This window comes from Streptomyces ruber, assembly GCF_014648075.1.
Lineage (GTDB): Bacteria > Actinomycetota > Actinomycetes > Streptomycetales > Streptomycetaceae > Streptomyces > Streptomyces ruber.
In genome coordinates this window covers 114461-170764 of the sequence record NZ_BMQK01000008.1, presented here as the reverse complement: position 1 = coordinate 170764, position 56304 = coordinate 114461, and the positions used below count along the sequence as shown (strand labels likewise).

Annotated in this window: 52 protein-coding genes, 1 tRNA gene and 3 pseudogenes (1 of these 56 running past the window's edge); 25 read left to right on the top strand and 31 right to left on the bottom strand. The window is 72.4% G+C overall.

What is annotated here, in order from left to right:
• Positions 1 to 1194, top strand: partial view of a phosphoribosyltransferase gene (locus tag IEZ04_RS19245; RefSeq protein ID WP_189218129.1) — the 3' portion only. It extends 1371 nt beyond the left edge of the window; the window shows 1194 of its 2565 coding nt (coding positions 1372-2565); its start codon lies off the left edge, out of view; the stop codon is at positions 1192 to 1194.
• Positions 1194 to 2018: an HAD family hydrolase gene (locus tag IEZ04_RS19240; RefSeq protein WP_189218128.1), complete on the top strand. Its 825-nt coding sequence runs from the start codon at positions 1194 to 1196 to the stop codon at positions 2016 to 2018. Before IEZ04_RS19245 ends, IEZ04_RS19240 begins: the two co-directional genes overlap by 1 nt.
• On the opposite strand, the gene IEZ04_RS19235 is transcribed toward IEZ04_RS19240, so the two are convergent.
• The 4 genes from IEZ04_RS19235 to IEZ04_RS19220 form a co-directional block, all read right to left on the bottom strand.
• Positions 2002 to 2688 carry a DedA family protein gene (locus IEZ04_RS19235; protein ID WP_189218127.1) on the bottom strand — a complete coding sequence of 229 codons (687 nt, stop codon included), beginning with the start codon at positions 2686 to 2688 and terminating at the stop codon, positions 2002 to 2004. The two genes, IEZ04_RS19240 and IEZ04_RS19235, sit on opposite strands and share 17 nt — an antisense overlap.
• Positions 2689 to 2801: 113 nt before the next feature.
• Complete coding sequence (locus IEZ04_RS19230) at positions 2802 to 3050, bottom strand: FmdB family zinc ribbon protein (RefSeq protein WP_189218126.1); 249 nt, start codon at positions 3048 to 3050, stop codon at positions 2802 to 2804.
• A 100-nt stretch (positions 3051 to 3150) separates the two neighbouring features.
• Positions 3151 to 4668 (bottom strand): coiled-coil domain-containing protein, encoded by a 1518-nt coding sequence (locus IEZ04_RS19225; RefSeq protein ID WP_373296333.1) that lies wholly within the window; start codon positions 4666 to 4668, stop codon positions 3151 to 3153.
• Positions 4669 to 4742: 74 nt separating this feature from the next.
• Complete coding sequence (locus IEZ04_RS19220; RefSeq protein WP_189218125.1) at positions 4743 to 5561, bottom strand: DUF4097 family beta strand repeat-containing protein; 819 nt, start codon at positions 5559 to 5561, stop codon at positions 4743 to 4745.
• A gap of 322 nt (positions 5562 to 5883) precedes the next feature.
• Here IEZ04_RS19220 and IEZ04_RS19215 point away from each other — a divergent pair.
• A tRNA-Val gene (locus IEZ04_RS19215) sits at positions 5884 to 5955 on the top strand.
• Positions 5956 to 6818: 863 nt separating this feature from the next.
• Here the strand turns inward: IEZ04_RS19215 and IEZ04_RS19210 are convergent.
• From IEZ04_RS19210 to IEZ04_RS19200, 3 genes are all read right to left on the bottom strand, one after another.
• Positions 6819 to 7748 (bottom strand): peptidoglycan recognition protein family protein, encoded by a 930-nt coding sequence (locus IEZ04_RS19210; protein ID WP_189218124.1) that lies wholly within the window; start codon positions 7746 to 7748, stop codon positions 6819 to 6821.
• Positions 7749 to 8168: 420 nt separating this feature from the next.
• Positions 8169 to 8549 carry a DUF8825 domain-containing protein gene (locus tag IEZ04_RS19205; protein WP_189218123.1) on the bottom strand — a complete coding sequence of 127 codons (381 nt, stop codon included), beginning with the start codon at positions 8547 to 8549 and terminating at the stop codon, positions 8169 to 8171.
• 222 nt (positions 8550 to 8771) lie between these two features.
• Positions 8772 to 9677 carry a ketopantoate reductase family protein gene (locus IEZ04_RS19200; protein WP_189218122.1) on the bottom strand — a complete coding sequence of 302 codons (906 nt, stop codon included), beginning with the start codon at positions 9675 to 9677 and terminating at the stop codon, positions 8772 to 8774.
• 154 nt (positions 9678 to 9831) lie between these two features.
• On the opposite strand from IEZ04_RS19200, the gene IEZ04_RS19195 reads away from it, so the two are divergent.
• Positions 9832 to 10062 carry a DUF2277 family protein gene (locus IEZ04_RS19195; protein ID WP_189218121.1) on the top strand — a complete coding sequence of 77 codons (231 nt, stop codon included), beginning with the start codon at positions 9832 to 9834 and terminating at the stop codon, positions 10060 to 10062.
• A 120-nt stretch (positions 10063 to 10182) separates the two neighbouring features.
• Here the strand turns inward: IEZ04_RS19195 and IEZ04_RS19190 are convergent, their stop codons facing one another.
• Positions 10183 to 10782 carry a DedA family protein gene (locus IEZ04_RS19190; protein WP_189218232.1) on the bottom strand — a complete coding sequence of 200 codons (600 nt, stop codon included), beginning with the start codon at positions 10780 to 10782 and terminating at the stop codon, positions 10183 to 10185.
• A 284-nt stretch (positions 10783 to 11066) separates the two neighbouring features.
• On the opposite strand from IEZ04_RS19190, the gene IEZ04_RS19185 reads away from it, so the two are divergent.
• A complete protein-coding gene (locus IEZ04_RS19185; protein ID WP_189218120.1) occupies positions 11067 to 11951 on the top strand; it encodes a hypothetical protein in 885 nt (294 codons plus the stop codon).
• An 83-nt stretch (positions 11952 to 12034) separates the two neighbouring features.
• On the opposite strand, the gene IEZ04_RS19180 is transcribed toward IEZ04_RS19185, so the two are convergent.
• The 3 genes and pseudogenes from IEZ04_RS19180 to IEZ04_RS19165 form a co-directional block, all read right to left on the bottom strand.
• Entirely contained in the window at positions 12035 to 12475 is a 441-nt protein-coding gene (locus IEZ04_RS19180; RefSeq protein WP_189218119.1) for a DoxX family protein, read from the bottom strand.
• A gap of 592 nt (positions 12476 to 13067) precedes the next feature.
• Positions 13068 to 14897 carry an alkaline phosphatase D family protein gene (locus tag IEZ04_RS19175; protein ID WP_229821124.1) on the bottom strand — a complete coding sequence of 610 codons (1830 nt, stop codon included), beginning with the start codon at positions 14895 to 14897 and terminating at the stop codon, positions 13068 to 13070.
• Between the two features lie 76 nt (positions 14898 to 14973).
• Positions 14974 to 15255 (bottom strand): annotated as a pseudogene (locus IEZ04_RS19165) (HNH endonuclease family protein); the annotation flags it as partial.
• Between the two features lie 162 nt (positions 15256 to 15417).
• On the opposite strand from IEZ04_RS19165, the gene IEZ04_RS19160 reads away from it, so the two are divergent.
• The 3 genes from IEZ04_RS19160 (at position 15418) to IEZ04_RS34905 (ending at position 17860) form a co-directional block, all read left to right on the top strand.
• Positions 15418 to 16038, top strand: a complete 621-nt coding sequence (locus IEZ04_RS19160) for a site-specific integrase (RefSeq protein ID WP_189218118.1) — start codon at positions 15418 to 15420, stop codon at positions 16036 to 16038.
• A gap of 120 nt (positions 16039 to 16158) precedes the next feature.
• Positions 16159 to 16506: a site-specific integrase gene (locus IEZ04_RS19155; protein ID WP_189218117.1), complete on the top strand. Its 348-nt coding sequence runs from the start codon at positions 16159 to 16161 to the stop codon at positions 16504 to 16506.
• Positions 16507 to 16966: 460 nt separating this feature from the next.
• Positions 16967 to 17860, top strand: a complete 894-nt coding sequence (locus IEZ04_RS34905; protein WP_229821123.1) for a site-specific integrase — start codon at positions 16967 to 16969, stop codon at positions 17858 to 17860.
• A gap of 150 nt (positions 17861 to 18010) precedes the next feature.
• Here the strand turns inward: IEZ04_RS34905 and IEZ04_RS19145 are convergent, their stop codons facing one another.
• Positions 18011 to 18574 (bottom strand): TetR/AcrR family transcriptional regulator, encoded by a 564-nt coding sequence (locus tag IEZ04_RS19145; protein ID WP_189218116.1) that lies wholly within the window; start codon positions 18572 to 18574, stop codon positions 18011 to 18013.
• Positions 18575 to 18714: 140 nt separating this feature from the next.
• Between IEZ04_RS19145 and IEZ04_RS19140 the strand changes: the two genes are divergently transcribed.
• Both IEZ04_RS19140 and IEZ04_RS19135 read left to right on the top strand, forming a co-directional pair.
• Complete coding sequence (locus tag IEZ04_RS19140) at positions 18715 to 19440, top strand: SDR family oxidoreductase (protein ID WP_189218115.1); 726 nt, start codon at positions 18715 to 18717, stop codon at positions 19438 to 19440.
• A 71-nt stretch (positions 19441 to 19511) separates the two neighbouring features.
• Positions 19512 to 20576: an aldo/keto reductase gene (locus IEZ04_RS19135; RefSeq protein WP_189218114.1), complete on the top strand. Its 1065-nt coding sequence runs from the start codon at positions 19512 to 19514 to the stop codon at positions 20574 to 20576.
• A gap of 73 nt (positions 20577 to 20649) precedes the next feature.
• Here the strand turns inward: IEZ04_RS19135 and IEZ04_RS19130 are convergent, their stop codons facing one another.
• The 3 genes from IEZ04_RS19130 to IEZ04_RS19120 form a co-directional block, all read right to left on the bottom strand.
• A complete protein-coding gene (locus tag IEZ04_RS19130) occupies positions 20650 to 21891 on the bottom strand; it encodes a Tn3 family transposase (RefSeq protein WP_346158725.1) in 1242 nt (413 codons plus the stop codon).
• A gap of 9 nt (positions 21892 to 21900) precedes the next feature.
• Positions 21901 to 22197 carry a hypothetical protein gene (locus IEZ04_RS19125; RefSeq protein ID WP_189218113.1) on the bottom strand — a complete coding sequence of 99 codons (297 nt, stop codon included), beginning with the start codon at positions 22195 to 22197 and terminating at the stop codon, positions 21901 to 21903.
• 211 nt (positions 22198 to 22408) lie between these two features.
• On the bottom strand, positions 22409 to 23239 hold the full coding sequence (locus tag IEZ04_RS19120; protein ID WP_189218112.1) for a M55 family metallopeptidase: 831 nt from the start codon (positions 23237 to 23239) through the stop codon (positions 22409 to 22411).
• Between the two features lie 375 nt (positions 23240 to 23614).
• Between IEZ04_RS19120 and IEZ04_RS19115 the strand changes: the two genes are divergently transcribed.
• Both IEZ04_RS19115 and IEZ04_RS19110 read left to right on the top strand, forming a co-directional pair.
• Positions 23615 to 24289, top strand: a complete 675-nt coding sequence (locus tag IEZ04_RS19115) for a transposase (RefSeq protein WP_487222067.1) — start codon at positions 23615 to 23617, stop codon at positions 24287 to 24289.
• A 330-nt stretch (positions 24290 to 24619) separates the two neighbouring features.
• Entirely contained in the window at positions 24620 to 25756 is a 1137-nt protein-coding gene (locus IEZ04_RS19110; RefSeq protein WP_229821120.1) for a methyltransferase, read from the top strand.
• A gap of 93 nt (positions 25757 to 25849) precedes the next feature.
• Here IEZ04_RS19110 and IEZ04_RS19105 read toward each other — a convergent pair.
• Positions 25850 to 26218: pseudogene (locus IEZ04_RS19105) on the bottom strand (hypothetical protein); the annotation flags it as partial.
• A 322-nt stretch (positions 26219 to 26540) separates the two neighbouring features.
• Between IEZ04_RS19105 and IEZ04_RS19100 the strand changes: the two are divergent.
• Entirely contained in the window at positions 26541 to 27200 is a 660-nt protein-coding gene (locus IEZ04_RS19100; RefSeq protein ID WP_189218111.1) for an HAD family hydrolase, read from the top strand.
• 36 nt (positions 27201 to 27236) lie between these two features.
• On the opposite strand, the gene IEZ04_RS19095 is transcribed toward IEZ04_RS19100, so the two are convergent.
• Positions 27237 to 28349 (bottom strand): peptidoglycan-binding domain-containing protein, encoded by a 1113-nt coding sequence (locus IEZ04_RS19095; protein WP_189218110.1) that lies wholly within the window; start codon positions 28347 to 28349, stop codon positions 27237 to 27239.
• A 394-nt stretch (positions 28350 to 28743) separates the two neighbouring features.
• Between IEZ04_RS19095 and IEZ04_RS19090 the strand changes: the two genes are divergently transcribed.
• Entirely contained in the window at positions 28744 to 29388 is a 645-nt protein-coding gene (locus IEZ04_RS19090; protein WP_189218109.1) for a hypothetical protein, read from the top strand.
• Between the two features lie 14 nt (positions 29389 to 29402).
• Entirely contained in the window at positions 29403 to 30086 is a 684-nt protein-coding gene (locus IEZ04_RS19085) for a hypothetical protein (RefSeq protein ID WP_189218108.1), read from the top strand.
• A gap of 88 nt (positions 30087 to 30174) precedes the next feature.
• Here IEZ04_RS19085 and IEZ04_RS19080 read toward each other — a convergent pair whose 3' ends face one another.
• A complete protein-coding gene (locus tag IEZ04_RS19080; RefSeq protein ID WP_189218107.1) occupies positions 30175 to 30600 on the bottom strand; it encodes a DnaJ family domain-containing protein in 426 nt (141 codons plus the stop codon).
• A 143-nt stretch (positions 30601 to 30743) separates the two neighbouring features.
• Between IEZ04_RS19080 and IEZ04_RS19075 the strand changes: the two genes are divergently transcribed.
• Positions 30744 to 31139: an FHA domain-containing protein gene (locus IEZ04_RS19075; protein ID WP_189218106.1), complete on the top strand. Its 396-nt coding sequence runs from the start codon at positions 30744 to 30746 to the stop codon at positions 31137 to 31139.
• Between the two features lie 24 nt (positions 31140 to 31163).
• On the opposite strand, the gene IEZ04_RS19070 is transcribed toward IEZ04_RS19075, so the two are convergent.
• Entirely contained in the window at positions 31164 to 31841 is a 678-nt protein-coding gene (locus IEZ04_RS19070; RefSeq protein WP_189218105.1) for an O-methyltransferase, read from the bottom strand.
• Positions 31842 to 32186: 345 nt separating this feature from the next.
• On the opposite strand from IEZ04_RS19070, the gene IEZ04_RS19065 reads away from it, so the two are divergent.
• From IEZ04_RS19065 to IEZ04_RS19055, 3 genes are all read left to right on the top strand, one after another.
• Complete coding sequence (locus tag IEZ04_RS19065; RefSeq protein WP_189218104.1) at positions 32187 to 34226, top strand: bifunctional glycosyltransferase 87/phosphatase PAP2 family protein; 2040 nt, start codon at positions 32187 to 32189, stop codon at positions 34224 to 34226.
• A 129-nt stretch (positions 34227 to 34355) separates the two neighbouring features.
• Positions 34356 to 34742 (top strand): peptidase inhibitor family I36 protein, encoded by a 387-nt coding sequence (locus tag IEZ04_RS19060; RefSeq protein WP_189218103.1) that lies wholly within the window; start codon positions 34356 to 34358, stop codon positions 34740 to 34742.
• A gap of 81 nt (positions 34743 to 34823) precedes the next feature.
• The gene (locus tag IEZ04_RS19055; RefSeq protein WP_189218102.1) at positions 34824 to 35684 is read left to right on the top strand and encodes a hypothetical protein; all 861 of its coding nucleotides are present in this window, start codon (positions 34824 to 34826) and stop codon (positions 35682 to 35684) included.
• Between the two features lie 27 nt (positions 35685 to 35711).
• Here the strand turns inward: IEZ04_RS19055 and IEZ04_RS19050 are convergent, their stop codons facing one another.
• Positions 35712 to 37346: a helix-turn-helix domain-containing protein gene (locus IEZ04_RS19050; RefSeq protein WP_487222066.1), complete on the bottom strand. Its 1635-nt coding sequence runs from the start codon at positions 37344 to 37346 to the stop codon at positions 35712 to 35714.
• Between the two features lie 175 nt (positions 37347 to 37521).
• Here IEZ04_RS19050 and IEZ04_RS19045 point away from each other — a divergent pair, with 175 nt between their 5' ends.
• The 3 genes from IEZ04_RS19045 to IEZ04_RS19035 all read left to right on the top strand — a co-directional run bounded on the left by IEZ04_RS19045 (position 37522) and on the right by IEZ04_RS19035 (position 41998).
• Entirely contained in the window at positions 37522 to 39006 is a 1485-nt protein-coding gene (locus tag IEZ04_RS19045; RefSeq protein ID WP_189218100.1) for a glycosyltransferase family 39 protein, read from the top strand.
• A gap of 113 nt (positions 39007 to 39119) precedes the next feature.
• Complete coding sequence (locus IEZ04_RS19040) at positions 39120 to 40652, top strand: glycosyltransferase family 39 protein (RefSeq protein ID WP_229821119.1); 1533 nt, start codon at positions 39120 to 39122, stop codon at positions 40650 to 40652.
• Positions 40653 to 40930: 278 nt separating this feature from the next.
• Positions 40931 to 41998: a helix-turn-helix domain-containing protein gene (locus tag IEZ04_RS19035; RefSeq protein ID WP_189218099.1), complete on the top strand. Its 1068-nt coding sequence runs from the start codon at positions 40931 to 40933 to the stop codon at positions 41996 to 41998.
• Positions 41999 to 42113: 115 nt separating this feature from the next.
• On the opposite strand, the pseudogene IEZ04_RS34895 reads toward IEZ04_RS19035, so the two are convergent.
• From IEZ04_RS34895 to IEZ04_RS19005, 7 genes and pseudogenes are all read right to left on the bottom strand, one after another.
• A pseudogene (locus tag IEZ04_RS34895) lies at positions 42114 to 42551 on the bottom strand (aggregation-promoting factor C-terminal-like domain-containing protein).
• Positions 42552 to 42604: 53 nt separating this feature from the next.
• Positions 42605 to 43423 carry an ECF transporter S component gene (locus IEZ04_RS19030; protein ID WP_189218098.1) on the bottom strand — a complete coding sequence of 273 codons (819 nt, stop codon included), beginning with the start codon at positions 43421 to 43423 and terminating at the stop codon, positions 42605 to 42607.
• 11 nt (positions 43424 to 43434) lie between these two features.
• The gene (locus tag IEZ04_RS19025) at positions 43435 to 45189 is read right to left on the bottom strand and encodes an ABC transporter ATP-binding protein (protein ID WP_189218097.1); all 1755 of its coding nucleotides are present in this window, start codon (positions 45187 to 45189) and stop codon (positions 43435 to 43437) included.
• The gene (locus IEZ04_RS19020) at positions 45186 to 46331 is read right to left on the bottom strand and encodes a CbiQ family ECF transporter T component (protein ID WP_189218096.1); all 1146 of its coding nucleotides are present in this window, start codon (positions 46329 to 46331) and stop codon (positions 45186 to 45188) included. Before IEZ04_RS19020 ends, IEZ04_RS19025 begins: the two co-directional genes overlap by 4 nt.
• A gap of 5 nt (positions 46332 to 46336) precedes the next feature.
• The gene (locus IEZ04_RS19015; RefSeq protein WP_229821118.1) at positions 46337 to 47074 is read right to left on the bottom strand and encodes an SCO2322 family protein; all 738 of its coding nucleotides are present in this window, start codon (positions 47072 to 47074) and stop codon (positions 46337 to 46339) included.
• On the bottom strand, positions 47071 to 48303 hold the full coding sequence (locus tag IEZ04_RS19010) for an SCO2321 family membrane protein (protein WP_189218095.1): 1233 nt from the start codon (positions 48301 to 48303) through the stop codon (positions 47071 to 47073). Before IEZ04_RS19010 ends, IEZ04_RS19015 begins: the two co-directional genes overlap by 4 nt.
• 417 nt (positions 48304 to 48720) lie before the next feature.
• Complete coding sequence (locus tag IEZ04_RS19005; RefSeq protein WP_229821117.1) at positions 48721 to 49395, bottom strand: TetR family transcriptional regulator; 675 nt, start codon at positions 49393 to 49395, stop codon at positions 48721 to 48723.
• 261 nt (positions 49396 to 49656) lie between these two features.
• Here IEZ04_RS19005 and IEZ04_RS19000 point away from each other — a divergent pair, with 261 nt between their 5' ends.
• The 3 genes from IEZ04_RS19000 to IEZ04_RS18990 are packed head-to-tail and all read left to right on the top strand — an operon-like array spanning position 49657 to position 53023.
• Positions 49657 to 51228 carry a glycosyltransferase family 4 protein gene (locus tag IEZ04_RS19000; RefSeq protein WP_189218093.1) on the top strand — a complete coding sequence of 524 codons (1572 nt, stop codon included), beginning with the start codon at positions 49657 to 49659 and terminating at the stop codon, positions 51226 to 51228.
• Positions 51222 to 51956 carry a class I SAM-dependent methyltransferase gene (locus IEZ04_RS18995; RefSeq protein WP_189218092.1) on the top strand — a complete coding sequence of 245 codons (735 nt, stop codon included), beginning with the start codon at positions 51222 to 51224 and terminating at the stop codon, positions 51954 to 51956. Before IEZ04_RS19000 ends, IEZ04_RS18995 begins: the two co-directional genes overlap by 7 nt.
• A complete protein-coding gene (locus IEZ04_RS18990) occupies positions 51953 to 53023 on the top strand; it encodes a prenyltransferase/squalene oxidase repeat-containing protein (RefSeq protein WP_189218091.1) in 1071 nt (356 codons plus the stop codon). The genes IEZ04_RS18995 and IEZ04_RS18990 overlap by 4 nt, the downstream gene beginning before the upstream one ends.
• Before the next feature lie 4 nt (positions 53024 to 53027).
• On the opposite strand, the gene IEZ04_RS18985 is transcribed toward IEZ04_RS18990, so the two are convergent.
• The 4 genes from IEZ04_RS18985 to IEZ04_RS18970 all read right to left on the bottom strand — a co-directional run bounded on the left by IEZ04_RS18985 (position 53028) and on the right by IEZ04_RS18970 (position 56208).
• Positions 53028 to 53312, bottom strand: coding sequence for a hypothetical protein (locus tag IEZ04_RS18985; protein ID WP_189218090.1), 285 nt, complete (start codon positions 53310 to 53312; stop codon positions 53028 to 53030).
• A 152-nt stretch (positions 53313 to 53464) separates the two neighbouring features.
• Positions 53465 to 54298, bottom strand: a complete 834-nt coding sequence (locus tag IEZ04_RS18980; protein ID WP_189218089.1) for a DUF5336 domain-containing protein — start codon at positions 54296 to 54298, stop codon at positions 53465 to 53467.
• Between the two features lie 180 nt (positions 54299 to 54478).
• The gene (locus tag IEZ04_RS18975; protein ID WP_189218088.1) at positions 54479 to 55480 is read right to left on the bottom strand and encodes an N-acetylmuramoyl-L-alanine amidase; all 1002 of its coding nucleotides are present in this window, start codon (positions 55478 to 55480) and stop codon (positions 54479 to 54481) included.
• 77 nt (positions 55481 to 55557) lie between these two features.
• A complete protein-coding gene (locus tag IEZ04_RS18970; RefSeq protein WP_189218087.1) occupies positions 55558 to 56208 on the bottom strand; it encodes a class I SAM-dependent methyltransferase in 651 nt (216 codons plus the stop codon).
• Positions 56209 to 56304 lie beyond the last annotated feature (96 nt).

Here is a 56304-nt window from a genome sequence, read left to right as displayed (position 1 = left end):
CCCGTGCACGCCCTCGAAAGGCCCCCCATGCTCCCCGAGCCCCTCCGCGGTCCCGCCTTCTCCTCGTACGCGCCCGAGGAGGTCGGCTGGCTGCTGCAGGACCTCTCGGACGTCACGCTGGAGGCACCGACCGAGGAGCGTGAGGAGGCCATCCAGAGCGGGGGCGCGCACTACGCGGAGTCGCTGCCGGTCGAGTACCAGCCCAGCGAGCGGTACCAGGCGCTCTTCCGCGGCGCCCTGGAGACCTCCGCCGCGCGCATCGCCCAGGCGGTGGGCGTCGTCACCGAGACCGTGCTCGCCGAGCGGTCGGTGCGGTCGTCCCGGCCCGTGCTCGTCTCCCTCGCCCGCGCGGGCACCCCGGTCGGCGTCCTGATGCGCCGCTGGGCCCTGTACCGGCACGGCCTGGACCTGCCGCACTACGCCGTCTCCATCGTCCGCGGCCGTGGCATCGACATCAACGCGCTGCGCTGGCTGGCCGGCCACCACGACCCGGCCGACGTCGTGTTCGTCGACGGCTGGACCGGCAAGGGCGCCATCACCCGGGAACTGGCGCAGGCGATACGCGACTTCGCTGCGTCCGACGGCATCACCGGCTTCGACCCCGAGATCGCGGTCCTCGCCGACCCCGGCTCCTGCGTCCGCACCTACGGCACCCGCGAGGACTTCCTCATCCCCTCCGCCTGCCTCAACTCCACGGTCTCCGGGCTGGTCTCGCGCACCGTGCTGCGCGCGGACCTCGTCGGCCCGGACGACTACCACGGCGCGAAGTTCTACCGCGAACTCGCCGGCGCCGACGTCTCCGGCGACTTCCTGGACGCCGTCTCGGCCCGCTTCGGCGAGGTCACGGACGCGGTGGCCGCCAAGGCCAAGGACCTGCTGTCCGCCGACCGCGCCCCCACCTGGGAGGGCTGGGCGGCCGTCGAGCGGATCAGCGAGGAGTACGGCATCCACGACGTCAACCTCGTCAAGCCGGGCGTCGGCGAGACCACCCGCGTCCTGCTGCGCCGCGTGCCCTGGAAGATCCTCGCCCGGGCCGGGGCGGGCGCCGACCTGGACCACGTACGCCTGCTGGCCGAACAGCGAGGGGTGCCGGTGGAGGAGGTCGACGGTCTCCCGTACACCTGTGTGGGGCTCATCCACCCCCAGTACACGAGGGGCGCCACCGGCGCCGACGGGAAGGCGGTGGCCGCCTGATGGCCGTTCCGGTGACCGACGACGCCGTCCTGGTCGCCAGCGACCTCGACCGCACGCTCATCTACTCGTCCGCGGCCCTAGCGCTGACCGTGCCGGATGCCCGGGTGCCCCGGCTGCTCTGCGTCGAGGTGTACGAGGGCAGGCCGCTGTCGTACATGACCGAGACCGCGGCCGCGCTGCTCGCCGAGCTCGGGGAGACGGCGGTGTTCGTGCCGACCACGACCCGGACGCGCGCGCAGTACGGGCGGATCAACCTGCCGGGCCCGGCGGCGAAGTACGCGATCTGCGCCAACGGCGGCCATCTGCTGGTGGACGGCGTCTCGGACCCGGACTGGCACGCGCGCGTGCTGGCGCGGCTCGCCGACGAGTGCGCCCCGCTGAGCGAGGTGCGCGCCCACCTGGAGACCACCGCCGACCCGCTGTGGACGCGCAAGCACCGGGTGGCGGAGGACCTGTTCGCGTACCTCGTCGTCGAGCGCGAGCTGCTGCCCGAGGACTGGACCAAGGAGCTGGCCGTCTGGGCGGAGAACCGCGGCTGGACGGTCTCCCTCCAGGGCCGCAAGCTCTACGCCGTGCCGAAGCCGCTCACCAAGAGCGCCGCGATGCGGGAGGTGGCCCGGCGCACCGGTGCCCGGCTCGCGCTCGCGGCCGGGGACTCGCTGCTGGACGCCGACCTGCTGCTGGCGGCGGACCGGGGCTGGCGGCCGGGCCACGGCGAACTCGCCGACAGCGGCTGGGCGGCACCCACGGTCACCCCGCTGCCGGAACGGGGAGTGGCGGCGGGGGAGCGGATCGTACGGGAGTTCCTCAGCGCCTGCCGGTAGACGACGGGGCGGTCGTGTCACTCCCGCCGCCACGGCGGCGGGAGCCCGATCCCTTCTTGAACATCCGTACGACCACGAAGGTCAGTACGGCGAGGACGGCGAGGCCCAGCACGACCTTCGAGTAGGCGGAGACGATCGACGTCACCTCCGTCCAGTTCTCGCCGAGGAAGAAACCGGCGAGGACGAAGATCAGGTTCCAGATGGCGCTGCCGAGGGTGGTGAGCAGGGTGAACATGGGCAGCGGCATGCGCTCCACACCCGCCGGCACGGATATCAGGCTGCGGAAGACCGGGATCATCCGGCCGAAGAAGATCGCCTTGGTGCCGTGCTTGAGGAACCACGCCTCGGTCTTCTCGATGTCCGAGACCTTCACCAGCGGCAGGCGGCCCGCGATGGCGACGGTGCGGTCACGGCCGAGCAGCGCGCCGACACCGTAGAGCGCGATGGCGCCGATGACCGAGCCGGCGGTGGTCCACAGCAGGGCGGCGATCAGGTTCATGTCGCCCGTGCTCGCCGCGAACCCGGCGAGCGGGAGGATGATCTCGCTGGGCAGGGGTGGGAAGAGGTTCTCCAGCGCGATCAGCAGCCCGGCGCCGGGCGCGCCGAGCGTCTCCATGAGGTCGCTGATCCACTGGGGTGCGGGGCCGGTCTCCGCCGCCATGACTGTCATGGGCCCACGGTAGGTAGGCGAAGCTGAAGGGAAGCTGAGGAAGCCGGGGAGGCCGAGGGGGCCGAGGGGGCCGAGGGGGCGGGGTGGCTGGGAGACCGGCGCCCTCACCGGGTTCAGCCGCAGCAACCCCCGCCACAGCAGCCGCCACCGCCGCCGGCCGGACGGGAGGCGGCGGAGCCGCGGCCGGGACCGGACCCGGCTCCGGAGGCGGACGCCGAGCCGCCCACCGCCACGGTCGACAGGAGCTTCACCGTGTCGTCGTGACCGGCGGGGCAGTCCGCGGGCGCGGCGGACTCCGCCATGGGACGGCTCAGTTCGAAGGTGTCGCCGCAGGTGCGGCAGCGGTACTCGTAGCGAGGCATGGGCACAGGTTAACGAGGCTCGCGGGGTCCTGGCAGGTGAAGCGACGGCAACGGCCCTCAGAGGAGCGGTGGTCAGGAGGGTGGTGGCCGGGGACGGCCCTCAGGAGGCCCCCGCGCCCCGGTCCTCACGGATCCGGGACACCACCCGGGCCACGGTCGTGCGCACGGCCTCCGTCTCCGTCAGGAAGTGCCAGTAGTCCGGGTGCCGTCCCTCCAGCGTGGCGATCGCGCGCTCCAGCCGGGCGACGGAGTCGTCGAGCGGACGGGCGTGCCGGGGGTCGGGGGTGTTGCGCCCCGCCATGGCCAGCCGCTGCGCGTCGCGGATCGCGAACCGGGTCCGGTCGATCTCCTGCTGCGGGTCCTTCTGCACGGCGTTCAGCCGCCGCAGCCGGTCGCCCGCCGCGGAGACCTCCTCGTCCGTGCTGTTCAGCAGCGCCCGTACCGTCGACAGCAGGGCGGTGGCGTCCGGCCAGCGCTGCTCGTCCCGCGCGGCGCGCGCCTCCCGCAGCTTCGCCTCGGCCTGCCGTACGTTCCGCGCGGCCTGGTCCGGCACGTTCTGCAGGTCCTGCCAGCACGCGGCCGCGAAACGCCGGCGCAGCTCGCTCAGCACCGGCTCGACCTGCTCGGAGCGGGTGGTCAGGGCCTGCGCCCGGGTGCGCAGCGACACCAGCCGGCGGTCGATCTCGGCGGCCCGCTCGGGGAGTCTCTCCGCCTCCGCGCGCACCGCCTCGGCCTCCCGCACGACTCTGTCGGCGCGCTCCAGGGTCCGCGGTACGCCGTGCTGCCCGGCGCCCTGGTTGAGCATGGTCAGTTCGGGAGCGAGGGCGGCCAGCCGGGCGGCGAGGTCATCGGCCCCGAGCCCCGACTCCCGTACGGAGTCGAGCGTCCGGGTGGCGGCGAGGAGGGCCTGGCGGGCGCGCTCGACGGCCGGGGCGAGCCGCGCCAGCTGGGTCTCGGCCTTGCCGAGGAGCGGCCCGAGGCCCGCGGCGAATCGGTCCAGCTCCTCCTTCACCCGCCCGAGCTCGTCCTTGGCGGCGGTCAGCTGGGCCCGGGCCCGCGAAGCGGCAGCGGCCTCCAGATCGTCCCGGTCCAGATCATGGGCGTCGACGGCCTCGATGTAACGGTGGCTGACCTCGTCGATCCGCCGCCCCAGCGCCTCGAACCCGGAGACGGCACGGCGGGCGTCCGCCGAATCGTCGACAGCGGTGATCGTCTCTATGGAGATCCGCAGATCGCGCTGGGCGGTGTCGAGCTCGTAGAACGCGGCCGCGGCGGCGTCCTTCGCGGCCTGCGCCTCGGCCCGCTGGTTCTCGGCCCGTCCGCCGAACCACCGCCGGGTCCCGCCGCCCGTGAAGGCCGCGGGCAGGGCGAACGCGGCGAGGACGGGCACCGCCGCCGCGAGGACCAGCAGGTCCCGGGCGCCGTTGGACGCGCTGTGACGCGCCGTGGGCTCCGCGGCGCGTCCACCGCCACCGCTGTGCGCACGCGGGCTCCCGGAGGACCGGTGTGATCGGCGACGTATCGCGCGACGCACTGCGCGGCGCGCGCCCGGCGCGAACGACGCAAACGGCGCGAACGACACAATCGGCGTGTACGGCTGTGAAGGTGTCGCCGTCACATCCCTCTCCCGTGCTGTGATCCGTCCTGCCCTGTGACATTCTCCCACTGGACCAGAACGAACACACGGGTCGTTCAGTTCGCCGTACGGACCTTGATCGACCCGTCCTCCGTCCGGACACCGATCACATGCTCGCTGGTCTCGTCCCGCGGTACGGAGACATCGACCGAGCCGTCGGAGCTCTCGGCCGTCACGCGGTACGTGCCGCGCGGCAGCGAGACGTCGACGGACCCGTCGACACTCCGCGCCTCCACCCGATCCGGCACGGCCGCGAGCGAGAGCCGGACGGCCCCGTCCTCGGTACCGGCCTTGACGCTGCGCGACCCGACCCGCTCGGCGCGCACGGACCCGTCCTCGCTGTACACCTCCAGCGCCCCCCTGACGTCGGAGACCCGCACGGACCCGTCCTTGGTACGCACCGTCAACGGCCCGCCGCTGCCGGAGACCCGCACGTCCGCGTCATCGGTACCGATGCTCAGCGCCTCCGTGAACCCCTTGGCGGTCACGCTCCCGTCATCCCCCTTCACCGTGACGGCGACGTCACGCGGCACCTCGACCCGGTGCCTGGCCGAACAGTCGGCGATGAACCCGGAGCACCGCACGCGCAGCCTCAGCCGGTCGTCCTTCATCTCCCAGCTCAGCCGCGGATCCTTCCCCACGACGACACTGTCCTGGAACCACCGGGTCACCCTCACCTCGTCCACATCGGCGGGCACGAGCTCCAGCGCGTAGTCGTCGGAGTCGACGGTGAGGACACGCCCCCGCAGCGGAAAGGACCGCTGCTCCGGGTCACCGTCGTCCCCGGCATCGGCCCCGCAAGCGGCGACACCCGCCACGAGCAAGGCGACGACCCCACCGACGGCCATCGCCCGCCCACGCACTGAACGACCCATGATCCCCGCCCCCTGACCTCCGGCCTCACCGCGCCGACCGAGGGCACGAGAAGCCTGCACCGAGCCCCACGTGGAAGGCCTCGCACGGGGACGTGGTCAGACGGTACGGGCCGGTGGAGTCCGGGACGATCGGGACGGCTACCGGATACAGGGTGGGGTTAACGCCCGGCGCACCGACCGCAGGGTCCCGCTCCCGCCACTCCCACTGGAGCGCAGGGCCCGCCCAGGGGCGTTTCGGAGCACCCCGAATGCACGGGGACACCCTCGCCGCCACAGGTTTGCGGGGCACGCCCTCGGGCAATGTAGGCTGTCGACTCGTCCCGGGCGCGTAGCTCAGCGGTAGAGCGCCGCCCTTACAAGGCGGATGTCGGCGGTTCGAAACCGTCCGCGCCCACCGGGGAGAAGGCCCCCAGCCGATCATGGCTGGGGGCCTTCGACATCCGTCTGTGGCATCAACGCGGATCGGCGCCAGGGCAGTGACGGGAGCTTACGCCGAAGACGCCGTACGAGCAGCCGGGTACCGTCACCGCACAGAGCCCTACATAAACACCAGCCACTCAGAACGGCATTGGGTCACAACCTTCTTCACGGGATGGGAGCTGGGGATGGTGGTGGGTCGAGATGGCGCGCGATATGACCGCTGGTGACCTGGTTGCGTGGAGCTATGGAACTGATCGCTTCCTGCCTGCGTCGTAGCGGTCATGGCACAGGGCGGAAGCACGATGGGTGAGGAGCCGACGTGGGCGGAGCTGCTGGCCACCTTCCTCCTCGTAGCGGCCGTTCCCACAGTCATCGGGGGAGCGGCCGTCCTGTCTCTCGTCGGACTGACGGTGTGGATGACAGCACCGCTACGGAGGCGCAGGCGGAAGCGGAGCGCCTAGTGTGGTCGGATCGAACCTGCCCGAGCCGTCCTACTTCGCTGACTGTGAGGATGTGGGTGGCGCCGTTGGGCGCCCGGCGGTCCGAAACCGTCCGCGCCCACCCGGACCGAGGCCTTCAGCCGATCCCGGCTGGGGGCTTTCGGCATCCGGTGACCAGGGCGCTGCTCATGCACCGGCGCTAGCTCCAGGCGTTCAGGCAGAGATCGATCTTTGACGGCTGGGAAACTCTCACCCGGGCCCAGAGACGAGAAGGGGAAGGCAGCCCCTCCCGCCTCGGGCGAGAGGGGCATGCAGGTCGGGAGGGACGGGGCGCGGGTGCGCCTCACCTCCCGTCCTCGGGGAGGGGGAGCCGAGGACGGGAGGGCGACGGGGAGGGTCATTCCTTCCAGACCAGGACGGTCAGGACCGCGCTCGTGATGGTGACCGACCTGGAGCTCTGGTTGAGGAGCTGGATGCGCATCTCGCGGCCTCTGCCCAGGCGCTTCGTCAGGGGGACCACGGCGAAGGTCTCGCCCTTGGTGCCGGTTATCTCGTGGGTCGGGTGATTCGCCTTGTGGGTGTCGCCGTCGAACTCGCTCATGCGTACCTGGAGGGTGTCGCCGACCGGGAGGCCGGTGACCGACAGGCTGACGCTGCCGGTGAAGCGGGCGGCTCCGCGTGCGAAGACCCGGCCGCCGGTGGCGTGGCCGCCGGGCTCGTCGGACCACTCCGTGCCGAACTGGATCGACTGCCATCCGCCGGGCGCCAGCGTGTACGCCTTGCTCAGACCCAGGTTGACGTAGTCGGGCATGTCTTCCTCCGGGGTGTCGGATATGAGGCGCTTGGCGCGCGCGACTATTTCGGGGAGCTGGGCGACGATCCTCGGGCCGGGGCAGGAGGTGTGCCCGCCCCAGGCGCTGCCGCCCATCGCGTGGTAGCCGAGGCCGTACCCGCTCGGGCCGCCGGCGAGTTGCAGGGGGACGCCGTACACCCGGTGCGCCCACGCCAAGACCTCTGCGTTGCGGTCGAGTTGGGCGGAAGTGAGGGTATCGCCGCCCTGGCCTTCGTTCTCGACCGACAGCCACGAGCTGTTGCCCGCGGCCTGTGCCCACGCACGGTCCGCGGTGTCCACCCACTGGTAAAGGCCGCCGGCCTTGCCGGTGCCGAAGTGCGACGACGCCCGGGCTTCGGGGTTTCTGAACCAGGCGTCCGTGCCGACGAGGGTGCCCGCCATGATGTGCACGACGACGCCCCGCACCGTGGACTGTCCGCCGTTGGTGTAGTTGACGCTGATCGGGCGCCAAGTGGCGCCGGGCATTCGGGCCATAAGGCCTCCATACGTGGGAGAGCCCCGGCTTGTTCGGCGGCTCGGGGCGGTGACGGTTGAGGGCCCTGTGGCCGCCGAGATTAGCCCAGGACGGCCCGGTCGGCGCCGGTCGTGAAGTGCTGTCGGCCGTTGCGATGCGGTCGCCCGGTGCGGGTGGTCGGCCGGTGCCGGTGGCGTTTCGCTGTGCGGCGCGGCCTGGTCGGGCCTCGGTGTCGCAGGTCAGGGGGAGGGGGGTGGGAGGGGGTTCGCCCGGGGTACGTGGCGGTTGGTGCGGATGGTCGTCGTGGGGCGGTGAGGAGGTGGCTCGGCTGCGTTCCGCGCGCTCGGGAATTTCATGTACTTCTCATGCGGGCGCGGCCCATGAATCCCCTGTCGGGCGACGGGCGACGCTGCCGGCCTTCACCGACCCGGGGCTCGGGCCTACTTCGCCGTCGGAGCCTTCGGGCCCGCTTCGGCATCCGGTCCCGGCGAGTCCGGGTGGTCGTGGGCGTGCTTGAGGCGCATGCGGGCGTCGACCTTGTCCTGGGCGGTGACCTCGGTCCAGAAGCGATGGCAGGTCACGAAGACCGCGAGTTCCCGTTCGCGTTGGCGCAACTTCTCGACCTCCGCCTGCTCGTCGGGGGTCCAGCCGGGGGACGCGGGGCGCTCCACCTTGCGCCAGCCGTTGTCGTCCTGGAAGCCGTCCAGCGGCTCGACCGACCAGGGGAGCCGCTTCAGCAGGGCCAGCAGCTCGGCCCGGACCTGATGCAGTTCCTCCTGCCCGGCCAGGAGATCGCTCGGGAAGTCATAGGTCTCAGCCACGCGGCAATGGTACGCCTGTTCGATTTTCTGTTGCGAGTTTCCTCCGGCACTTCGGCCACTTCGGTGCTGCGGTCGCCTCGGTTCTCGCCGCCTCGGTTCTCGCCGCCTCGGCTCTCGCCACCTTGGTTCTCCGGTCGCCTCGGTTCTCCGGTATCGCCTCGGTTCTCCGGTCGCCTCGGTCCGCCGGCCGGTTCGCTCTTGGTGCCCCTGCCCTGCGCGGTGCTACGGCTGCCGCGGAGCCGGCAGTTCCCGTACCACCCGCTCCGCCACCGGGACCGGGACGCCGTGGCGGTGCGCCGCGCGCAGCAGGGCGCCTCCGATCGCGTCCAGTTCCAGTGGGCGGCCCGCCTCGGCGTCGCGCTGCATGGACGTCTTCGTGGCGGCCGGGAAGCCGTCGTACCGGCGGACGGCCTCGGCCGGGTCCACGCGGGCGCCGCTCGCACGGCTCACCGCAGCGACCTCGTCGACGAGCGCGGTCAGTTCCTCGCGGTGGTGGGTACGGAGATCGCCGACCGTGCGGCCGTACCGCGTGCTGAGCAGGGCGATCGGGGCGAGGAACGCCATCTTCGCCCACAGCACCGCCGGCTCGTCCTCCAGGACACGGACGCTCACGCCCGCCCCCTCCAGCGCTCCCGCCAGCGGGGCGAGGCGCCGTTGCGGCAGCGTGTCGCCGGTCAGGTCGATCTCCACGAAGGGGCTGCCGTGCTCGATGACGCCCGGGGCCACACGGGTCGACTCGACGCGGATGGCGGCGGGTGCCACCCGGTCGGCGCCGTAGCGGGCGCGCAGCGCTTCCGGGTGCTCGACGCCGTTCAGCAGTGGTACGACGAGGCCGGTGCCGCCCAGTGCCCGCGGCGGTACGCGTTCCAGGGCGGCGTCCAGGGCCGTGTGCTTCACCGCGATCAGGCACGCGTCGACGGGCTCGTGCAGTTCCGTCGCCGTTCCCACGCGGGCCGTGAAGTCGCCGAAGAGGGTGCTGTGGACGCGGAGGCCCTGGTCGGCGAGGGTGCGGGCCGTCTCGGGGCCGGCCAGGCAGATCACCCGGTGTCCCGCGCGGGCCAGGAGGGCGGCGAGGAGCCCTCCGACACCGCCCGGGCCCAGTACGGCCACCGTCAGTCGGTCTTCCATCGTCACGGTCCCTTCTTCCGGCACCCTGTCGTTCCGTTCTCCTTGTATGGCTGTGGTGCGGAGGATCAGAGGATCGGGTGAGGGGGAGCCGCGCGTCAATGCCCGGGGGCGCGCGTCGGCGTCCTGGAAGACTGCGTCCTGGGAGACTGTCGGCATGTGCAGGAGCATCAAGACGCTGCGTCCGCCCGTACTCCCCGAAGAGGCCACCGAGGAGGAGATCCGGGCCGCCGCCCTCCAGTACGTCCGCAAGGTGTCCGGCTTCCGGGCGCCCGCCGCGCACAACCGCGAGGTCTTCGAGCGCGCGGTGGAGGCGGTCGCGGCGGCCACGGCCGAGTTGCTGGCGGGGCTGGAGGTACGGGGGAGGGGCGAAGCGCCGTCGCGCTGAGTCCCGCCGAGCCGCGCTGAGCCGCGCCGAGTTGCGCTGAGTCGAGTCGAGTCGCGCTGAGCCGCGCCGAGTCGCGCTGAGTCGAGCCGAGCCGCGCTGAGCCGAGTCGAGCCGCGCTGATCAGCTCTCGCGCGGCCTGCGGATGAAGTACGCCGCCCCCGCGCCCGCCCCGAACAGGGCCACCAGTGAGACCGCCGTGGCGATCCAGGTCGCGCCCAGCCAGTGGGCGCCGAAGTAGCCGAGGGCGACGCTGTAGCCGGCCCAGGCCGTGCCCGCCAGGATCGACCAGGGCAGGAACTCGCGGACGCGGCGGCGGGCGGCGCCGGCGCAGAAGGAGACCACCGAGCGGCCCGCGGGGGCGAAGCGGGCCACGACGACCAGAACGCCGCCGCCCCGGGCGAGGGCAGTGCCGAGACGTTCCTGCGCGTGTGTGAGGCGGCGGGAGCGGGCTATGGCGCGGTCCAGGCGCTCGCCGCCCCGCCAGGCCACGCGGTAGGCCACCAGATCTCCCAGCACCGACGCGGTGGCCGCGGAGAGGACGAGGAAGAGAAGGTCGGGCACGTGGGCCTGGGTCGCCGTGCCGGCCGCTGCCGCCGTCGCCGCCGCGATGACGAGCACGCCGCTCGGCAGGAGCGGGACGAACACGTCCAGGAGGACGGACGCGGCCACCACGGCGTAGATCCAGGGGCTGGCCGTCAGCGACCCCACACTCTCGAACACCGACAACTCCAGACTCCTCCGGGGCTCCCCCGGGACTCCCCCGTCGGACCTGGTCGTGTCGCCTCGAGAGACGGCAGAGCGGCCCGGTGACAGTCAGTAAGCGTACGCCCCGGGTGTGACAGAGGGTTCGCAGGGTCCGCAGGGGGCGGAAGTGTCAGTGATGTCCCGTTCACCCGGCTGCCGTCCCGAGAGGCGGACGGCGCCTCGGCGGCGTACCAACTAGAGCGAAGGCCCGAGCAGCAGTGCAGAAGTGAAGTAGTGACGCAGCGGAGGAAGGTACAGAGATGGTGGCAGGCATGGCCGTCGCCCTCACCACGGCCGTGGTGGCGGGTTTGGGCGGTACGGCAGACAGCGGCGGAGAACACTGGGCGGCGCGGCACGCCGCGGTCTTCGCGCCGCCCCGCACACCCGTCCCGGTGGCGGTGACGTACGACGAGGCGCTCGTTCCGGAGGCATCCGCGATCGAGGTGCACCAGCACAGCAGGCCGGGCGCGACGACCGTACGGCTGCGGGTGACGGGGATGCGGGCCGGTCACACGTACGGGGTGCATGTGCACCGGAGGCCCTGCGGGGTCGAACCGGACGACTCCGGCGAGCACTACCAGCACGAGATGGCGGGCGCCACCGCCGAGAACGAGGTGTGGCTGGACTTCACGGCCGACGACAGCGGTGCGGGCGAGGCGACGGCGCGGCACGGCTGGGGGTTCAGGCCGGGAGAGGCGTCCTCCGTGGTGCTGCACGACCGGCCCGGGGACTCCGGGGCGGCCGTCGGCTGCTTCACGATGCCGTTCGGGCGGAGCCAGGCGGGCGGACCCCCGGGCTCCTCGATCGGGTCGGAGTCGCAGGAGCAGGCGGAGTCGGGACCGGGGTCGGCGGCGGGGACGTACGCGGACGGCTGGATCGGGGCGGGCGGCGGACGGTACGCGCACGGATGGGCCGGACCCGCGGCGGGGCGGCCGGCGCAGCAGTCGCAGCCGGCGCGGCAGCCGCGGCAGCCGCGGCAGCCGTACGGGTGGGCCGGGCCGGGATCGGGGCCGTACCCGTACTCGTCCGCGTACTCGGACACGTACGGCGGGTGGAGCGGACAGGACGCCGCGCCCTACGGCTGGGCCGGGCCGGGGGACGTGCCGCCGTTCACGTGGCTGCGGGAAGGCCCGGACGGCCGATAAGGCCGATAAGGACGAAGAGAGGGGCGGCGCCCGCCGGTCCCCGGACGGGGCGGCGGGCGCCGTCGAGACGGTGCGCGAGCGGGTCAGGCCGCGACGGGCCGCTCCTCGGCGGCGGGCTTGTTCGCGGTCGCCGTCGAGCGGCCCTCGAGGAACCGGTCGAGTCCGAACGCGCCGGAGCCCGTGAAGATCAGCAGGAACATCGCCCAGCAGTACAGGGCGGCACCCTCGCCGTTGTTCTCCATCGGCCACAGCGCCATGGGCTGGTGGACCTTGAAGTACGCGTAGGCCATGGCGCCCGAGGAGATGAACGCCGCCGCGCGGGTGCCGAGGCCGATCAGGACCAGAAGACCGCCGACGAGTTCGATGACAGCCGCGTACCAGTTGGGCCAGCTGCCCACCTCGGGGGTGGTCTGGCCGAGCCAGCCGAAGAGCTTGGCGGCACCGTGGCAGGCGAAGAGCAGGCCGATGACGATGCGGAACAGGCCGAGGGCGTACGGCTGGGCGCTGTTCAGGCGTCCGGTCATGGTGGGGGACTCCTCCGGTCTGGCGTAACGGCCCGCACAAGTGGGCCGGTTCTGGGGACGGTTGCGTTGCCGGCTGTCCTAAACGTTGCATGCCTTCGTGATGCTTGCAAGTTCAACATTTGGCCATGACTCGAGTTCTGCCCGGCGTTCCGCTTTCGCCGCGGGCGCACGTGAGGGTGCTTGCGGCGGCGCGCGAGGTGCCAGTGAGGCATGACCGAATCTCCGCCCTCCACTCGCCCGCCCCGCTCCCGTCCGGGCGGCTCCCGCCGTGCTCGGGCCGGTCGTGCGCGGGCGCGCGGACGGGGAACGGGCGACTTGGCGCGTGGCGGTTGCAGCGCTGGAACCGCGCGCGGGGGGTGGTGCGGCGTGGCGTCGGACGTTACGGCCGTGGTGTTACGTACGGCCTCCGGTTGCGTGACCGGCAAGGAACGAGTCGGGGGTCTCGGGCCGGTTGCCCCACGGGTGCATGTGATTCTTTTCACGAGCGCGAGTGGCGGCCGACGCCCCATGTCACGGGCTCACGGGCTCACGGGCTCACGGGCTCACGGGCTCACGGGCTCACGGGCTCGTGATCGGCGTCAGGCGTCAGGCGTCAGGAGGCGATTCCGGTGAGTTCCGACTCCGTCACCATCTCCAGGCGGGCCGGACCGCTCCGTGACTTCCGCGCCCGGTCCAGCCGCAGGTGGGCCGAGCGGCCGCGCAGGGTGAGGGTCATCAGGTGGTTCCCGAACCAGGGACCGCCTGTTCTGCGCCAGTCGACGGAGGGGCGCGCGCCGCGTCCGTGCCGGCCGAACCAGCGGCCCAGGGCACGCCCCGGGCGGCTCCAGCCGAAGTGGAAGCCGAGCCGGATGTGGAACGGGACGGAGTTGTGCACCGGGGAGCAGGTCAGCTGGAGCACCCGGGCGTCGGGGCCCTTCCCGGTGGACCCGACCGGCCCGGACGGCCAAAAGGGCTCCGCGACGTACGCGTGGTGCACGTCGCCGGAGAGGACCAGGACGGTCGCCGGCGCGGCCTCGCCCGTCCCCGCCCGGGCGATCAGCGCCGCCAGCGACTCGAACGACTCCGGGAACGCCGCCCAGTGCTCCAGGTCCGCCGCCCTGCGCAGCTTCTCGCCGAGCCGCGCCCAGCGCGCCCCGCGCTCGCCCCGGCACAGGGCGGCGTCCCAGGCCTCGGCGCCGTGCACGAGGTGGGGGAGCAGCCAGGGCAGTGAGGTGCCGACGAGGAGGTGGTCGTACGCGCCGGGATCGTCCAGCACCTGTTCGCGCAGCCAGCGTTCCTCGCCCGGGTCCAGCATCGACCGGCTGTCCTCCTCCAGAACACGTGCCGCCCGGGTGTCGACCATCAGCACGCGGACGCGGCCGAAGTCGCGCCGGTAGCTCCAGCGGACCGAGGTGGCGTCCTGGTCGGCGCGGGTCGCGTGGGCGCGCAGCGCCTCCGTGCCGTCCGGCGTGGCCCGTACGGCGGCGTAGACCGGGTCGGCGGCCAGTTCGGCGGGCGGCAGATTGCCCAGGTGCTGGTGGACCCAGTACGACATCAGCCCGCTCAGCAGCCGCTCCTGCCACCACGGGGTGGCGCGCATGTCGGCCAGCCAGGCGGCGCTGGTGTTCCAGTCGTCGATGACGTCGTGATCGTCGAAGATCATGCAGCTAGGGACGGTGGAGAGCAGCCAGCGCACCTCCGGGTCGAGCCAGGACTCGTAGTAGAGGCGGGTGTACTCCTCGTAGTCCGAGACCTGGTCACCGGGTGGTTCGGCGAGGTCGCGGCGGGCGGCGAGCCAGTGGCGGGTGTCCTCGGAGACCTCGTCCGCGTACACCTGGTCGCCCAGCAGGAGCAGCACGTCCGGCCGGTCGGCCGCCGGGTCGGCGGCGAGGCGCGCGGCGAGGGTGTCCAGCGCGTCCGGGCCCGCGGGGTCGCTCCCGTGCGCGGGCGGAGCGGCCCAGCGGCAGGAGCCGAAGGCGACGCGGACGGCGTCACCGTCCCCGGCTGGCGTGCGGATCGTGGAGGGCGGGAAGGGCGAGTCGGGCAGGGGCCAGACCGGGGCGTCGGCGCCGTCGCCCTGGCTGCCGCCGTGGGCTTCGTCTCTGGCTTCGTCGTGGGCTTTGCCGTGGGTTTTGCCGTGAGCTTTCTTGTCGCTGTCGCTGTCGCTGTCGCTGTCGCTGTCGCTGTCGCTGTCGCTGTCGCTGTCGCTGTCGCCGTCGTCGTCGTGGAGGAACAGCTCGTACGCCGTCGCCCTGCCCGGGGTGAGGCCGGTGACCGTGACCAGCGCGTAGTGGTGGCCGGCGATGCGGAAGGTGCGGGCCGTGCCGCGGGCGCCGTCGGCGCAGCGCACCTCGGCGGTGCACGGGCGGCTCGTCTCGAGCCAGACGGTCGCGGTGTCGCCGTCCGCGTACCTCAGCAGTGGTCCCAGCCGCAGCTCCGCCATCGGCGATCACCTTCTTCCGTCGCCCCGTACGGTACGGGGCGACGGAAGAAGGTGGGGGGAGTTACGGCGATACGTTTCAGCAGGCGGACAGGTAGTTCGTCAGGGCGGACTTCTCGGCGGAGTCGACGGAGAGGCCGTAGTAGTGCTTCACCTGGGCCCAGGCCCGCACGTACATGCACCGGTACGCGGTGCGGGACGGCATCCATTCGGCCGGGTCCTTGTCCACCCTTGGACTGGTTCACGTTGTCCGTCACGGCGATGAGCTGCGGGTGGGTCAGGTCGTTGGCGAACGCCTGGCGCCTGGAGGCCGTCCAGGAGCCCGCGCCGGAGTCCACGCCTCGGCGAGGGGGACGACGTGTTATCCGCACCTTGTTCTTGATGCCGTTGACCTCTGTGACATGGCGTCGTGAGCCGTGTCCTTCGTGAGAGGCGCGTTATCCGGTGCAGCGGTGAGGTGCCGCTGACAGTGATGACAGGGGGCGCGGTGGCAAGTACGCAACGGGTGGTCATGAGTAAAGGCGTGACGTGGACGGTCCTCGGCGAGGACTACCATGTCGCGGAGCCGGCCGAGCAGTACCTGGAGCACCTGAGATCGAGGGACTGCTCGCCCAACACCCTCAAGAGCTACGCACGGGGCCTCGCCCTGTGGTGGACGTTCCTGGAGCGTCGGGCGCAGTCCTGGGATGCCATCGGGGTGACTGAACTCGCCATGTTCGTCGGGAAGTTGCGTCGCGGGAGCGTGGCTGAGGACGTGGCGCCGCTCCATGACGGCACGAAGGCGGCCGACGCGACGGTGGCGAGCCGGGCGCGCGCGGTCATGGGCTTCTACCGCTATCACGCCGCGCGCGGGGTCGAGGTCGCGGGACGGCTGTACGAGACGGTGAAGGCCCGGCCGGGACGCTACCTGCCGTTCCTGGAGCACGTGGCGCGCAGGACGGGACGGCGTTCCGGCGTGGTCAGGATGTGTACGGACGGTGCCGGTGCTGCTGCCCGGCCAGATGTCAGTGCTCCGCGAGGCGGAGGCGACCTGGGACGCGGCGGGCGGGGTCTGGTCGGGCGAGCTGCGGTATCGCCTGCTGTGGACCCTGCTGGAGGAGACCGGGCTGCGGCTCGGCGAGGCTCTGGGCCTGTGGCACCGTGACTGGAAGACCGGCACGGGCACGACCGCCCAGGTCGAGGTCGTCCCTCGCGAGGACCACCCGCACGGCCTGCGAGCCAAGAGCGGCCACCGTCGCGTCTTCATCGCTCTGCTCTGGACCGGTTGTACGGAGACTGGGTCTGGGCGCTGTGTGAGGCCGGTGCCGACATCGAGCTGGCCGACTGGGACAACTCCTACGTCTTCTGCACCCTGTATCGGGGCGGTCGCTTCGCTCCGATCAGGCCGGAGAGCGTCTACAGGCGTCTCGGCGCGGTGAAGCGACGGCTTCCCGCCGTACCGGACGAGATGACGCCGCATTGGTACCGCCACACGCATGCCACCGTGCTGCTGCTGGCCGGTGTCCCGATGCACGTGGTGAGCCGGAGAGCGGGCGCCGAGGACGCGTTCGAGCTAATCCGGCAGCCGCCGCTGAACGAGCGCACGGGCCGACACGGCCCTGTTCTCGTATAACTACGGCGAACGGGCATGTAGCGCTGTGTAATGCTCGGGGCTGGACCCGGTGCGAGGGGCGGCGGTACAGCGGTTGGCGATAGCGCCAGTCCGCCTCGAGGTCGGCTTATCAGACGTCTGCCACCTGGCGGCCCGCCAGGGTGGTGCCGCAGTAAATAGCGGATTCACTGCGGCAGAGCTCCTGCCGTGACCATCGCGACCTGCGACGGACGATTCCGGCCACCGGGGCGAGGTGTACGCATTTACTGCGGCAGCACCGGAAGGGCGGGACGGACGGGATGATCGAATCAGTGACCGAACTCGGGAGCGGGGCGCGCTCCGGCTGCCGCGCGCCTGGGTGACTCCTCTGTCCGCCCCGCCCTCGTCGTAGGCCGCAGCGGTCGAGCGGTACCTCACCGGCGCGGGCATCGCGAAGTCCTCCGCGCGGATCTACCGGGTCTCGCTGACGACATGGGGATGGATGCTCGCCGGCGAACTGGCGCCGCCCGGACCCGCCCGCCGGGCGCGAAGCCGCCCGTCTTCCCCCCTCACCGCGATCGACGATCCAGCCCTGCCCGAGGTGCTGGCCGAGCTGGCGGACGAGATGGACGCCGATACCGTCAACCGGGAGTTGTCCACTGCGCGCAAGGCAATCGGCTGGTGGCAGCGCCAGGGGTGGATCGAAGGCGACCCGACGATCGGGAACGAGCGACGGCCGGCACCGACCGACCGCACCAAGGCCCTTGCTGAGAACCAGATCGCCGCCCTGTGGCGGCTGGACGCCTCGCTGCGGGAGAAGACGTTCTGGAGGATGCTCTACGAGTCGGCGGCCCGCGCCGATGAGGTGCTGTGCCTGAACGTGGAGAACCTATATCCGCAGGACAAGCGCGGCAGGATCACCGCCAAGGGCGGGGCGATCGAGTGGATTCACCGGCAGTCCGGCACCGCCCAGCTCCTGCCCCGACTGATCGCCCGTCGCACCCGCGGCCCGCTGTTCCTCACCGACCGCAAGGCCCCGGCCGGAACACCCACGCTGGACGTGTGCCCCAAGACCGGCCGGGCCCGGCCCTCCTATCGCCGGGCCGAGGGCATCTTCGGTGAGAAGACCCGGCTACTGGCCAACCCTCTCGCCTCGCCCGAGGACATCGAGGACCTGGACGGCTGGACGCTCCGTCGGCAACGCCACAGTGCCCTGACACACGACGCGGAGGACGGCACCTCCACCCCGATGCTGCTGGCCCGCTCCCGGCACGCCTCCGTCCGCTCCCTGGAGCGATACGCCCGCCCCGGCGTCGACGCCGTCGCCCGGCACGTCGCCGAACGCGACCCCGCCGCCCGCCGGAAGCGCCGACGCCTCCAAGATCAACCACTGTGACGAGCGGGCGCTGTCGCGAGGCGGGGAACGAGCCGAACGTAGGCAACCATTCCGACGGTTCTCACCAAGGTCTGGGGCAGTACGACCACCGCGGCCGCAGCCATGTCGCCCGGCATGGGCCGGCGCCTCACCGAACCGCTGGCGTATCGCCTAGCGGGGCTTGAGTCCGTCGACGACGACGTCCAGCATGCGGTTCAGCTGGGGGCGCTGCTCGGGTGCGCCGGCCGCGGAGAGCAGACCGGCGAGGATGCCGCCCACGTCGGCCGGGTCGATGTCGCTGCGCAGTTCTCCTGCTGCGGCGCCGGCCTCGAGCACCATCGCCAGGACCTGCTGGACCTCGTCGCAGACCGGTCCGGTGCCGAAGCGGCCGGAAGCGCTCATGGCGACCAGGGCCTCACAGATGCCGCGCCGTTCACCGGCCCAGTCGGCGAATCGGAGCATCCACGCGTGGAGGGCCTGGGCGGGCGGCTCGGTGGCCAGCAGGGTGCGCGCATCTTCGCGCAAGGGGCGGATCTGGTCCCGGTAGACCTCTTCGACCAGGTCCTCTCGGGTGGGGAAGTGCCGGTACAGGGTGGCGTTGCCCACTCCCGCGCGTTTGGCGATCGCGTCCAGCGAGATTGCGCGTCCCGATGCGAAGGCTTGGGCGGCCGTGGCGATGAGCTTCTCGCGGTTGCGCTGCGCGTCGGCGCGCAGGGTGCTGCGTGGAGGTGTCATGACCTTCGCGATCGTGAGTGTCGGATGAGGCTCGGGAACGATTCGGGGATGTCCCCGGTTCAGTGTACGGTGAGACAACCGGGGAGTTCCCCGTTTGTGGAGTACTCTCGCCCACTGCTTCAGCGACGAAAGGCTTTGCCATGCCTACAGCTCTCATCACCGGGGGAACGACCGGGATCGGCAGGGCGACGGCCGAGCTGCTGCACGCCCGCGGCTACCAGGTCACGGTCACCGGACAGAATCCTGATTCCCTCGCACGGGCACGGTCCGAGCTCCCCGACGACGTGCTCGTCCTCCGGTCCGATGCGCGCGTGCTCTCCGACACCGACGCTCTGATGTCAGCGGTGTCGGCGCGCTTCGGGTCACTGGACCTGCTCTTCCTCAACGCCGGGATATTCCGTCCGGCACCGGTTGCCGACGTGACGGAGGAATCGTTCGACGAGCACGCCGACCTCAACTTCAAGGGCCAGTACTTCACCCTCCAAAAAGCCCTTCCTCTCATGAACGACGGCGGCTCGATCGTGCTGACCGTGGGCATCGGATCCCGGCGCGGCAGCCCTGGCGCCACAGTGGGGGCGGCGACACGCGGCGCACTGCTGGCGATGCTGCCCTCACTCGCGCTCGAACTGGCTCCGCGCAGGATTCGCGTCAACGCCGTGAGCCCCGGGGCCACCGACACCCCGCTGTTCGACAAGCTGGCAGTGCCCCAGAGCGGCCGGGACGCCATGCGAGCGAGGATCCCCTTCGAGCGCTTCGGCTCCAGCCGCGAGGTCGCGGAAGTCGTCGCCTTCCTCGCCTCGGACGCCGCCGGCTACATCACCGGCCAGGACGTCACCGTGGCCGGCGGCTACGGGCTCGGCGCCTGATGCGCCTCCACGAGCCCACGACCGGCCCGAGCACATCACACGCCAGGAACCACACCTCACAGGAGAAAACGATGGCACTCACGCTCGACACCTACCGGCAGCTGGGCCGCTCCGGCCTGCGGGTCTCGCCACTCGCGCTGGGCGCGGCCACCTTCGGCAACGACTGGGGCTGGGGCGCGGAGCAGGACGAGGCGCGGAAACTGTTCGACATCTACATCGAGCGGGGCGGGAACTTCATCGACACCGCGGTCACCTACACCAACGGCACCTCCGAGCGCATGCTCGGCGAGTTCGCTCGTAACCGACGCGACAGTCTGGTCCTGGCGACCAAGTACACGACGCTGCGCCGGCCCGACGACCCCAACTCCGGCGGCGCCAGCCGGAAGAGTCTGTTCGGCGCGGTCGAAACCAGCCTGCGGCAGCTGAACACCGACTACATCGACCTGCTCTACCTGCACGTATGGGACCCCACCACCCCCGTGGAGGAGATCCTGCGCGGCCTGGACGACCTGGTGCGCCAGGGCAAGATCCTCTACGTCGCCATCTCCAACACCCCGGCCTGGCAGATCTCACGCATGCAGACGATCGCCGACCTGCGCGGCTGGTCGCCACTGACGGCACTGCAGCTGGAGTACAACCTGGTGGAGCGCACCGGGGAGCGTGACCTTCTGCCGATGGCCCAGGAGCTGGGACTGGGAACCGTGCTGTGGTCTCCCTTGGCGGGTGGAATCCTCACCGGCAAGTACAGCCGCCAGGACCTGACCGCACCGGCCTCCGACCGGGGCGAGAGCGCCCGCAAGAGCTTCAACCTGGCCCTGGGCGGAGTGACCGAGCGCAACCTCGCCATCGTGGACGTCGTCAAGGAGGTCGCCGCGGAGCTGGGCCGGACCCCTGCGCAGGTCGGACTGGCCTGGACCCTGCACAACCCAGGAGTGACCGCGCCCATCATCGGGGCGCGAACGGCCGCACAGCTGCAGGAGAACCTGGGAGCCCTCGATGTCGACCTCACCCCGTCCCAGATGGCGCGTCTGGACGAGGTCAGCGCGATCGATCTCGGCTTCCCCCACGCCATGCTCGCCAGTGACCACATCCGCGTACAGACCCGCGGCGACCTGAAGATCCAGGCCCGCCATTGACGGACGCGCACGGGGGCGGCATCTCGCCGCCCCCGTGCGCGCGTCGACGCTCCGCTCGGCCACGCCGCCCCAGTCACGCGGGGGCCGTCGCGCTCTCACCCTCGGGGGTGCGCGGGCCGGGCAACGTCGCGGCCCGGGCGGTCAGGCCCAGCTCCAGGCGGCTGTTCATGTCCAGCTCGAACCGGCCGTAGGGGTTCACGTGCGTCCAGAACAGGGGGGACAGCGCCCGCCGCTCCGCGTCGGTGAGCGTGTCGGCCCACGTCGGATCAGCGAGGATCTGCTGCATCAGCAGCGTGTTGACGTGGACCAGGGCGGACTGGAGCAGATGGAGGGCGAGCGTGGACACCTCCTGGGATTCCTTGTCCTGCCCGGCCAGGTCACCGTCCTTGCCGTAGAAGAGGTCCTTGTTCGCGCTGTTCCAGTTCTCCACGATCTGGAGGCCCTCGTGGATCTCCTGGCGCAGCTCGACGTCGGCGAGGTAGTCGCAGACGTACGCCGTGCGCACGGCCCGGCCCGAATCCTCGATCGCCTGGTAGGTGGGGTGCGCGGGGCCGCCGCGGGTGAAGCGGCGCAGGACCTGCTCGGCCCCGGCGGTGCCCAGGCGGAGCGCGGTGGTGCTCTTCACGATCTGGTCGTACTGCTGGCGGATCAGGTCCCAGTTGATCGTCTTGGTGGACAGTACCGGTGCGAGGTTGGGCCAGATGTCGTCCTCGCCTGCGGCTGGCCGGTACAGCCGGGCGGAGCCGATGTTCTTCAGCCTCGGCATGAGCTTGAAGTCGAGTATGAGGGCGAAGGCGAAGCCGGCGATGGACGCGCCGTGGGTGTCGGTGCACTGCCGGTCCACCTCCATGTCGGTGCAGTGCCGCAGCACGCCCTCGATCATTGAGGCGACCTCGGCGGCGGAACAGGACTTGAGCTGGGAGTAGATGCACACCGACTTCCGCTCGACGTGCCAGCAGATCATCACGCCGGGGCCCCGGTAGCGCTGGTGCCACTCGGTCATCAGGTTCGAGGACCAGGCGCCGAACTCGCGGCTGTCGGAGGCACAGGCGGTGCCGGTACCCCACCACATCCCGTCGCGGGCGGCGAAGGTGGCGTTCACCAGCTTCACCAACTTCACCAGCGCGGCGCGCATGTTGGCCCGGTTGACGATCAGGTGCCGCACCCGGCGCAGCGTTGCCTCGCTCTCGCCGTGCTTGCCGGTGACCGCGACGCGCTTGATACCCATGTTGGTGCCCAGACCGAACAGGACGAGCAGCAACCGGCGCCGCAGTACGTCCTTGGACAGGTTCTCGCGGGTGGCGACCGACGTGATCTCGGCGATCTAGTCGGTGTCGAACTCGGCGTACTTCAGGATATCCAGCGGGTCGATGGTGCCCCAGCGCCGCTCGATCTCGGCCTTGATCGCGACCAGGGACTCCGGCTCATCCTGCTCGCCGCGCGGCGAGACCCTGATCCACGGCTCGCCGTGCTTCTTGACGATCGCCACCCCGCCCGTGGCGCCCTCGACCAGGTCCTGCTCGAAGCGGTCCGGCGAGGTGCGGAGCTTGCTCTGGAGGGCGGTGATGGCGGTGATGAACTCGTCGGCGTCCTGCGGCTGGCCCAGGGCCGCGTAGTGCACATCCCGGTTGTCCTCGAAGCCGCCTCACCCGGCCCCCGCAACCACCCCGCACTCGGCCCCGCACGGTCGACGAGATCGTGAAGACCACCGATACCCACAAACCCGTACGCATCCGAATGCAGCCACGCACCACGCACCATCCGCCTCGCTCCCACCGCCCTGGCCTGAAAGCCTGATCCGGGCGCCGTTGCCAACCATCGCGGCGAAAGAGTCAGCAGTACGGCGGCTGGTTGGTCAGAGATGCCGCCACCCGCATCCACACGCCGAACAGCCGATAGAGACTGGGCAGAGCGCCCTGCGCCTGAACGGTCCGGCTGTCTGTCGAGGCGACTCCTGGGATGCCCAGCAGTGTCGAGGCCACGGAGGCCGACTGCCAGCGAACCATGAGGGTGGACGGGCCAGGAGCGGCAGCCGAAGCCCTTGGCAGTGCGGAAAGACCGGCGGCGACCGTTTTCTCGATGTCCGCACGCGCTTCGTCCGCTGGGCGCAGAGCTGCCGCGAACCGGTCCCGCGCATACTTGACGGCCACGGTCCTTACCGAGGCGTCCCATTCCGTCATCTCTGTGCAGGCGCAGTCGTCACCGGTGATGACCGCCACCGGCACACCAATGGCGGCCGCGGTGGCGTGAGCCAGCCCGATCTCGCCGACAGGTCGGCCGTCCAGCCATATGTCTTCGATCTCGTGGCCCATAAAGCTGTGGCTCAGCACACCGAGCGCCCCGGCCCGGGAGTGGTAGCCGACACAAATTACGGCGTCGTGCTCGGAGGTGAGGCCTTCGAGCATGCCCATGTGCTTGGGCCTGCCGCGGATAAGTCGGGCTGCCGGGTGCAAGGACTCGGGCAGGATGTTGCGCATCGGACCGTGCGCATCGTTGACGATGATGTCGGTCGCGCCGGCCGCGACGGCTCCACGGACAGCCGCGTTGACATCCTCCGCCATCATCAGCCGTCCACGCTCATAGTCCCGGCCGCCAGGCTGGACATCGTCGGCATCGACGAGCCCCGTGACGCCCTCCATGTCTGCACTGATAAAGATCCGCACCGTGCGATCCCCTCGCCCTCTTGATCGCTCAGGAGACGCCTGGCATACCTCCTCTGGTTCCGCGACCAGCTCATGACCATCTTGGATCCGGTCCGGGTTGCCTGAAACCTTTCGCCCGCCGCCACGGAACGGTACAGATCAGCAGTTCCGGCACAGCTTCTCAACTTGACTCTGTCGGGGATCTTGGCGTTTCCGGTGCGACAGCATGATCAACGGGCACGCTCGGGTGGTTCCTCCGACCGATGCAGCTGTCGAGGTGCCGGTTGTCCCTCCGCCCCCGTTCCGGTGAGCATGTCCCGCCTCTGACCGCAGGTCGCGCGGGCGAGCAACCCGGGTGGCACGACGGCGACATGGGTACGTGACCGCCTCGATGGGCTGTGGTGCGACGAGGACTTCGCCGACTGGTACCCGCGGGACGGGCGTCCGGGTTTCTCGCCTGCTCAGCTGGCCACAGTCTGCGTGCTGCAGTTCCTGCTCGGCCTGTCGGACCGGCAGGCAGCCGAGGCGGTCCGCTGCCGCATCGACTCCAAGTACGCCATGGCCATGGAGCTGGACGATCCCGGCTTCCGTCACGGCGTGCTGGCCGACTTCCGCGACCGGCTCGCCGAAGACGGCCGTGCCGACCGGCTCCTCGACCTCGCGCTGGCCCGTCTCAAGGAGGTCGGCCCGGTGCGCGAACGCACCACGCAGCGCACCGACTCCACCCGTGTCCTGGCCGCGGTGCGGGACCTGACCCGCCTGGAGCTGATCACCGAAGCGGTCCGTGCCGCACTCGAAGAAGTCGCCGGCACGTCCCCGCACCTGCTGGACGAGCTGGTCGATGAGGACCGGGGGCGCCGCTACGACCGACCGGTCCGGCTGGGCAAGAACCCCACCAAGCCCAGGACCAGGATCCTCGCCACCGGAAACGATGCCGTCCGGCTTCCGGAACACCTCCACCGACCCGGAGCCGACCGCACCTCCGGTCCCCGTGTCCAGGCCCTGCGCCAGATGCGGCGGTGCGCCAGCGCAGGTGCCCTGCGGCGTCATAGTGGTAGTTCTGCACCATGAAGGGAGAGACGCTCGCCCGGGACGAGGGCGGCAGCCCGGGGCCGCCTTCCTTCTCCAGCGGCGAGTGCCGAGCCCGGCCATCCCCGCCCTGTGCGCTGGTTGCCTGCGGCGGGAGGCTGTGCGAGTCTCTTACGTCGTCTCGTCGTCTCTCCGGAAGGGCTGATCGTGACGCTCGGCATGGTTCTCGGCGACCACTCCTCTCGCGCTTCGACGCGGGAGCGGTAGCCCCACCTGCCCCGACACGCGCGCCCGTGCTGCCGCACGGGCCGTATCCCCCGCTCCTCGTCGAAGTGCTCTTCGTACCCCTGCACGTACGATCACGAGGAGTACATGGTGACCACCATTCGCTGGACCGAGGCAGGCGCCCTTCGTTCCGCTCACTGGCATTCCGAGAGCGCGACATCGGCTCCCAGCCGGGTCATCGACGCGGACGACCGTATGAAAGCAGACACGGCTTACCGTCTGGCCTGCGAGGGCACCGCCTTGCTGTGGCGAGGCGACTTCCACAACGCACGTCAGCTGCTGCAAGCGATGAGCCGCCGCATCAACCGGAAACCGCTCGAACGGAGTGACAGCCCGGCCGAGTCCTTCCGCCTGCACCGGAAGGCCCGCAGCCACCGTGCCCGTGTGCTGGGCAGGCTCCTTGTTCTGCTGCAAGACGACTACTGCCTGAACCTGCGCAGAGCTCCCGATGTGAGCCAAGCATGCACCGAGGCGTACGGTCCGCCGTCCGGGCCGATGGCTGTCCCGCTGACCGAGCTGCTGGGTGTGATGGGGGCGCATCAATGGCGCACAAAAGGCGTGGAGGTACCGGCCCTCGACGCTCGTATCCACCCGCACTACGGCGTGTTCTCCCCGGTCCGGGGCGAATACGTCGACCTCGTCGCACATGCGCCGCTTCCCGCGTCGACGGACCGTCGCGCCGACCACCGCACCGCCTTCGACCTCGGGACGGGGACGGGAGTGCTCGCCGCCGTCCTGGCCCACCGGGGTGTCGACCACATCATGGCCACAGACATCAGTCCGCGTTCCCTGGCCTGCGCACGCGAGAACGTCCGCCGACTGGGCTTCACCGACCGCGTCGATGTCGTGGGCCCCGGTCTCTTTCCGGAGGGGCGAGCGGATCTCGTGGTCTGCAACCCGCCCTGGGTCCCCGCCCGGCCCACCTCGGTCCTGGAGACAGGTGTCTACGACCCGGACAGCAGCATGCTCCGCGACTTCCTGGCCGGACTCGCCGCGCATCTCGAATCCGGAGGTGAGGGATGGCTCATCCTGTCGGACCTGGCCGAACACCTCGGCCTCAGGACACGCGGTGAACTGCTGGCCGGCATCGAGGCTGCGGACCTGCGCGTGGTGGACAAGATCGACACCAGGCCGCGGCACCCGCGAGTCCTGGACACCGCTGATCCTCTGCACGCCGCCCGCGCCGCCGAAGTCACGTCGCTTTGGCGTCTCACTGCCAAGTGATGCTCAGTGTCGACTGTCGTAGTCGACGATCTTCCTAGTCGGCGGTATGCCGCTGACGTATTGAGCTGCGAAAATCTCGGATCATACCGTCGCGGCTACGGATACGACGTGGTCGATGTCGACGTCGGAGGCGGCGCTCCAGGTCGCACCGTCGTACGGGGAGTACCAGCTGCCGCTGGTGGAGGCGCAGGCCGAGTCGGTGACGACGCCCGAGCCGTCGCGTGCGAGGACGGTCTCGCGAGTGTTGCAGGTGCCGCTGATGGTGATCCAGTGCGGGAAGAGGTCACGGTTGTAGCCGGTGCGGTTCTCGGTCGGCACGGTGAGGGAGGCGAGGTAGGTGCGGGCCGTCGCGGCGCTCACCGGGGTGGGCAGTGCGGCGGACGCCGGGGTGGGCAGTGCGGCGGACGCCGCGGGGGCGTTGAGCAGGCCCGTCATGGCAGCCAGGCCGGTGACGGCGGCCAGTGCGCCGAGCCGTCGACGCGCTTAGAACTCGCGCATGCGGAACTCCCTGGGGTGATGGGGAACGTGGGTGCGGGTGATGGGATCCTGACCGCGCTCTGTTGCTTTCGGATGAGCGTTCGGCGAGAAGTTGGTGACGCGTTCATGACACTGCGAGAAGTGCGGCGGGGTCAGCGCCCCGGGCGTTGTCCGGGGCGGTGGCGCGGGGGCGGTGGCGCGGGGTGGGGGTCGTTTTGTATCGTGAGGGAACAAAGTGGTTCCCGTCCGCACTCCCTGACCGGCGGGCGGGGCCACCTTGTTCCCTAGCGCGTTACGGAGCACGCCGATGACGGCCACCACCGTTCTGACCGCCCGCGCCCTCCTCCTCGACATGGACGGCACCCTCGTCAACTCGGACGCCGCCGTGGAGCGGATCTGGCGCCGCTGGGCCGGCCGTCACGGGCTGGACGGCGACGAGACGATGAAGATCGTGCACGGGCGGCAGGGGTACGCCTCGATGGCGTTGCTGCTGCCGGACCGGCCCATGGAGGAGAATCACGCGGACAACGCCCGCCTGCTCGCCGAGGAGGTCGCCGACACGGACGGCGTCGTGGAGATACCGGGCGCCGCGGCGTTCCTCGCCTCCCTCGCCGGTCTGCCCCACGCGCTCGTGACCTCGGCGAACGTTCCTCTGTCGACCGTGCGCATGGCCGCGGCCGGGCTGTCGCTGCCGGACGTGCGCATCACCGCGGAGTCCGTCGGGGCGAGCAAGCCCCACCCCGAGGGGTTCCTCAAGGGCGCCGCCGAGCTGGGTGTCGACCCGGCGGACTGCGTGGTCTTCGAGGACTCCGGGGCGGGGATCGCCGCGGGGCGCTCCGCCGGGATGCGGGTCGTCGGTGTCGGGCCGCGCGCGGCCGTCCACGAGCCGGACGCGCTGGTGGCCGACCTCACCCGGGTACGGGTCGAGCGCGCCGGGGGCGGGGAACTGCGCGTACGGCTCGGCTGACGCGCACCCCCGCGCTGGAGCTTCCGCGTCTGCTCCCTACGGCTCCCGCGTCTCCGACTCCAGGCGCTCCCTGGTCGGCAGGCCGTACACGCCCCGCTCGTCGTTCGTGATGCCCCGGACGAACTGGTAGTGCTGGACGGCGTTCTCGACCCCGCGGTCGAAGTTCTCGTCGATGTCGCCGTAGTAGATACCCAACTGGCGCAGGCGCAGCTGGAGTTCGGTCACCTCGGGGCCGTCGTCGCCGCGTCGCAGCACCCGGGGGGCGGGCTCGTCGTCGTCCGGGTCGGCGGTCTCGGGCGCCGGTTCCTCCACGGTCGTGACGCTCGCGGTGGGCGTGCCGGCCGGTTCCTCGGCCTCCGCCGACCGGGAAGGGGACGCCGAACCGCCGGACGGCGACGGAGAGGTGCTCGGGCTCGTGCCGGGTGACGCAGGGGCGTCGCTCGTCGTGGCGGGCGGGCTCTGCGGCGTCGTGCTGCCGGACGGCACGGCCTCCGGCCCCGCCGCCTCCTCCTGCCCGGGCGGGACGTCCGGCACGCTCGCCCGCAGGTCGTCCGGCAGTGCCCCGTCCCGCTCGGGGGTGTCGTACGAGAACACGCCGCTGACGAAACCGGCGGCCACCAGCACGGTGACCACGGCCCCCGCGGCGGCGGTCATGGTGCGTCCGCGCCGTGAGCGCCGCGCGCCGCGGCCGTCCGGAGCGGGCCCCGTCCCGGGCGGCGGGGGAGCGGTCGCCCCGTCCCCGGCACCCGTGGCCGGTCCCGCCGGCCCCTCCTCGAAGAGACGCAGATCGGCGGAGTCCGGCCGGGTCGTGCCCGCGGCCATCGGCATGGCGATGGTGGGGGTCTCCTCGGGCCGGCGGACGGAGGCGCTCTCCTTGCCCGCCTCGCCGACGCCTTCTCCGCCTTCGGCGGCTCCGGGTGCCCGCTGTCCGTCCCTGGCCGCCTCGCGCTCCAGTTCGACGAAGGGGCGGATGCGCAGCGGGTCGAAGTCCTCGGCGGCCGCCGCCTGGGCCGTACGGGCGTCGCGGAGGGCGTCGGAGACCTGGGTGCCGCACGGGCAGGACGGGGTGCCGTCCAGGGCGCGGGGCGCCGCGCACTGCGGACAGACGTGGCCTCTCGGTTCACCGGCCTGGCCGTGTCGTTCACTCACGCGTGGACCCTCCCCGTACGGACTCCAGAGATTATGCAGATCTTGCGCACAAGATCTCCCGGGAGCCCCCCAATTCCCGCCATCCGGCGAGAACTCGGCAGGTCATAACCGGTCACACCGGCCGAGGTCCTCGTGGCCGACGCCGAGCGCACCGGCCGCATGTCGTCCTGGTGCCTCCGCGCCCCGCTGCCGGCATGCGGCCGGTCGAGCAGTTCGGCGCGAACCAGGCGCCCGCGACGAGGAGTTCACGCCTCGCGCGCGTCGGTGTGGCCGTACGGGACGGTGGTGCGAGGGACTTGACCGCGGAAACAGTTTACGAGTGGACGTCCGGGCAACCCGGTGCGGAAACAGGCCCGTTGGGGTCGACAACCCCGGACAACCCCGGAAGGCATCCATGTCCACAGGCGTGATCATCGCATTGATCGTGATCGTGGCGGCCGTGGTGGTCATCGCGGCCGTCGTGCTCCGGCGCAACCGAGGGGGCCACGGCGGCGGGCTGCGGCACCGCTTCGGGCCCGAGTACGACCGGACGCTCGCCCGGCACGACGGCGACAAGAAGGCGGCCGAGGCAGAGCTGGAGGAGCGGGTGCGGCGGCACGGCTCCCTGCGGCCGCGGTCGCTCGAGCCCGCGGAGCGCGAGCGCTACGAGGTCCGCTGGACGGCGCTCCAGGAGCGCTTCGTCGACTCGCCGCGAGAGGCCCTCGCCGAGGCCGACCGGCTGCTCGGCGAGGTGGCCGGCGCCCGTGGGTTCCCGGACGGCGGCCGCTACGACGAACAGCTGGACGCGCTCTCCGTGCACCACGCGCATCACGTCCACGGGTACCGGCGGGTGCACCGCGTCGCGCACGCCCCGGCGGGCGACGGGGCCCACACGGGCACGGAGGACATGCGCACGGCTCTCGTCGAGGCCCGCGCGCTCTTCGAGGAACTGGTGGCACCGGGCCGCCGGGACCCCGCCCGCCGTACGGAGACGGCGGGCCACGGCTCGGGCAACGCCCTGCCGTGGTCGTTCACCAAGCGTCACCCGAGGGAAAGCTGAGGGGGTAGAGCAGCATGGCAGGCGACATCAGGACCGGCCGGGACACCCAGGTCGGGGGCTTCGGCCCCATCAAGGACACCGACACGGCACCGGACACCCGGCGCCAGGGGACCGTGCCCGGCCACCAGGACCCGCAGACACGGACGCACGCACAGGCTCAGACGCATGCACCGGCACAGGCTCAGACGCACGCACAGGCTCAGGCGCAGACGCAGACCCATGCGCCCGTGACGGGAACGCAGGGGTCGGCGGGACGCACGGAGACCCCGGGGCAGCAGGGGCACGCGAAGCACGCGGCACACGCGGGCCAGGCATCGACCGCGGGAGGCCCCGGCACCACAGCGGCGACAGCCCACACCACGGGCTCCCACGTCACGGGCTCCCACACCACGGGCTCCCACACCACGGGCTCCCACGTCCCGCTCCTCGCCCACGGCGAGAGCGACACCTACGCGCAGCGGCTCCACCACACGGTCAGCGGGTTCGTCGACGGGCCCCGGGACGCCGTGGAGGACGCCGACCGCCTGCTCCAGGAGATCACCACCCGGTTCACCGAGGCCGTCACCGAGCGGCGCCGCACCCTGCGCGCGTCCTGGCAGGCCAACGGCGAGGGCGGAACGCCCTCCAACGACACCGAGCAGCTGCGTCTCGCCCTGCGCGACTACCGCGAGCTGGCCGAGCGTCTGCTGAAGGTGTAGCGCACGTTCCGCATCCGCGTCCGCATCGCAGTACGACGAGGCCGCGCCCCGGCACCCGACCCGGGGCGCGGCCTCGCGCTCGTCGGGCTCACGTACCGGTTCCGGCCGCGTCCGTGCCCTCCCGACGCTCCCGCCACTGCCGTACGACCTCCTCCACGTCGTACGGCTTCATGCCCAGCGGCGGGCCCGGCGGGGGCCTGAACATCATGTCGCGGATCTTGGTGTTGATCTCGGTGACGATCTTCCGTACGAGCCGCTCGGCAGGGGCGGACAGGGCCGTCGCCAGCGCGTCCTCGGCCTCCTTGCGCAGGGCCAGTGTCGGCGGAAGCACCGCCAGCCCCTCACGGTGCATCTTCCCCTTGATCCACCACAGTTCGTCGTACGGGGTGTCGGGGGCGGCCAGTGGCTTGCCCGCGCCCGGCAGCGCGGCGAACTCCCCGCGTGCCTGCGCGTCACGGATCTGTTTGTCGACGAAGGACTCGAAGCTGACACCTGGTGGCTTGCGCTCGGTCATGTGTCCATTGTGCCGGGATCCGCACACCTGAACCGGGCGGCGACTTATCATGCGGCGGCGGTGCGCCGGGCGAGCCCGCGCGGTGCCACGGACAGGGGCGGCCGGCCCGAGCGGGCCGGATCCCGTGACCAGAAGGAGCGGACGTGCTCGAACTCACCATGGCCTCGGTGTCCGGCACGGACGCCGGGGCGACGGCCGGAATGCTGATGGCCGACGCGCCCAGCGACCCGGGCGCCGTGCTGCGGGTGGGCCGTGACCGCGCCGTGTGCCGGCTGGCGACGCCCGACGACTGGCTGTTCGTCTCCCGGGTCCACCTGGAGTTCGTGTGCGCCCCCGACGGCGGCTGGCAGGTCACCTGGGTCCGCGGCTCGCAGCCGGACCCCTCCTCGGAGGTGAGCCTGGCCCTCGCCGGGGTGCGCGCCCGGCTGCTCCCGTACGGCGGCACGGCCAGGCTGCCGCACGGCAGCAACGGTGAACTCGTCATCCAGGACCGCACCGGACCCCGCAGCGTCAACGTGGGCTTCTTCCACGAGACGTGACGGGAGCCGGGGCCGGGCGCGTCGTCAGTCCAGCACCCGCGCCAGCGCGAAGCCGTCGTGCCCCTTGCTCCCCACCGTCTGCACCGCCGTGCCGCTCAGCCTCGGGTGCGTGGCGATGAGTTCGAGCGCGGCCCGGGTGCCCAGGACGTCCGGGGCGTCGCTGTCCGCGTCGATGACGCGACCGCCCCGTACGACGTTGTCCAGCACGATCAGCGCGCCGGGGCGGGTCAGTTCCAGCGCCCACTCCACGTAGTGCGGGTTGTTGACCTTGTCCGCGTCGATGAAGACCAGGTCGAACGGCTCGGGGTGCTCCTCCGCCAGCCTCGGCAGCGACTCCAGCGCGGGGCCCACGCGCACCTCGGTCCGCTCGCCCAGGCCGGCCCGCTCCAGGTTGCGGCGGGCGACGTCGGCGTGCCGGGGCTCGTACTCCAGGGTGATCAGCCGGCCGTCCGCGGGGAGGGCGCGGCCCAGCCAGATCGTGCTGTAGCCGCCGAGCGTGCCGATCTCCAGAACGCGGCGCGCGCCCTGTACCTGGGCGAGGAGCTGGAGCAGTTTGCCCTGGTTGGGGGCGACGTTGATGGGTGGGAGGCCGGCGGCGCGGCTGTCCCGCAGCGCGGCTTCGAGCGACTCGTCCTCCGGGGCGAGGAGGGCGGTGAAGTAGGCGTCGACGTCGTTCCAGAGGCGGGACTCGCTGCTGCTCATGCACCATGCCTTTCGTCTGTCTAGTTAGGCTGACTAACTAGTCGCGGGGTGATCGTAGACCCGGTGACGGCCGGCTGTCCCCCTGTTGCGGGCGGCGGTGGGACGCGTGTCACACCCATGTGCGCCGTGCGTGCCGTGTGCGCCGTGTGTGAGATCTGTCGCGCCCTTGTGGGCGCGCATCACCTGCCGCGCACTATCGTCTTGCGGACGAAAGCGGGACGGACGTCAGGTGAAGCAGGGGTTGCCTGCGTCCTGTCCCGGGGGTGATGCGACTCTTTGGACAAGTCCTCCGGGTGCGCACAGGAGCCCCCGTGAGACGAAACGGGGCGGGAGGGCCGAGGCGGCGTGGGACACGCGGAGCAGGGCAGACCGGGCAGCGCCTTGGGGGCGGCGGCGGGCGAGGCGACGACGAGGCTGGGCACGGCCCGGGCGGGGCTGTGGCTGCTCGCCGCCCTCCTCGCCGCGCGGCAGGTCGCCGCCGTGCTGACCAGCCCCAAGGGGGAGCGCCTCACGGACCTGGAGACCTGGGTCGGGCCGAACGGCGTGCTCCATGTGAGCGGCTCGCTGTACGACTCGACCCGGTTCACGGGTACGCCCTTCGCGGGCCTCGTGCTCAAGCCGCTCACCCGTTCGGCGGAGCAGGCCCTCGGCTGGGGCTGGACCTTCGGCACGCTGCTGCTGGTCGTCGCCCTCGGCCTGATCGCCGCGCGCGCCCTGCCGCAGCCGGTGTCCCGGCGCACGGCCCTGCTGGCCGCGCCCGTCGCGATCAGCCTGCTGATGCTGTCGCTGCCGGTGCGCAACACCCTGTACCTCGGCCAGACCAGCATCATCCCCGTGCTGCTGGTGCTCGCCGGGTGCTTCGCGGTCCGCGGGGAACGGGCCGGCGGGGTGCTCGTCGGCGTGGCGGCCGCCTTCCAGCCGACCGTCCTGCTGTTCGCGCCGCTGCTGTGGTTCACCGGCCGCCGGCCCGCGGCCGTCACCACCGGGGTCACCTTCGCCGCGGGCACCGCACTCGCCTGGGCGGTGATGCCCGGCGACTCGTACACGTACTGGGTGCACCACCTCGCGGGCGTCGGGCTCGGCGGCCGGGCGGACGGCCTCGCCAACCAGTCGCTGCACGGCGCGCTGCTGCGGTTCGGCCTCAGCGGGCCGCTGGAGATCGCGCTGTTCCTGGCGCTGGGCGCCGCGGTCGCCGTCGTCGGTCTGCGGCGGGCCGTGCGGTACGCGGAGGACGGGCAGCTGCTGCTCGCCGTCGCGATCACCGGCTGTGTCGCCGTCGCCGTGTCGCCCACGACCTGGCAGCACCAGCTGCTGTGGGTGCTGCTCGCGGTGGCCGGCCGGGTCGGCAGACGGGCCTCCGACCGGTACGTGTGGCCGGTCACCGTCGTCCTGGTGATGACGCTGCCCGCGAAGATGATGCTGCCGGACATGGCGGCCCTGCACCCGCTGCGTGACAACGCCGTCCTGCTGGCCGCGCTCGCCGCCGCCCTGGTCGTGCCGTTCCTCTCCCGGACCTCGCCGTACTACCGGGCGCCGGTCCCCACCGAGTACGCCCCTCCCGTCCCCACCCGGTGGAAGTCCGTCCCGCTCCTGCCGATTGTGCGCCGCGTCCTCACCCGCCCCAACCTGCTCCTGGAACTGCTGCTCATCCGCGTCACGTACGCCGCCTACTCGCAGGTGAGGATCGCGGCGGCCGGCAGCCGGGCGACCGCCGAGGAGCACGGCGAGCAGATTCTCGCCATCGAGAAGGCCCTGTTCCTCGACGTCGAGCACTGGGTCAACCACACGGTGGTCGGGATCGGCTGGCTGCGTGACTTCTTCGACTTCTACTACACGTCGTTCCACTTCGTCCTCCCGCTGACGGTGCTCGCCGTGCTGTACGTGCGCCGCCCCGTCGACTACCGCTGGGCGCGCTCGGCCCTCGGCTTCGCCACCCTGCTCGCGCTGCTCGGCTTCTGGCTCTACCCGCTGGCCCCGCCGCGCCTGATGCCCGAGCTCGGCATCATCGACACGGTGAACGGCGTGCAGGACTTCTCCCAGCCGGACTACGGCACGCTGACCGCGCTGACGAACCAGTACGCGGCGATGCCGTCGCTGCACTTCGGCTGGTCGCTGTGGTGCGGGCTGGTGATTGCGGTCGTCGCCCCGAAGGGGTGGATGAAGGCACTGGGTCTCCTCCACCCGACCTTCACGTTCGCCGCGATCGTGGCGACCGGCAACCACTGGATCCTGGACGCGGCGGGCGGCGCGGCCGTGGTCGGCGCGGGCTTCGGCCTGACCTGGCTGCTGTCGGGACCCCGCCCGGTCGCCGGGGCCGCCGTCGGGGAAGAACGGGTGCCCGGCTCCCGTGCCGCGCGGACCGACCGGGTCGCCGCGGAGCGGTAGTTCCCGCTTTCAGCGGCACATTCGAGCGTTCTCGAAACATCTGTACCCAGCACTCATCTTCGGTTGAACTGTTCATGGCGGAAGAGAATGCGCCGGAGCGAAATAGGACCATCCGAAGAGGAGAACAGAATGAAGCGCAAGCTGGGCGTGGCGATGGGTATCGCGGTTCTGTGCGCCGGGGGTGCGATCGGTATGACGGGGCCGGCGTCGGCCGCCGAGACGGGGGCGCAGGCCGCGTACTTCGTTCTCTACGAGAACGACAACTACGGCGGTCGGCACGCGAACTTCTCCGGCTCCGACGTCGAGCTGAACAACAAGTACTGGTCCGGCAGCACCTCTGCCTTCGCGCAGAACGGCGGCAGCTCGATGATCAACAACACGGGATCCTACGTCGGCCTGTGGGACAAGGGCACTTCCTGCACCGGTGCCTCCTACAACGCCAAGCCCAACACCAAGGACTCCGACTTCAGCAACAACGACTTCGACAACAAGGCCAGCTGCGTCAAGTTCCTGTGATGCCCCGGGGCGGCGCCGGTTCGCCGGCGCCACTCCGCTTTTCTCGCCCCTTTCCTGCCCCGCTGCTCCCGAGGTGGATGAATGACCAGGTACCGGCTGGCTGGGACGGCCGCGCTCGTGCTGCTCGTCACGGGGTGCGCGGCATCGACCGAGGAGACGCCGAAGACCGTGCTCGCGGCCGCTCCCGAGCCGACGAAGGAGGTCAGGAACCTCCTGCTGCCCTTCGACCGCTACCAGTTGTCGGTCAACGAGATCTACCTGATCGAGAGCGCCAAGGACCTCCTGACCCGCGACTGCATGAGGGAGCGCGGCTACGACTGGGAAGTCATCGGCGACCGGAAGCAGTATCCCGACCTGCGTAACCGCCGCCGCTACGGGGTCATCGAGATGCCGGTCGCCAGGGAAATGGGCTACAAGTCGAATGCCCGGCTTCTCGGTTCCACGGACGTTACCGCCCGGAAGATGGACCGCGAGGCACGGATGAGCCCAGAGGCGAGAAACGCCGCCACGGATCCCGAGGACGGCTGCTACAAACTGGCCGGGGACGAACTCGTACGCGGGAACGAAGAGAACGAGGACCTGGTCGGCAGACTCAATGTCGAGAGTCTTGAAGAGGCGCGCAGGAGTGCCCGGGTGGCACCCGCGCTGCGCTCCTGGGTGCGGTGCATGGCGGAAAAGGGGCACGAGTACAAGGACTTCTACGCGGTCGGCGAGGATCCCCGCTGGGTGAAGGACGAAGTGCCGTCCCACGCGGAGCGGGAAACCGCCGAGGTGGATGTGACCTGCAAACAACAGGCCGGTCTGGTGAAGGCGCTCGCCGAGACGGAAAAGGGCATTCAGGAGCGGGAGATCCGGAAGCACAAGGCGTATTTCGAGCGCCTGGCATCGGCCAAGGAACGTCACCTCGCAGACGCCCGCGCGGTCATCGCAGCGGCTGACTGACCATCGGAGCGGTGAGCGGGCACGGCGTCACGGATGGTCGCGGTTGAGGAACCAGACCGTCCAGATCACCGCCGAACAGAGCAGGGCCAGCCGGAACACCAGCCACCAACGGCTGCGCACGAAGCGTCGGAGCGGGATCAGTACCGGCCGGACGAACCGGCCACTGCGCAGGCTCTCGGTCAGGAACTCCCGCTCCAGCGGGGTCAGATCGGCCGACGGACCGTCCGCTGTCAGGAAGGCGTCCCGCACGGTCAGCAGTCGCGCCCCCCGGTAGAGGGCGTCCGGATCCCGTCCCAGTTGCTCCCACTCCCGCGCGGACTCCGTCAGGCGCCGCTGGAGACGCAACCGCTCCCGGTCGGTCTCCACCCAGTTCCGCAGCCGGGGCCAGGCGGTGATGAGCGCCTCGTGGGTGAGGTCGACGCCACTGCCGTCGACGGTGAGCAGCCGCGCCCGCACGAGCGCTTCGAGTACGGCCTCGGCGTCCGCGGAGTGGACCAGTTCGGCCCGGCCGGCGGGCCGCCGGGTGTCCGGAGCCTCCTCGCCCGGGGTGATCAGCCGCAGCAGCATCGCCCTGGCAATCCGGGTCTGCGCCTCGGTGAACCCCGCGAAGACCTCCTCGGCCGTGTGCGCCACCGCCCCCTGCACGCCGCCGAACGCCTCGTACGCGTCCAGCGTCAGCGTGCGGGCCCGGCGGCGGTGCCAGAGCTCCAGCAGGGCGTGCGACATCAGCGGGAGGGCGCCGGGCTCCTGTGCCACGTCGGCGACCATCCGGGTGGTCAGCGCCCGTTCGACGACCAGCCGCCCCGCCCTGGCGGGCCCGACGATCGCCTCGCGGACCTGCTCCGGAGTCATCGGGCCCACCAGCAGGGACGCCGTGTTGAGCGCCTCGACGAGTCCATGGTGCTCGGCGCAGCGGCCGTAGAAGTCGGCCCGGACCGCGATGACCACACGCAGCCGGGACGCGGCGGCATCCGCGCCGGGACGCAGCAAGGCGTCGAGGAACTCCGCCCGCCGCGCCGGATCCTGGCAGAGCGTGAAGACCTCCTCGAACTGGTCGACCACGAGCACGGTGTCCCCGTCGCCCTCCGCCGGCCGCAGCAGCGCGCCGTGGGCCGGCAGGGGGTCCTCCCCGGGGGTGCAGATCCGGATGGCGGCCGGCCGCCCGTCCCCGGCGTCCGGACCGCGCAGCGCGGGCACGAGTCCCGCACGCAGCAGTGAGGACTTGCCGCTGCCCGACGCGCCGACGAGGGCGACGAAGCGATGCTCGCGGACCAGGCCGACCAGGTCGTCGACCAACTGCTCCCGCCCGAAGAACAGGGCGCCGTCCTCCGGCTCGAACCGGGAGAGCCCGCGATAGGGCGCGGGCTCGTCCTCGGCATGTGCGACGGGCCGGCCGGCGAGGAGCGCGGTCAGTTCACGCCAGCGCCGCTCCCACGGTTCGCCCTGTCCGCCGCACGCGCTGACGTACGCCAGGGCCACCGGCAGGGAGGGCAGCCGTTCGCCCGCGGCGGCACTCGACAGCGTGGGCCCGGAGTAGCCGGCGCGCCGGGCCATCTCCCGGTAGGTGGGGCTTCCGGCCTCCCGGCGTAACGCGCGCAGATCGTAGGCGAAACGTTGTATCGGTCCCGCTGCCGGATCCAGCGGCTTCTCCGAACGGCCCACTGCTCCCCCATCGTCCTCTCACCCACCATACGATCAGTGGCTCACGGTAGGTGATCCGACATTGATAGGCAGGCGGAAAGGCGGCTGACCATCAATTTCCCAGCCGGTTGACTCCTGGACGCACCTACCCGTCCCGCCCTACCCGGAGCCAGCCATCGCCACGACACAGCACCTTGTGCCCGCCCGTCGTCCCGGCCTCCCGCCCCGGTCGGCCGTCCCGCGGACCAGGACACCGGCGTACGTCACCGTCCTGGCCCCGGCGGTGCTGACCGTGCTCCTCGGCCTGTGGGGCATCCGCCGTGAGGGATCGCTGTGGCAGGACGAGGCCGTCACGTACGACATGGCCCACCGTGCCCTGCCCGACCTGTGGGCGACGCTGGGGCACGTCGACGCGGTGCACGGCCTCTACTACCTGGTCATGCACGGAGTCTTCCGCATCTGGGACGGCGGCCTCGTCGCCCTGCGCCTGCCGTCCGTGCTGGCCATGGCTGGTGCCGCCGCGGGGGTCGCCGCACTGGGCCGGCGGTTCGCGGGGACACGGGCCGGACTCGCCGCCGGAGCGGTGTTCGCGCTGTTGCCCGTGGTCCAGCGCTATGCCCAGGAGGGCCGCTCGTACGCTCTGGTGACCGCGCTCGTCGTGGCCCAGACCTGCGTCCTGGTCCGGGCCTGTGCCGAGCGGCGCCGTGGCTGGTGGGCGGGTTACACCGTCCTCGGCACGCTGGCCGTCCTGCTGCACGAGTTCGCGCTGCCGGCCCTCGCCGCCCATGGCGTGACGGTGCTCGCCGCCCGGCTGCCGCGAACGGCCCGAGCCGCCTGGGCGGCGGCCTGCTGCTGCATCACGGTGGTGACGGCGCCGCTGGTACTGCTCAGTCTGCGCCAGTCCCGGCAGGTCGACTGGATCGCGGCCCCCACCGCCCATGACGTCCTGGGTTTCCTGCTGACCGCCGGTGCCGGACTGGCGTGCGCGACGGTACTGCGCCGACGGACGACGGCGGTCTCCCGCCGTGCCGGACTCGGCACGGCGGCACTGCCCTTGCTGCTGCTGCTGCTGCCCCCCGCCCTGCTCCTGCTGGCCTGTGTCCTCAGACCGCTCTACGTCGACCGGTACGTGCTGTACGCCCAGGCCGGTCTGGCGCTCCTGGCCGGCGCCGCGCTCGACAGGGTGTGGCGCTCCGTGACCCCGCGTGCGGTGCCGGCGCTCACGACGGCCGCCGCGGCTGTCGTCGTGGCGGTGCTGGGCCCGGTCGGGACGGACCTGCGCAGCCCGGAGAGCCGCACCGACGACGTCCGGGCCGTGTCGCGCGCGCTGCGCGACGTCGCGGTGCCCGGCGACGGTGTGCTCTTCCTGCCGGGCAGCCGCCGGGTGTGGGCACTACAGCAGGAACCGGCGTCGTACGGCCTGGAGGACATCGCGCTGGCGGACGCGCCCCATGCCTCGCACACGCTGTATGGCGAGGAATCGCCGCCCGCAGGCATCCGGGGGAGCATGCTGCGCGTCTCACGGATCGTCGTGGTGCGGGAACCCACGCGCGAGCGGCATGAGTCGGATGCGAGGGAGGAGGCGAAGGAAGCGACGCTGCGCGCCTGTTTCGCGCGGCGCGACAGCCGGGTCGTCGGCACGGCCCGGATCGATGTGTACGCACGCGGTGACGCTTGCTGACCCCCAGCACCCCCGTGCCGCGAGGACCAGCGTGTCCCGCCGGCGAGCAACTCCCCGATCCTCCGGAGGACATCATCACTCAGCACCTCGAGAGCGCGAGGACGCTCCCGGACGTGAACGGCTCCCGGGCCGCGATATCCCGGCCCGCCCGGTGGATGGGCGGGACGAGACGGACGGTGCCGTTCGTCGCCCCGGCCCTGGCCTCACTGGCCCTGGGCCTGTGGGGGATCGACCGGCGGGACAGTATGTGGCGCGACGAGTCGGTCACTTACCAAGTGGCCCACCGATCGCTGGGCGAACTGTGGGGCCTGCTGGGCCACATCGACGCGGTGCACGGCCTGTACTACCTCCTCATGCACGGCGTGTTCTCCGTGTGGGACGGCGGCCTGGTGGCCCTCAGACTGCCCTCGGTGGTGGCGACCGCCCTGGCGGCGGCCGGGGTCGGGGCGATCGGCGCCCGGCTCGCGGGACGCCGGGCCGGTACGCTCGCCGGGCTGGTCTTCGCGTTGCTGCCGCTCACGCAGCAGTACGCGCAGGAGGGCCGCTCGTACGCGATGGTCACCGCGGGGGTCACCTGGGCGACGTACTTCTTCCTGCGTGCCACAGGTGACGCCCGCGCCCGCTGGGGGACCGCGTACGCACTCACTCTCGGTCTCGCCTGCTGGCTGCACGAGTTCGCGGCGCTGGCGCTCTTCGCCCACGGGCTGACGTTGTGGTGGTCCCGCGTGCCGCGCCCGGTGTGGCGCAGCTGGGCGGTCGCGGCGGCGTGCGTGGTGGCCGGCCTGCTGCCCCTGGCGCTGGTGAGCGTCGGTCAGGCGGAACGGCAACTGGGCTGGCTCGGCCGCCCCGGCCTGACCGCATGGCTGCAGTACCTGGCGCTCTCGGCCACGGGCATGCTGCTCTGCCGCCTGCTGGTGCGGCACAGGGGTTCCGCCACGGGTTCGGATGCCGCCGCCGGTGCGGCCGGTAGCTCCACCGGGGTCGTCTCCCTGGTCCGCCTGGCCCTGCCGCTGCTCATAACTCCGGCCGGCCTGTTGATGGTGATGTCGCTCGTCAAGCCGTGGTACGTCGACCGGTACGTGCTCTTCGGCATGACGGGACTCGCGCTGCCGGCCGGGGCGGCGCTGGGGCGGGCGATCGGGCAACGCCGCCGGCTGGCTCCCGCCGTCCGGGTACCGGCCGCGTGTCTGGCCGTCTGCGTGGTGGTCGCGGTCCTGCTGCCGTGGTCGCTGCTGATGCGCTCCCCCGAGAGCCGCAAGGACGACGTCGTCGCGGTCGCCCACGCGGTGCAGCGGACCGCGCACGAGGGTGACGGTGTTCTCTTCATGCCGTCCCGGCGCCGTGAGTGGCTCCTGTCCTACCCCGGGGTCTACGGCCGCCTCGACGACCTGGCCCTCGCCGAGTCCCCGGAGTCCTCGCACACCCTGCAGGGCACCGAACTCCCGGCCGCCGAGATCCGCCGTCGCATCCTGGCCGCGGACCGCATTGTCGCCCTGACCGATCCAGCGGGCCAGCCCCTCGACCCCTTCCCCCGGGAGGAGATCAAGCGGAAAACACTGGAGGATCACTTCGACGTTTGCAGTCGCACTCCGCTGCGCGGCGCACAACTTGTTGTGCATGCGCGTCCAGGTCACTGCACGCCGTAATGACGATCCTCCCGCATGGTGCCTCCTGTCGCCCGGGGAGAGTTTCTATGTCACTCGAATGTCCCGAATGTGTAGGGGGCGAATGCGGGTGTACGTCCCCCGTGTCTCGTTTTCTCTCCCCGCAGGTAGCTGCATGGGGAAAAATGATCTGGTGCGGCCCATGTGCCTGTGTGAAGATCCGGACGTCATGAAGGCCGCCGACCGGTGACTTGGTCGGCAGCGCGCCTAAGACGGCTGGGGGATAAGTGATTTCTGTTCGCCTGGGTGCCGACGCCCTGATGAGTGCGACGTTCATCGTCTCGCCGCTCGCTCAGATGGGTTTTCAGCTGAATTTAGGTCGTATGGCTGCCGGTGGCGAGAGCTGGACGCAACGGATCGCGGTCAGGGAGCTCGTGTCCCGACGCGATCTGCAATTGCTCAGGGCGATCCACCGGGAGGCGGGGAGCTATGTGCCGGGTTTCATGTTCGCCCACTCCGTGCCTCAGGGAGTGCTGGAAACGGAATTGCACGAGGTGGCCTCGACCCCGGCCGGCATCGTCGCGTGCCAGATGGGCGAATTCCTGCGCCGGACGCAGCCGGGCCGGCGAACGGCGCATCCCGGCTCTCTTACGGTTCAGTCCTTTCTGGAGGCCGGGGAGCGGTCGTTCGCCCAGCGGGTCGCCCGCGAGCTGAGCCAATTTTGGTCGGCCTTCATGTCCACCCGCTGGAACGCCATCCGTACGCGGATGGAGAGTGATATCCGGCACCGGGCCGCTTCGATGGCCCGCCTCGGCCTGAGCGCCACGCTCGACTCCCTGCACCCGTCCTTGACGTACGCTTCCGGTGCCCTGCGCATACGGGACGACCGGTCGTGCGACCTGCTCGAGTCGAGACGCATCGTGCTTCACCCCTCGCCCGTGGTGAAGACCTGGATGCTGCGGGACGATCCATGGGGCGGGAGCGGAACGCACCTTGCCTACTCGATCGGAACCGGCATGCAGGACGATCACCCGGAGACGTCCTCGGTGACGGATCCGCTGGGACAGGTCATCGGGGAGGCCCGGCAGTCGCTGCTGTGCGATCTGGGCAGCCCCCGGACCACCACGGAACTCGCCGAACGCCATCACATGAGCGCCTCGACCGTGTCGTACCACCTGCTCCGGCTGTACCGCGTGGGCCTGCTGAACCGTACGCGGGAAGGCAGCCGTGTGTACTACCAGCGGACACCGGAGGCCGACCGCCTCGTCGTACGCCACGGCGGCCGGAGAGGGGTCCGGCCGGTGCGTACCGCAGTTCCCGAGACTGCGGCGCCCGCCCTCACCCGCCGCTTCGCCGGCACCTTGTCGGCCGCGCCGGACGTGCGCTGAGTGAGCGTACGGGCTGCTCGTCCCGGTGGCGGTCCGGCGACCGGGGCGAGCACGCACCGCCCCGTCCCGCCTCGGTGACGGGGCCCGTGGCCTCGCGCTGCTGTTGGCGTGCTGCTCAGTACCCGTTGTCGGCCTGCCAGAACTTCCACGCGTCGCACGGGCTGCCGTAGCGGTCGTTCGTGTGGTCCGGGCCCCACTCGATCTGGACGGCCGGGTTCGTCTCCCAGTCCGCGCGCCCGCCGAGGCCGTCTTGGCGCCCGGCAAGGCTCGGACGAGGCCGTAGGCGCCGCTGGAAGCGTTGGTCGCGGTCACGTTCCAGTCGCTCCCGTGGTCGACGATGCGGGCGAAGCGCTGGTACTGGGACGATTTCCCGATCATCTTCTGCACGATCGCCCGGGTGTCGGCCGCGTCGGCAGCGGCGACGGTCTTCTTCCGGGAAGGAGACGCGAGGGAAAAGGGGCAGGGCGGACGCGGAGGGCGCCTTCATTCGGGGACAGGACGGTCGCGGGCATGTGTCGGCCGCAGCCGTGCGGAAGAGGCGGAGCGAGGACATGAGGTGGCGCGTCGGCGCGTGCGACTCGACCAGAGTTGCAGAAGGGGACGGGGTCAGCGCGGCTCGAACGTCACCGGTGCCTCGAACGCCGCCCTGCGGGTCGCGCGGCGCAGGGCCTTCAGGAGGGTGCCGCCGAGGGTGAGGGTGAGGACGACGGTGACCACCGCCCGGCCGAGGTCCCAGCCCAGGGACGTCGCCAGGCAGTAGGCGAGGAAACGGGCCAGGTTGACGGCCAGGGAGGCGTCCGCGTCGAACGCCACGCCCGACGCGAGCTCGTTCATGAACGGCCAGCCCGCGAGGTTCATGAGCGTGCCGTAGGCGAACGCGGCGACGGAGCCGTACGCGGCGAGCACCAGCAGTTCGCCGCGGCCCCGCAGCCGGGCCGCCCCCGGCAGCAGTCCGGCGCCCATCGCGAACCAGCCCATCGACAGCATCTGGAACGGCAGCCACGGCCCGACCCCACCGGTGAGCAGCGCCGACGCGAACATCGTCACCGAGCCGAGGACGAACCCGAAACCGGGGCCGAGGACCCGTCCGCTGAGCACCATGAGGAAGAACATCGGCTCGATGCCCGCCGTGCCGGCCCCGATCGGGCGCAGCGCCGCGCCCGTCGCGGCCAGCACCCCGAGCATCGCCACGGCCTTCGGCCCGAGCCCCGACTCCGAGATCGTCGCCCCCACCACGCCGACGAGCAGCACCAGCAGTCCGGCGAAGAGCCAGGGCGCGTCCTGCGCGTGCGCGGCCACCTGCGAGTCGGGGTCCGCGAACAGCGGCCAGGCGAAGGCCGCCACGCCCACGGCGCTGACGAGAGCGAGCGCGGCGAGGGAGCGGGGGCCCAGGGGGACGGGACGGGAGCGGTTCGCGGCTCTCATGCGTGCGGCTCTCATACGTGCGGCTCTCCCGCGCGCTCGTCCTCCAGCGCCCGCCGCACCTGCGCGACGGTCAGCCACCTCTGCGGGGCCAGCACCTTCGTGACCTGGGGCGCGAAGGACGGGGACGCGACGACCACCTCGGCGGTGGGCCCGTCGGCGACCACCTCGCCGTCCGCGAGGATCACCACCCGGTGGGCCAGCTCGGCGGCGAGTTCCACGTCGTGGGTGGCCAGCACGATGGCGTGGCCCTCGGCGGCCAGCGCGCGCAGCACGGCGACGAGGCGGGACTTGGCCGCGTAGTCGAGGCCCCGGGTCGGTTCGTCGAGGAGGAGCAGCGGGGGACGGGCCGTGAGGACGACCGCGAGGGCGAGCGCCAGGCGCTGGCCCTCCGACAGGTCACGGGGGTGCGTGTCGTCGTCCACGCCCGGGAGCAGCCCGGTCACCAGCGCGCGGCAGGTGCCCGGCGCGGCGCCCGCGTCCTCGTCGGCCGCCGCGCACTCGGCGGCCACCGTGTCCGCGTACAGCAGGTCCCGCGGCTCCTGCGGGACGAGGCCGACCCGGCGTACGAGGTCGCGCGGGGCCGTGCGGTGGGGGTCCGCGCCGCCGGCGCGCACCGTTCCGGCGGTCGGTGCCACGAGGCCGACGAGCGTGCCGAGGAGCGTGGACTTCCCGGCGCCGTTGCGGCCCATCAGCGCCACGGTCTCGCCCCGGGCGACGGTGAGGTCCACGCGGCGCAGGGCCTCGACGCGGCCGCGGCGGACGGTGAGGGAGCCGGCGAGCGCGGCCGGGGCGCCGGGCGCGGGGGCCGCCGGCCGCGGCAGGGCGCGCCGTCTGCGCAGGAAGCCGGGGCGGCGGACGGGGGCGGGCGGTCCGGCGGGCGGTGGCGACGGTGCCGTACCGGATGCGCCGGGTGGCCCGTCCTGCGCACCGGGGGCCTCGTCCGGCACCACCGTCGACAGGCGGTCCCGCAGCGCCCCCGCCCGGCGCCGCGCGTCCCGCACCGTCAGCGGCAGCGGGGCCCAGTCCGCCAGCCGCCCGAGGCCCACCACCGGCGGGAACACCGGCGAGACGGCCATCACCTCCGCCGGCGTGCCCAGGAGCGGGGGCGCGCCCGGCGCCGGGAGCAGCGCCACCCGGTCCGCGTACTGGACCACGCGCTCCAGGCGGTGCTCGGCCATCAGTACGGTCGTGCCCAGGTCGTGCACGAGCCGCTGGAGCACGGCCAGCACCTCCTCCGCGGCGGCCGGGTCGAGCGCGGACGTCGGCTCGTCCAGGACCAGCACCCTGGGGTGCGGGGTGAGGACGGAGCCGATCGCGACCCGCTGCCGCTGGCCGCCCGAGAGGGTGGCGATCGGGCGGTCCCGCAGATCGGCGAGGCCCAGCAGGTCGAGGGTCTCCTCCACGCGCCTGCGCATCACGTCCGGGGCGAGCCCCAGCGACTCCATGCCGTAGGCGAGCTCCTCCTCGACGGTGTCCGTCACGAAGTGGGAGAGCGGGTCCTGGCCCACCGTGCCCACCACGTCGGCGAGTTCGCGCGGCTTGTGGGTACGGGTGTCGCGGCCCGCCACGGTGACCCGGCCGCGCAGGGTGCCGCCGGTGAAGTGCGGCACCAGTCCGCTCACCGCGCCGAGCACCGTCGACTTGCCCACCCCGGACGGGCCCACCAGCAGGACGAGTTCGCCCTCGGGGACCTCGAAGTCCACGCCGGTGACGGTGGGCGCGGCCGCCCCGTCGTACGTCACGGAGACATCCTCGAAGCGGATCATGCGGGTTCCTTGAGTGGGGGGTTCCGGAGCGGTTGCGGTACCGCGAACGCCGGCAGCAGTCCCAGCAGGACCGCCGCCGCCGGCCACAGCGGCAGCCCGGGCGCGGTCAGGGGCACGACGCCGGGGTGCAGCGCCGCCGGGTCGAGGGCGGCGTACGCGGCCATCAGGGCGGCCACCGCGATCCCGGACCCGGCCACCAGCCACGCCCGTAGGTCCCACACGTCCGGCCGGTAGCGGGTACGCGGCGAGCGGCGGCCGCCCAGCCACAGCCCCGCGAGCGCGGCGGCCAGCCCGGCGAGCAGCACGGGCAGCCCGAAGGCGCCGCCCTCGGCGGTGAGCACGCCGTACGTGCCCGCGCACACCCCGAGCAGTCCGCCGAGCGTCAGTGCGGCCGTCGTACGGCGCACCGCGGGCGCCACCGCGGCCGTCCGGCCGTACCCGCGGGCGTCCATCGCCGCCGCCAGTGCCACCGACCGCTCCAGCGCGCCCTCCAGCACCGGCAGCGCGACCTGCGCCAGCCCGCGCAGTCCCCGGTCCGGGCGCCCGCGCAGCCGCCGGGCCGCCCGCAGCCGCCGCACGTCGGCGACGAGGTGCGGCGCGAACGTCATCGCCACCACCACGGCCACCCCCGCCTCGTACAGCGCGCCCGGCAGCGACTTCAGCAGCCGGGCCGGGTTGGCGAGGGCGTTCGCGGCGCCCACGCAGATCAGCAGCGTGGCCAGCTTCAGCCCGTCGTACAGCGCGAAGAGCACGCCCTCGGCGGTGACCCGGCCGCCGAGGCGCACGCCCTGCGCCCAGTCCGGCAGCGGCACCTCGGGGAGGGTGAGGAGCGTGTGGGTGCCGGGGATCGGCGAGCCGAGGAGCACCGCGAAGAGGAGACGGACGGTGAGGACGGCGAGGGCCAGCCGGACGAAGGCGGCGTACGAGCGCGCCCAGGGGGCGTCCGTGCGGTGGGTGGCCACGACGTAGCCCGCGACCGCGACGAGGAGGCCGAGCAGGAGCGGGTTGGTGGTGCGGGAGGCGGCGGTGCCGCAACCGAGCGCCCAGAGCCACCAGGCCCCCGGGTGGACCGTGCGGCGGGGCGTGCGCGTCGGCCCCGGCGTGGCGGGCGGCTCCCCGGCGCCGCTGCGACGACGTGCCATGCCCCTCAGCCCCTGCGCCGCCTGGACCGCCACACCGCCGCGGCGGCCAGCACCGCGACCGCGCCCACGCCCACGAACAGGCCGGCGGACGGGCCTTGTCCGCCCGACCCGTCCGACCCGTCCGATCCGCCCGATCCGCCCGACCCGTCCGACCTGTCCGGGGCGGCGCCGGGGGAGGCGTCGCGCTCCCCCTCCGACGCCGCGACCGGTTCGCCGCAGCCCTTCTCCGGGTAGCCGGCGACGGCGCACAGCAGGGCGTTCGCGTCGTAGCGCAGCGGCCCCGCGACCGCGGCCAGGGCGTCCGCCGTCGTCGCGTCCTCCGGCACGCGGGCGCAGGCCGTACGGGCCTTCGGAGGTGTCTCACCGGCCGGGGCGTCCGCCGCCGTGCCGAAGTCGATGACGAGGGCGACCCGCTTGTGGTCCGCCCGCCCGGGCGTCCCTGCGCAGACCGTGCCGAAGTCCGCGGGGCCGCGCGGGGTCGCCGCGTCGGCCGCGTTCGACGTCACGGCGAACCGGAGGCCCTGCACGGAGCCGTCGGCGGGCCGTGCCGTCGACGGTCCCTGCGTCGCGAACGTCCACGACGCGCCGCCCCGTCCGTCCTGTCCGCCCCGCTCCCAGAACGACCAGTAGCGGTAGTCGGCGGCCCGGGCCTCGCCCGCGCCGCCGAGGACGAGCACGGCGGCGCACACGGAGAGGAGCGCGGCCAGGGCCGGTACCAGGACGGACGTACGGCGGCGGGTCACGGCCGCCGCTTCCTGCCGCGGGTGCTGAGGGCGAGCCCGATGCCGACACCGGCCACGAGGAACACCGCGACGAACCACCACACGCTGACGCCGGACCCGTCGTCCCCGGAGGTCTCCTCGGCGGCCGGGGCGGCGGACGCCTCGGTGTCCGGGCCGGTCGCGTTCAGCTCCTTCACCAGGTCGGTGCCGCCGAAGTCGCGCGGGTCGGTGCCGGTGGCGTGCGCGGCGAAGACCAGCTGCGCGTACGCGGCGGGGCCCGCCTGGGCCGCCCACCTGGGCCCGTTCTCCTGGAGCCAGGCCAGTGGCTTCGCGGTGCTCTCCGTCGCCCCGGCGGCGGCGAGCGCGACGACCGCGTCGGCGGTGTTGCCGTGGTCGGGCTGGTCCTCGGCGCCGGCGAGGGCGGACGTCAGGTGACCGTCCTTCGCCAGCTCCTCCGAGAGGTAAGCGGCGCCGTTGCGGGCCGCGTCCTGCGGGGTGAGGTCGTCACCGTCGGCGCACGCACCGGTCCCGGCGGCCGCGCCGGTCTCGTCCGCCTCGGCCACGAAGCCCTTGCCGAGGCTGCCGAGCACGGCGGCGGCGGTGGCGTCGGCGTTCGCCGTCAGGGTGCCCTTCGCGTCCGGCTGGTAGGCGAAGGCGCCGCCGCCGTCCTCGTCGCAGGGCACGGCCAGGGCGGCCAGGGCGTCGTAGGGGGAGTTGCCGTCCTCGCTGCGCTGCTCCTCGGGGTCGTCGCCGACGGCCGCGAGGGCGCCGACGACCAGGGAGGTGGAGTTGGCGTCGCTGGGCCCGTCCGCGGTGTAGCCCCAGCCGCCGTCCGCGTTCTGGGCGTCCTTCAGCCAGCGCAGGGCGTGGACGGTCTCGGCGTCGTGCCCGCCGAGCGCCGTGAGCGCCTGCACGGCCGCCGCCGTGCTGTTGGTGTCGACCTGCGTGCCGGAGCCGCACTGCGTGGTGGCGTCGGCGCGGTACGCCGGGAACGCCCCGTCCTCGCACTGCTGCCCCACCAGCCAGTCCACGGCCTCCGCGGCCGGCTTCTCGCCCACCAGGTCCTGGGCGACGAGGGCGAGGGACTGGCGCCAGACGCCGTCGTACGAGGGGTCCGTGTCGCCGTACAGCCCGGAGGGGATCGCCACGGAGGGCGAGGGCGACGGGGACGCGTCGGCGGCGACGGCGGGCGCCGCCGCGCCGAGCACGGCGGTGGCGGCCAGGACCGCGGCGGTGCGGCGAACGTTCATGGTCGGCGGGTGCCTCTCCCTGCGGGGAGCCGGGCCCCACGGGAGGCCCCGGGCGGCTCCGGCTCCGCGTTCCTCGACGGACGGGGCCACCGGCGGACTTGCCGGTGACGCGAGCCGGTCGCGCACCCACCGGGGCGGGCCGGCTCGCCGCGCGGTGGCGCGGTTCACGGCGTGGGGAGGGGTCGGCGCCGGAATTGCACCGGCTTTTCCCGTACGGGTGTGCTGACGACCCCGATACTGTACCGGCCCGCGCACGCGACCCCGAGGGGCGGCTGTGCGTATCGGAACCGGCCCGGGACCGGCTCGGGCGCGGCGGGGGAGCGATGCGACGCGCGTACGGCCATGCAGGGCCCATGCCCGGAACGCGCGCCGCGGACGCGCGGGACGCACCGCCCGTGTGCGTCCGTGCGCCGGGTCTCAGCCCTCCGCCGACGCCAGGTCGATCAGCCGGCACGCCGTCTCCACGTCGGCCCTGACCCGGTCGATGGAGGCGCGGCCCGAGAGCCAGGTGATGAGGGCGGAGTGCCAGGTGTGCTCGATGACGCGGACCGCGGACAGCTCCTCGTCGGTGGGGTCCTCCCGGCCCATCGCGTCCAGGATGACCGCGGTCGTCCGGCGGGAGACCAGGTCGACCTCGGCGCTCGCGCCGCGGTCCGCGAAGATCAGGGCGCGGACCATGGCGTCGGCCAGCAGCGGTTCGCGCTGCAGCGCGCGGAAGGCCCGCATCAGGGTCTCCGTGACCCGCTCGGCCGCCGTCCCGCCGGCCGGCGGCCGCTTCCGCAGCGTGCCGTGCATGTGCTCCAACTGGTCGCGCATCGTGGCGACCAGCAGATGGATCTTGGAGGGGAAGTAGCGGTACAGGGTGCCGAGCGCCACCTGGGAGGCCTCCGCGACCTCGCGCATCTGCACCGCGTCGAACCCGCCCCGGCTCGCCAGCTCCGTGCTCGCCTGCAGGATGCGGCGCCGGCGTGCCTCCTGGCGCTCGGTGAGCGGGGGAGCGGCGGGGCGCGTGGCCGCGGCGGGGCGCGTGGCCGCGCCGTCCGTCCTGGTTGCGGTTCTGCTGTCCGCCGTGGCTGCGGTACTGGCTTCCACCGTGAGCCTCCGAAGGCTTGGTCCCGTTGCGTGACAGTCGGCGTGGGGGGAGCGGGGAGTCAGCATGGCAGGGTGCCGGGGGGTGGCGCGAATCACCCGACACCACTGCTCACGGCGGACTTACCAGCCGGTAGATTCAGGGGTTCGCGGGCGGTCGGACGGCCGACGGACGGCGATCGGACGGGTGATCGAGTATGGAACTTGTTCTAGATCAACGTCCGTCGTACTCTCGCGGGACGGAGCAGGAAGAAGGGGGCCGGAGTGACCGCTGAGGCCAGAGAGGCGGGTCCCCGCCAGGACCCCGCCGCCGACGGCATGCGACCGCTCGACATCGCGCTCCTCACCTACAAGGGCAACCCGTTCTGCGGCGGCCAGGGCGTCTACGTACGGCACCTGTCCCGCGAACTCGCCCGCCTCGGTCACCGGGTGGAGGTCATCGGCGCCCAGCCCTACCCCGTGCTCGACGAGGGCGATCACACCGCGGGCGCCGGTCTCTCCCTCACCGAACTGCCCAGCCTCGACCTGTACCGCCAGCCCGACCCCTTCCGCACCCCGAAGCGCGACGAGTACCGCGACTGGATCGACGCCCTCGAGGTCGGGACCATGTGGACCGGCGGCTTCCCCGAACCGCTGACCTTCTCGCTGCGCGCCCGCCGCCATCTGCGCGCCCGGCGCGGGCGGTTCGACGTCGTGCACGACAACCAGACGCTCGGCTACGGGCTGCTCGGCGACATCGGCGCCCCGCTCGTGACGACCATCCACCACCCCGTCACCGTGGACCGGCGGTTGGAGCTGGACGCGGCCCCCACCTGGCAGCGGCGGATGTCCCTGCGCCGCTGGTACGCGTTCACGCGCATGCAGAAGCGGGTGGCGCGCAGACTGCCGTCGGTGCTCACCGTCTCCGGCAGCTCCCGGCAGGAGATCGTCGACCACCTGGGCGTGCGGCCGGACCGCGTGCACGTCGTCCACATCGGCGCCGACACCGAACTGTTCTCGCCCGACCCGTCCGTGCCGCGGGTGCCGGGCCGGATCGTCACCACCTCCAGCGCCGACGTCCCGCTCAAGGGCCTGGTCTTCCTGATCGAGGCGCTTGCCAAGGTCCGCACCGAGCACCCCGGCGCGCACCTCGTGGTCGTGGGCAAGCGGGCCGAGGACGGGCCCGTCGCGCAGGCCATCGACCGGTACGGGCTGGACGGCGCCGTCGAGTTCGTGAAGGGCATCTCGGACGCGGAACTGGTCGACCTGGTGCGGTCGGCCGAGGTCGCGTGCGTGCCCTCGCTGTACGAGGGCTTCTCGCTGCCGGCCGCGGAGGCCATGGCCACGGGGACCCCGCTGGTCGCCACCACGGGCGGGGCGATCCCGGAGGTCGCGGGACCGGACGGGGAGACGTGCCTCGCGGTGCCGCCCGGCGACACCGGCGCACTGGCCGTCGCCCTCGGCCGGCTGCTGGCGGACCCGGGCCTGCGGGCCCGGCTCGGCGCGGCCGGGCGGGAGCGGGTGCTGGCCCGCTTCACCTGGGCGAAGGCGGCGGAGGGCACGGTGGCCCGGTACCGCGAGGCGATCGCCCGCGCGGCGGAGAGCGGAAGCATCGCGAGGAACAAGGGGTTCGCGGCGGCCGGGAGACCCGCGGGGGCTCGCAGGGCCGGGGCGGTCGAGAGGGCCGCGGAGCCCGTGCCGGTCCGCCCGGCTGCCGGGGCGGGGCCCGTGTCCACGCCCGGCGGCGCCCCCGCCGCCGGGGCCGCACCCGCAACCCTGCCCGCCACGGCGCCGGCCGCCGAAGCCGTGACAGTGACCGACCTCGAACCCGACCCCGAAGGCAGGGCCACGTGCTGACCGTCGACTTCTCCCGGTTCCCGATCGCCCCGGGCGACCGCGTCCTGGACCTCGGGTGCGGCGCCGGCCGGCACGCCTTCGAGTGCTACCGGCGCGGTGCGCGGGTGGTGGCGCTGGACCGCAACGGCGAGGAGATCCGCGAGGTCGCCAAGTGGTTCGCGGCGATGAAGGAGGCGGGTGAGGCCCCGGCCGGGGCGACGGCCACCGCGATGCAGGGCGACGCCCTCGCGCTGCCCTTCCCCGACGCCTCCTTCGACGTGGTGATCATCTCCGAGGTCATGGAGCACATCCCCGACGACAAGGGCGTGCTCGCCGAGATGGTCCGCGTCCTCAGGCCCGGCGGCCGGATAGCGGTCACCGTGCCCCGCTACGGTCCCGAGAAGGTCTGCTGGGCGCTCTCCGACGCGTACCACGAGGTCGAGGGCGGCCACATCCGCATCTACAAGGCCGACGAACTGCTGCGCAAGGTACGCGAGGCGGGCCTCAGACCGTACGGCACCCACCACGCCCACGCCCTGCACTCCCCGTACTGGTGGCTGAAGTGCGCGTTCGGCGTCGACAACGACAAGGCGCTGCCGGTGAAGGCGTACCACAAGCTCTTGGTCTGGGACATCATGAAGAAGCCGCTCGCGACGAAGATCGCCGAGCAGGCGCTGAACCCGCTCATCGGCAAGAGCTTCGTGGCCTACGCGACCAAGCCGCACCTGCCCCGGGTGGACGCCGAGTGACCACCCCCCGCACCGAGCACCTCGTCCTGCCCGGGGTCCTCACCGCGGAGGAGGCCGCACAGACCGTACGCGGCATCCTCGCCGTGCAGCGGGAGGACGGCGCGATCCCGTGGTTCCGCGGCCACCACCTCGACCCGTGGGACCACGTCGAGGCCGCCATGGGGCTGGACGCGGCCGGGGAGCACGCCGCGGCCGAGCGGGCCTACGACTGGCTGCGCCGGCACCAGAACACGGACGGCTCCTGGTACGCGGCCTACGCCGACGGCGACCCCGGCGACGTCACCGACCGTGGCCGCGAGACCAACTTCACCGCGTACGTGGCCGTCGGCGTGTGGCACCACTACCTGGCGACCGGCGACGACACCTTCCTCGACCGCATGTGGCCGACCGTGTACGCGGCGGTCGAGTGCGTGCTGACGCTCCAGCAGCCGGGCGGCCAGATCGGCTGGCGCCGCGACGACGACGGCACGGCCGCGACCGACGCGCTCCTGACCGGCTCCTCCTCCGTCCACCACGCCCTGCGCTGCGCGCTCGCGATCGCCGAACAGCGCGAGGACCCGCAGCCCGACTGGGAGCTCGCGGCCGGCGCGCTGCGGCACGCCATCCGGCGCCACCCCGAACGGTTCCTCGACAAGTCCCGCTACTCGATGGACTGGTACTACCCGGTCCTGGGCGGCGCGCTGACCGGCCCGGAGGCCAAGTCCCGCATCGAGGAGGGCTGGGACCGCTTCGTCGTCCCCGGCCTCGGGGTGCGCTGCGTGGCCCCCAACCCGTGGGTGACGGGCGGCGAGTCCGCCGAACTCGCCCTGGCGCTCTGGGCGACGGGCGAGTCCGACCGCGCGCTGGAGATCCTCCAGTCGATCCAGCACCTGCGCGACGCGGAGTCCGGCCTGTACTGGACGGGTTACGTCTTCGAGGACCGCGCGATCTGGCCCGAGGAACTCACCGCCTGGACGGCCGGCTCGCTCCTGCTGGCCGTGGCGGCCCTCGGCGGCGACGAACCGACCTGCGCCGTCTTCGGCGGCGACCACCTGCCCCGGGGACTGGAGACGGACTGCTGCGGCTGACCCGTCACCGCGACGCGCGGCCCGCGATGGCGTGGCCGACGCCGAGGTAGACGACCGCGGCCAGCCCGTAACCGGTGACGACCCGCGCCCACTCCTCGTCGAAGGTGAACAGGTCGTGGGACCAGCCGGCGAGCCAGCGGGCCGTCTCATGGATGAACTGCACGAAGTCGTTCGCGCGGTTCGCGTCCAGCAGGTACATCAGGATCCACAGGACGATGACGGCGGCCACGACGTCCGCGACGACCGCTATGATCCTCCCGGCCTGATTGGCGCGATATCGAGGAGACATGCGCTCCGTGTTGCCGGGGGAGCCTGCTTGAAACCCGGACGGTCCCGCTCAACCCGCCCGACACGAACCGTCGTTGCCGTTGGACGAGCTCACGACCACGGCCCCCCGCCCACCAGGGCGAGGGGCCGTACACGTACGGGCGGCGGGCGGCGTCAGCCGCGCTGGATGCCGCTCGTGTCCTGCAGGACGCCGCGGCGGCCGTCCTGCGTCTGGGCGACGAGGTTCGGGCCGCGCTGCTCGACGGCCAGGTACCAGGTGCCCGGCGCGAGTTCGGCGATGGTGTTCTGCGAGCCGTCCTCCGCGAACAGCGGACGCGGCACCGGCACGGCGAACCAGAACGGCGAGAAGTCGCTCGGCGCGGGCTGCGGCTGCGGAGCGCCGCCCGGCTGCTGGTGCTGCGCCGGCTGCCCGCCGCCGAAGGACTGACCCGGCTGGACGCCGTAGGGCTGGCCGGGCTGCGGGGCGCCCGGGTAGCCGTAGCCGGTGGGCGGCTGCGCGCCGTACGGCTGCGGGGCCTGCGGGCGGGGAGCGGAGACGAGGGGGGCCTTGAGGGCCGGGACGAGCGGGGTGGCCACGGCCGCGGCGGCCATGATCAGCGTGGCGACCAGCGCGAGGATCAGGCCGGTGCCCGCGTCGGGGCCGTCACTGGCGGTGCCGACGTTGTCGGCGCCGCCGGCCGGGTCGAAGACGTTGCCGAGGGCGCTCCACGCGGCGAAGACCGTGAACGCGACACCCAGCGGACCGAGGTCGAGACCGGCGACCTTCGGAGCCCGCGGCAGCCCCCGGGCGACGACGACGAGCGCGGCGCCGATGATGCCGGCCAGGACCACTCCGAACAGGACCGGTCCGCTCTCCCAGGAGTTCGGGAGAGAGACGTCGTCGGGAACCCCTTCGATGGAGTAGATGCCGAGGAACGACGCGATGAACAGCAACACCGCTGCTCCGATCACCACGCCGTCGCCTCTAGTGAGGGAGCGGATATTCACTTCAGGTCCTTCGTCAGTCGTCTCGTCATCGGTGGAGGCGTCGCTGACACCATGTCGCCGGGTGGCCGTGGTGCGAAGCGCGGGGGTGGCCCCTCGTCGTACGGACGACCTTATCTCCCGTCCGTCACGGCTGTCCGCCGGGACCGAGGCGCTGATCACCACTTCGCCCGCTACGTGCACCTACGTGCGCAGGAAACTCACGATTCCCTCAGAGATGCCCTGCGCCGCCTTCTGCCGCCAGGCGCCGCTCGTCAGCAGCGCCACGTCCTCGCCGTCGCGCATGTTGCCGCACTCGACGAACACCTTGGGCACCGTCGACAGGTTGAGGCCGCCCAGGTCCGTCCTGGTGACGAGACCGGTGCCGTCGCCCACGTAGTTCGAGGGCGCGCTGCCCGTGACGGCCCCGAACCGGTCCGCGATCCGGGTGCCCAGCTCCCGGGACGGGCCGACGATGGGCCGGGTGTCCGCGGCGCCCTCGTGCACGGTGCCCGGCAGGATCACGTGGAAGCCGCGGTTCCCGGCCGCCGAGCCGTCGGCGTGGACCGACACCACGGCGTCGGCCCCGGCCGCGTTCCCGATGCGCGCCCGCTCGTCGACGCACGGCCCCCACGGCCGGTCGCCGTCCTGCGTGAACGTCACCGTCGCGCCCTGCTGCTCCAGGACGGTCCGCAGCCGCCGCGCCACGTCCAGCGTGAAGTCGGCCTCCGGGTAGCCGGCGTCGGACGCCGTGCCCGTGGTGTCGCACTCCTTGCGGTTCGTCCCGATGTCCACCTGGCGGTTGATCTCGGCGGTGTGCCGGAAGTTGCCAGGGTTGTGGCCGGGGTCGACCACGACGACCTTGCCCTTCAGGGGGCCGGACGCGGCGGGCGCGGAGGCGGAACCGGGAGCCGGGACGCCGGGCTTCTCGCCGTCGCCCGCCCCCGTGCCGTCCGGTGCGGGCCGCGACCGCGTGGCCGTCGGCTCACCGGACGACGCCGGTCCGGCCGGTGCGGACGACTCCGGCGCCGAAGCCGCCGTACCACCGCCGCTGCCGCCCGACCCCACCGGGTCGCCCGTGACCTGCCACAGCAGCCACCCGGCCAGCGCCCCCGGCACCAGCGCGGCCACCGCGACGGTCAACGGACGGCGCAGGGCGGAGCGGCGGGGCGGAGCCGGTTCGAATTCCGGGCCTACGTACGACACGACAGTCACCTTACGGCGCGCCCCGGCGGCCCGCAGCGCGTGAGCGCCACCCGGCGGGACGCGGTGCCGCCGCACCGTCAGCCGCCGGCCGCCGTCCGCCGCAGCACGCGCAGCGAGTCCGTCGCCGAGACCTCCTCGAAGGCGCCGGACGCGAGGGCCCGCAGCCAGACGCGGTACGGGGCTTGGCCGGTGAACTCGTCGGCCGGGTCCGGGAACACGTCGTGGATGACGAGCAGACCGCCCTCGGCCACGTGCGGGGCCCAGCCCTCGTAGTCGGCGCCGGCGTGCTCGTCGGTGTGGCCGCCGTCGACGAAGACGAGGCCGAGCGGGGCCCGCCAGAAGGCGGCCACCTGCGGGGACCGGCCCACGATCGCCACCACGTGGTCCTCCAGGCCCGCCCGGTGCAGGGTGCGCCGGAAGGCGGGGAGCGTGTCCATGAGGCCCACCTCGGGGTCCACGGTGGACGGGTCGTGGTAGTCCCAGCCCGGCTGCTGCTCCTCGCTGCCCCGGTGGTGGTCCACCGTGACCGCGGTGACCCCGGACCGGCGGGCCGCGTCGGCGAGCAGGATCGTGGAGCGGCCGCAGTACGTGCCCACCTCCAGCAGGGGGAGCCCGAGCCGCCCCGCCTCGACGGCCGCCTCGTACAGCGCGAGCCCCTCCGCCACGGGCATGAACCCCTTCGCGGCCTCGAAGGCGGCGAGGATCTCGGGGCCGGGTGCCGTGGGCATGGGGTTCCTCCGGGGCGTGCGGGACGTACAGGGTGTGCCTGCGGGACGGGCCCCATGCTGCCCGACCCCCGGGCCGGAGCGGCATCGGGGGTCGGG

Coding starts and splice junctions, on each gene's coding strand:
- IEZ04_RS19240 (WP_189218128.1), top strand. CDS start 1,194: ATGGCCGTTCCGGTGACCGACGACGCCGTCCTGGTCGCCAGCGACCTC.
- IEZ04_RS19235 (WP_189218127.1), bottom strand. CDS start 2,688: ATGACAGTCATGGCGGCGGAGACCGGCCCCGCACCCCAGTGGATCAGC.
- IEZ04_RS19230 (WP_189218126.1), bottom strand. CDS start 3,050: ATGCCTCGCTACGAGTACCGCTGCCGCACCTGCGGCGACACCTTCGAA.
- IEZ04_RS19220 (WP_189218125.1), bottom strand. CDS start 5,561: ATGGGTCGTTCAGTGCGTGGGCGGGCGATGGCCGTCGGTGGGGTCGTC.
- IEZ04_RS19210 (WP_189218124.1), bottom strand. CDS start 7,748: ATGGCCCGAATGCCCGGCGCCACTTGGCGCCCGATCAGCGTCAACTAC.
- IEZ04_RS19200 (WP_189218122.1), bottom strand. CDS start 9,677: ATGGAAGACCGACTGACGGTGGCCGTACTGGGCCCGGGCGGTGTCGGA.
- IEZ04_RS19195 (WP_189218121.1), top strand. CDS start 9,832: ATGTGCAGGAGCATCAAGACGCTGCGTCCGCCCGTACTCCCCGAAGAG.
- IEZ04_RS19185 (WP_189218120.1), top strand. CDS start 11,067: ATGGTGGCAGGCATGGCCGTCGCCCTCACCACGGCCGTGGTGGCGGGT.
- IEZ04_RS19180 (WP_189218119.1), bottom strand. CDS start 12,475: ATGACCGGACGCCTGAACAGCGCCCAGCCGTACGCCCTCGGCCTGTTC.
- IEZ04_RS19175 (WP_229821124.1), bottom strand. CDS start 14,897: ATGGCGGAGCTGCGGCTGGGACCACTGCTGAGGTACGCGGACGGCGAC.
- IEZ04_RS34905 (WP_229821123.1), top strand. CDS start 16,967: ATGCTCGCCGGCGAACTGGCGCCGCCCGGACCCGCCCGCCGGGCGCGA.
- IEZ04_RS19145 (WP_189218116.1), bottom strand. CDS start 18,574: ATGACACCTCCACGCAGCACCCTGCGCGCCGACGCGCAGCGCAACCGC.
- IEZ04_RS19140 (WP_189218115.1), top strand. CDS start 18,715: ATGCCTACAGCTCTCATCACCGGGGGAACGACCGGGATCGGCAGGGCG.
- IEZ04_RS19135 (WP_189218114.1), top strand. CDS start 19,512: ATGGCACTCACGCTCGACACCTACCGGCAGCTGGGCCGCTCCGGCCTG.
- IEZ04_RS19110 (WP_229821120.1), top strand. CDS start 24,620: ATGGTGACCACCATTCGCTGGACCGAGGCAGGCGCCCTTCGTTCCGCT.
- IEZ04_RS19100 (WP_189218111.1), top strand. CDS start 26,541: ATGACGGCCACCACCGTTCTGACCGCCCGCGCCCTCCTCCTCGACATG.
- IEZ04_RS19090 (WP_189218109.1), top strand. CDS start 28,744: ATGTCCACAGGCGTGATCATCGCATTGATCGTGATCGTGGCGGCCGTG.
- IEZ04_RS19085 (WP_189218108.1), top strand. CDS start 29,403: ATGGCAGGCGACATCAGGACCGGCCGGGACACCCAGGTCGGGGGCTTC.
- IEZ04_RS19080 (WP_189218107.1), bottom strand. CDS start 30,600: ATGACCGAGCGCAAGCCACCAGGTGTCAGCTTCGAGTCCTTCGTCGAC.
- IEZ04_RS19070 (WP_189218105.1), bottom strand. CDS start 31,841: ATGAGCAGCAGCGAGTCCCGCCTCTGGAACGACGTCGACGCCTACTTC.
- IEZ04_RS19060 (WP_189218103.1), top strand. CDS start 34,356: ATGAAGCGCAAGCTGGGCGTGGCGATGGGTATCGCGGTTCTGTGCGCC.
- IEZ04_RS19055 (WP_189218102.1), top strand. CDS start 34,824: ATGACCAGGTACCGGCTGGCTGGGACGGCCGCGCTCGTGCTGCTCGTC.
- IEZ04_RS19035 (WP_189218099.1), top strand. CDS start 40,931: ATGAGTGCGACGTTCATCGTCTCGCCGCTCGCTCAGATGGGTTTTCAG.
- IEZ04_RS19030 (WP_189218098.1), bottom strand. CDS start 43,423: ATGAGAGCCGCGAACCGCTCCCGTCCCGTCCCCCTGGGCCCCCGCTCC.
- IEZ04_RS19025 (WP_189218097.1), bottom strand. CDS start 45,189: ATGATCCGCTTCGAGGATGTCTCCGTGACGTACGACGGGGCGGCCGCG.
- IEZ04_RS19020 (WP_189218096.1), bottom strand. CDS start 46,331: ATGGCACGTCGTCGCAGCGGCGCCGGGGAGCCGCCCGCCACGCCGGGG.
- IEZ04_RS19010 (WP_189218095.1), bottom strand. CDS start 48,303: ATGAACGTTCGCCGCACCGCCGCGGTCCTGGCCGCCACCGCCGTGCTC.
- IEZ04_RS18985 (WP_189218090.1), bottom strand. CDS start 53,312: ATGTCTCCTCGATATCGCGCCAATCAGGCCGGGAGGATCATAGCGGTC.
- IEZ04_RS18970 (WP_189218087.1), bottom strand. CDS start 56,208: ATGCCCACGGCACCCGGCCCCGAGATCCTCGCCGCCTTCGAGGCCGCG.